This window comes from Mesobacillus zeae, assembly GCF_003570705.1.
Lineage (GTDB): Bacteria > Bacillota > Bacilli > Bacillales > Cytobacillaceae > Mesobacillus_C > Mesobacillus_C zeae.
In genome coordinates this window covers 57,672-115,342 of record NZ_QWVT01000018.1, presented here as the reverse complement: position 1 = coordinate 115,342, position 57,671 = coordinate 57,672, and the positions used below count along the sequence as shown (strand labels likewise).

General features: G+C 44.0%; 56 protein-coding genes and 3 pseudogenes. 9 read left to right on the top strand and 50 right to left on the bottom strand.

The window, feature by feature from the left end:
• Window positions 1-180: 180 nt before the first annotated feature.
• From D1970_RS11495 to hprK, 6 genes are all read right to left on the bottom strand, one after another.
• The gene (locus D1970_RS11495; RefSeq protein WP_119113008.1) at window positions 181-1,437 is read right to left on the bottom strand and encodes a cation:dicarboxylate symporter family transporter; all 1,257 of its coding nucleotides are present in this window, start codon (window positions 1,435-1,437) and stop codon (window positions 181-183) included.
• Window positions 1,438-1,630: 193 nt separating this feature from the next.
• The gene (locus tag D1970_RS11490) at window positions 1,631-2,164 is read right to left on the bottom strand and encodes an acyltransferase (protein WP_119113007.1); all 534 of its coding nucleotides are present in this window, start codon (window positions 2,162-2,164) and stop codon (window positions 1,631-1,633) included.
• Window positions 2,165-2,166: 2 nt separating this feature from the next.
• Entirely contained in the window at window positions 2,167-2,811 is a 645-nt protein-coding gene (ppaX, locus tag D1970_RS11485) for a pyrophosphatase PpaX (protein WP_119113006.1), read from the bottom strand.
• Window positions 2,801-3,745, bottom strand: coding sequence for a nucleoside recognition domain-containing protein (locus D1970_RS11480; protein WP_119113005.1), 945 nt, complete (start codon window positions 3,743-3,745; stop codon window positions 2,801-2,803). Before D1970_RS11480 ends, ppaX begins: the two co-directional genes overlap by 11 nt.
• Window positions 3,746-3,778: 33 nt before the next feature.
• The gene (gene lgt, locus D1970_RS11475; RefSeq protein ID WP_119113004.1) at window positions 3,779-4,594 is read right to left on the bottom strand and encodes a prolipoprotein diacylglyceryl transferase; all 816 of its coding nucleotides are present in this window, start codon (window positions 4,592-4,594) and stop codon (window positions 3,779-3,781) included.
• A 52-nt stretch (window positions 4,595-4,646) separates the two neighbouring features.
• Entirely contained in the window at window positions 4,647-5,582 is a 936-nt protein-coding gene (hprK, locus tag D1970_RS11470) for an HPr(Ser) kinase/phosphatase (protein WP_119113003.1), read from the bottom strand.
• A 147-nt stretch (window positions 5,583-5,729) separates the two neighbouring features.
• Here hprK and D1970_RS11465 point away from each other — a divergent pair, with 147 nt between their 5' ends.
• Entirely contained in the window at window positions 5,730-5,957 is a 228-nt protein-coding gene (locus D1970_RS11465) for a DUF2164 domain-containing protein (RefSeq protein WP_119113002.1), read from the top strand.
• A 76-nt stretch (window positions 5,958-6,033) separates the two neighbouring features.
• A complete protein-coding gene (locus D1970_RS11460) occupies window positions 6,034-6,591 on the top strand; it encodes an N-acetylmuramoyl-L-alanine amidase (protein ID WP_119113001.1) in 558 nt (185 codons plus the stop codon).
• A 465-nt stretch (window positions 6,592-7,056) separates the two neighbouring features.
• Here D1970_RS11460 and D1970_RS11455 read toward each other — a convergent pair whose 3' ends face one another.
• The 18 genes from D1970_RS11455 to D1970_RS11370 form a co-directional block, all read right to left on the bottom strand.
• The gene (locus D1970_RS11455) at window positions 7,057-7,410 is read right to left on the bottom strand and encodes a phage holin family protein (RefSeq protein ID WP_119113000.1); all 354 of its coding nucleotides are present in this window, start codon (window positions 7,408-7,410) and stop codon (window positions 7,057-7,059) included.
• A 4-nt stretch (window positions 7,411-7,414) separates the two neighbouring features.
• Window positions 7,415-7,603: a PspC domain-containing protein gene (locus D1970_RS11450; protein ID WP_119112999.1), complete on the bottom strand. Its 189-nt coding sequence runs from the start codon at window positions 7,601-7,603 to the stop codon at window positions 7,415-7,417.
• Window positions 7,604-7,667: 64 nt separating this feature from the next.
• A complete protein-coding gene (locus D1970_RS11445; RefSeq protein ID WP_119112998.1) occupies window positions 7,668-8,801 on the bottom strand; it encodes a DUF4097 family beta strand repeat-containing protein in 1,134 nt (377 codons plus the stop codon).
• Window positions 8,802-8,826: 25 nt separating this feature from the next.
• Entirely contained in the window at window positions 8,827-9,144 is a 318-nt protein-coding gene (locus D1970_RS11440; protein ID WP_119112997.1) for a magnetosome magnetite crystal formation protein family, read from the bottom strand.
• A 157-nt stretch (window positions 9,145-9,301) separates the two neighbouring features.
• On the bottom strand, window positions 9,302-12,175 hold the full coding sequence (uvrA, locus tag D1970_RS11435; protein ID WP_119112996.1) for an excinuclease ABC subunit UvrA: 2,874 nt from the start codon (window positions 12,173-12,175) through the stop codon (window positions 9,302-9,304).
• A 7-nt stretch (window positions 12,176-12,182) separates the two neighbouring features.
• Window positions 12,183-14,162 carry an excinuclease ABC subunit UvrB gene (gene uvrB / locus D1970_RS11430; protein ID WP_119112995.1) on the bottom strand — a complete coding sequence of 660 codons (1,980 nt, stop codon included), beginning with the start codon at window positions 14,160-14,162 and terminating at the stop codon, window positions 12,183-12,185.
• 572 nt (window positions 14,163-14,734) lie between these two features.
• Window positions 14,735-14,968 carry a CsbA family protein gene (locus tag D1970_RS11425; protein ID WP_119113046.1) on the bottom strand — a complete coding sequence of 78 codons (234 nt, stop codon included), beginning with the start codon at window positions 14,966-14,968 and terminating at the stop codon, window positions 14,735-14,737.
• A gap of 5 nt (window positions 14,969-14,973) precedes the next feature.
• Window positions 14,974-15,213 carry a hypothetical protein gene (locus tag D1970_RS11420; RefSeq protein ID WP_119112994.1) on the bottom strand — a complete coding sequence of 80 codons (240 nt, stop codon included), beginning with the start codon at window positions 15,211-15,213 and terminating at the stop codon, window positions 14,974-14,976.
• A 10-nt stretch (window positions 15,214-15,223) separates the two neighbouring features.
• The gene (locus D1970_RS11415; RefSeq protein WP_119112993.1) at window positions 15,224-16,333 is read right to left on the bottom strand and encodes a methyl-accepting chemotaxis protein; all 1,110 of its coding nucleotides are present in this window, start codon (window positions 16,331-16,333) and stop codon (window positions 15,224-15,226) included.
• An 80-nt stretch (window positions 16,334-16,413) separates the two neighbouring features.
• Window positions 16,414-16,692 carry a hypothetical protein gene (locus D1970_RS11410; protein WP_119112992.1) on the bottom strand — a complete coding sequence of 93 codons (279 nt, stop codon included), beginning with the start codon at window positions 16,690-16,692 and terminating at the stop codon, window positions 16,414-16,416.
• Window positions 16,693-16,851: 159 nt separating this feature from the next.
• Window positions 16,852-18,120, bottom strand: a complete 1,269-nt coding sequence (locus tag D1970_RS11405) for a cytosine deaminase (RefSeq protein WP_119112991.1) — start codon at window positions 18,118-18,120, stop codon at window positions 16,852-16,854.
• Window positions 18,117-19,385 carry a cytosine permease gene (gene codB, locus D1970_RS11400; protein WP_119113045.1) on the bottom strand — a complete coding sequence of 423 codons (1,269 nt, stop codon included), beginning with the start codon at window positions 19,383-19,385 and terminating at the stop codon, window positions 18,117-18,119. Before codB ends, D1970_RS11405 begins: the two co-directional genes overlap by 4 nt.
• Window positions 19,386-19,676: 291 nt before the next feature.
• Window positions 19,677-20,150, bottom strand: a complete 474-nt coding sequence (locus D1970_RS11395; protein WP_119112990.1) for a hypothetical protein — start codon at window positions 20,148-20,150, stop codon at window positions 19,677-19,679.
• A gap of 71 nt (window positions 20,151-20,221) precedes the next feature.
• Window positions 20,222-20,668, bottom strand: coding sequence for a 2-thiouracil desulfurase family protein (locus tag D1970_RS11390; RefSeq protein ID WP_119112989.1), 447 nt, complete (start codon window positions 20,666-20,668; stop codon window positions 20,222-20,224).
• A 390-nt stretch (window positions 20,669-21,058) separates the two neighbouring features.
• Window positions 21,059-21,463: an SMI1/KNR4 family protein gene (locus D1970_RS11385; RefSeq protein WP_119112988.1), complete on the bottom strand. Its 405-nt coding sequence runs from the start codon at window positions 21,461-21,463 to the stop codon at window positions 21,059-21,061.
• Between the two features lie 621 nt (window positions 21,464-22,084).
• A complete protein-coding gene (locus D1970_RS11380) occupies window positions 22,085-22,324 on the bottom strand; it encodes a 3'-5' exonuclease (protein ID WP_119112987.1) in 240 nt (79 codons plus the stop codon).
• 29 nt (window positions 22,325-22,353) lie between these two features.
• Entirely contained in the window at window positions 22,354-23,076 is a 723-nt protein-coding gene (locus D1970_RS11375; protein WP_119112986.1) for a hypothetical protein, read from the bottom strand.
• A 111-nt stretch (window positions 23,077-23,187) separates the two neighbouring features.
• Window positions 23,188-23,424 (bottom strand): RHS repeat-associated core domain-containing protein, encoded by a 237-nt coding sequence (locus tag D1970_RS11370; RefSeq protein WP_119112985.1) that lies wholly within the window; start codon window positions 23,422-23,424, stop codon window positions 23,188-23,190.
• Between the two features lie 728 nt (window positions 23,425-24,152).
• Between D1970_RS11370 and D1970_RS11365 the strand changes: the two genes are divergently transcribed.
• On the top strand, window positions 24,153-24,533 hold the full coding sequence (locus tag D1970_RS11365) for an ester cyclase (protein WP_181213358.1): 381 nt from the start codon (window positions 24,153-24,155) through the stop codon (window positions 24,531-24,533).
• 680 nt (window positions 24,534-25,213) lie between these two features.
• Here D1970_RS11365 and D1970_RS11355 read toward each other — a convergent pair.
• From D1970_RS11355 to D1970_RS11325, 7 genes are all read right to left on the bottom strand, one after another.
• Complete coding sequence (locus D1970_RS11355; protein ID WP_119112982.1) at window positions 25,214-25,819, bottom strand: ABC transporter ATP-binding protein; 606 nt, start codon at window positions 25,817-25,819, stop codon at window positions 25,214-25,216.
• A complete protein-coding gene (locus D1970_RS11350; protein ID WP_119112981.1) occupies window positions 25,809-26,732 on the bottom strand; it encodes an ABC transporter ATP-binding protein in 924 nt (307 codons plus the stop codon). Before D1970_RS11350 ends, D1970_RS11355 begins: the two co-directional genes overlap by 11 nt.
• A 24-nt stretch (window positions 26,733-26,756) precedes the next feature.
• The gene (locus D1970_RS11345; protein WP_119112980.1) at window positions 26,757-27,587 is read right to left on the bottom strand and encodes an ABC transporter permease; all 831 of its coding nucleotides are present in this window, start codon (window positions 27,585-27,587) and stop codon (window positions 26,757-26,759) included.
• Window positions 27,587-28,579 (bottom strand): ABC transporter permease, encoded by a 993-nt coding sequence (locus tag D1970_RS11340; protein ID WP_374978551.1) that lies wholly within the window; start codon window positions 28,577-28,579, stop codon window positions 27,587-27,589. Before D1970_RS11340 ends, D1970_RS11345 begins: the two co-directional genes overlap by 1 nt.
• Before the next feature lie 2 nt (window positions 28,580-28,581).
• On the bottom strand, window positions 28,582-30,189 hold the full coding sequence (locus tag D1970_RS11335) for an ABC transporter substrate-binding protein (RefSeq protein WP_119112979.1): 1,608 nt from the start codon (window positions 30,187-30,189) through the stop codon (window positions 28,582-28,584).
• Window positions 30,190-30,211: 22 nt separating this feature from the next.
• Window positions 30,212-30,631, bottom strand: coding sequence for a nickel-responsive transcriptional regulator NikR (gene nikR, locus D1970_RS11330; protein WP_119112978.1), 420 nt, complete (start codon window positions 30,629-30,631; stop codon window positions 30,212-30,214).
• 179 nt (window positions 30,632-30,810) lie between these two features.
• On the bottom strand, window positions 30,811-30,930 hold the full coding sequence (locus tag D1970_RS11325) for a pyridoxine 5'-phosphate oxidase C-terminal domain-containing protein (RefSeq protein WP_219915716.1): 120 nt from the start codon (window positions 30,928-30,930) through the stop codon (window positions 30,811-30,813).
• A gap of 191 nt (window positions 30,931-31,121) precedes the next feature.
• Between D1970_RS11325 and D1970_RS11320 the strand changes: the two are divergent.
• Window positions 31,122-31,376: pseudogene (locus D1970_RS11320) on the top strand (helix-turn-helix transcriptional regulator); the annotation flags it as partial.
• Window positions 31,377-31,456: 80 nt separating this feature from the next.
• Here the strand turns inward: D1970_RS11320 and D1970_RS11315 are convergent.
• The 3 genes from D1970_RS11315 to D1970_RS11305 all read right to left on the bottom strand — a co-directional run bounded on the left by D1970_RS11315 (window position 31,457) and on the right by D1970_RS11305 (window position 34,073).
• Window positions 31,457-32,824, bottom strand: coding sequence for an MATE family efflux transporter (locus D1970_RS11315; protein WP_119112976.1), 1,368 nt, complete (start codon window positions 32,822-32,824; stop codon window positions 31,457-31,459).
• A gap of 70 nt (window positions 32,825-32,894) precedes the next feature.
• Window positions 32,895-33,641: a DUF2087 domain-containing protein gene (locus tag D1970_RS11310; protein ID WP_119112975.1), complete on the bottom strand. Its 747-nt coding sequence runs from the start codon at window positions 33,639-33,641 to the stop codon at window positions 32,895-32,897.
• A 111-nt stretch (window positions 33,642-33,752) separates the two neighbouring features.
• Window positions 33,753-34,073: an aminotransferase-like domain-containing protein gene (locus D1970_RS11305; protein ID WP_119112974.1), complete on the bottom strand. Its 321-nt coding sequence runs from the start codon at window positions 34,071-34,073 to the stop codon at window positions 33,753-33,755.
• A 21-nt stretch (window positions 34,074-34,094) separates the two neighbouring features.
• On the opposite strand from D1970_RS11305, the gene D1970_RS11300 reads away from it, so the two are divergent.
• The 4 genes and pseudogenes from D1970_RS11300 to D1970_RS23020 form a co-directional block, all read left to right on the top strand.
• Complete coding sequence (locus tag D1970_RS11300; protein WP_119112973.1) at window positions 34,095-34,292, top strand: hypothetical protein; 198 nt, start codon at window positions 34,095-34,097, stop codon at window positions 34,290-34,292.
• 303 nt (window positions 34,293-34,595) lie between these two features.
• Entirely contained in the window at window positions 34,596-35,507 is a 912-nt protein-coding gene (locus tag D1970_RS11295) for an SDR family oxidoreductase (RefSeq protein ID WP_119112972.1), read from the top strand.
• A 197-nt stretch (window positions 35,508-35,704) separates the two neighbouring features.
• Window positions 35,705-36,118 carry a YgaP-like transmembrane domain gene (locus D1970_RS11290; protein ID WP_119112971.1) on the top strand — a complete coding sequence of 138 codons (414 nt, stop codon included), beginning with the start codon at window positions 35,705-35,707 and terminating at the stop codon, window positions 36,116-36,118.
• An 8-nt stretch (window positions 36,119-36,126) separates the two neighbouring features.
• Window positions 36,127-36,272: pseudogene (locus D1970_RS23020) on the top strand (GNAT family N-acetyltransferase); the annotation flags it as partial.
• A gap of 177 nt (window positions 36,273-36,449) precedes the next feature.
• Here D1970_RS23020 and D1970_RS11280 read toward each other — a convergent pair.
• From D1970_RS11280 to D1970_RS11220, 14 genes are all read right to left on the bottom strand, one after another.
• Window positions 36,450-36,788, bottom strand: coding sequence for a YmaF family protein (locus D1970_RS11280; RefSeq protein ID WP_119112970.1), 339 nt, complete (start codon window positions 36,786-36,788; stop codon window positions 36,450-36,452).
• Window positions 36,789-36,862: 74 nt separating this feature from the next.
• The gene (locus D1970_RS11275; protein ID WP_119112969.1) at window positions 36,863-37,771 is read right to left on the bottom strand and encodes a DUF2935 domain-containing protein; all 909 of its coding nucleotides are present in this window, start codon (window positions 37,769-37,771) and stop codon (window positions 36,863-36,865) included.
• A gap of 304 nt (window positions 37,772-38,075) precedes the next feature.
• Window positions 38,076-41,975, bottom strand: coding sequence for an endo-alpha-N-acetylgalactosaminidase family protein (locus D1970_RS11270; RefSeq protein ID WP_246370196.1), 3,900 nt, complete (start codon window positions 41,973-41,975; stop codon window positions 38,076-38,078).
• Between the two features lie 213 nt (window positions 41,976-42,188).
• Window positions 42,189-43,682, bottom strand: a complete 1,494-nt coding sequence (gene galT, locus D1970_RS11265) for a UDP-glucose--hexose-1-phosphate uridylyltransferase (RefSeq protein ID WP_181213361.1) — start codon at window positions 43,680-43,682, stop codon at window positions 42,189-42,191.
• Window positions 43,683-43,729: 47 nt separating this feature from the next.
• On the bottom strand, window positions 43,730-44,716 hold the full coding sequence (gene lacD / locus D1970_RS11260; RefSeq protein WP_119112967.1) for a tagatose-bisphosphate aldolase: 987 nt from the start codon (window positions 44,714-44,716) through the stop codon (window positions 43,730-43,732).
• 15 nt (window positions 44,717-44,731) lie between these two features.
• Entirely contained in the window at window positions 44,732-45,667 is a 936-nt protein-coding gene (lacC, locus tag D1970_RS11255; RefSeq protein ID WP_119112966.1) for a tagatose-6-phosphate kinase, read from the bottom strand.
• A 25-nt stretch (window positions 45,668-45,692) separates the two neighbouring features.
• Window positions 45,693-46,841 carry an N-acetylglucosamine-6-phosphate deacetylase gene (gene nagA / locus D1970_RS11250; RefSeq protein ID WP_119112965.1) on the bottom strand — a complete coding sequence of 383 codons (1,149 nt, stop codon included), beginning with the start codon at window positions 46,839-46,841 and terminating at the stop codon, window positions 45,693-45,695.
• Between the two features lie 41 nt (window positions 46,842-46,882).
• Window positions 46,883-48,052, bottom strand: a complete 1,170-nt coding sequence (locus D1970_RS11245; protein ID WP_119112964.1) for an SIS domain-containing protein — start codon at window positions 48,050-48,052, stop codon at window positions 46,883-46,885.
• Between the two features lie 15 nt (window positions 48,053-48,067).
• The gene (locus D1970_RS11240; RefSeq protein WP_119112963.1) at window positions 48,068-48,964 is read right to left on the bottom strand and encodes an ROK family protein; all 897 of its coding nucleotides are present in this window, start codon (window positions 48,962-48,964) and stop codon (window positions 48,068-48,070) included.
• Window positions 48,965-49,073: 109 nt separating this feature from the next.
• Window positions 49,074-49,241: a DUF6903 family protein gene (locus D1970_RS22405; RefSeq protein ID WP_181213357.1), complete on the bottom strand. Its 168-nt coding sequence runs from the start codon at window positions 49,239-49,241 to the stop codon at window positions 49,074-49,076.
• Window positions 49,242-51,401, bottom strand: a complete 2,160-nt coding sequence (gene gnpA / locus D1970_RS11235; protein WP_119112962.1) for a 1,3-beta-galactosyl-N-acetylhexosamine phosphorylase — start codon at window positions 51,399-51,401, stop codon at window positions 49,242-49,244. It abuts the gene before it with no gap.
• Window positions 51,402-51,411: 10 nt separating this feature from the next.
• Entirely contained in the window at window positions 51,412-52,293 is an 882-nt protein-coding gene (locus D1970_RS11230) for a carbohydrate ABC transporter permease (RefSeq protein WP_119112961.1), read from the bottom strand.
• Window positions 52,294-52,308: 15 nt separating this feature from the next.
• On the bottom strand, window positions 52,309-53,199 hold the full coding sequence (locus tag D1970_RS11225) for a carbohydrate ABC transporter permease (RefSeq protein ID WP_119112960.1): 891 nt from the start codon (window positions 53,197-53,199) through the stop codon (window positions 52,309-52,311).
• Window positions 53,200-53,277: 78 nt separating this feature from the next.
• Window positions 53,278-54,612, bottom strand: coding sequence for a carbohydrate ABC transporter substrate-binding protein (locus D1970_RS11220; RefSeq protein WP_119112959.1), 1,335 nt, complete (start codon window positions 54,610-54,612; stop codon window positions 53,278-53,280).
• Between the two features lie 160 nt (window positions 54,613-54,772).
• Here D1970_RS11220 and D1970_RS11215 point away from each other — a divergent pair, with 160 nt between their 5' ends.
• Window positions 54,773-55,636, top strand: coding sequence for an AraC family transcriptional regulator (locus D1970_RS11215; protein WP_119112958.1), 864 nt, complete (start codon window positions 54,773-54,775; stop codon window positions 55,634-55,636).
• Between the two features lie 374 nt (window positions 55,637-56,010).
• Here D1970_RS11215 and D1970_RS11210 read toward each other — a convergent pair whose 3' ends face one another.
• Both D1970_RS11210 and arsM read right to left on the bottom strand, forming a co-directional pair.
• Window positions 56,011-56,436, bottom strand: coding sequence for an ester cyclase (locus D1970_RS11210; RefSeq protein ID WP_119112957.1), 426 nt, complete (start codon window positions 56,434-56,436; stop codon window positions 56,011-56,013).
• Between the two features lie 209 nt (window positions 56,437-56,645).
• Window positions 56,646-57,445 (bottom strand): annotated as a pseudogene (gene arsM / locus D1970_RS23410) (arsenite methyltransferase).
• Window positions 57,446-57,671 lie beyond the last annotated feature (226 nt).

Sequence of the window (57,671 nt, the reverse complement as noted above, 5' to 3'; positions counted from 1 at the left end):
AGAAGCCTCTTAATAATCTTATCCTTGCATAACAATCAGACTATCTTCCTATTAGGCTTAAATGTTATGACAGAATAGAATTGAGCTGTTTTTACAATAATAATTCAGCATATAAAAAGAGACTGGTTCATTTGAACCAATCTCTTTTTTAAGCTGTTCTTTGTTAAAACTGGCATGATTTTAAGCTGCCATTTCTTCCCGTTCTTGTTCGGTTGTCGGTTTGAATTCGCCTTCCCATTTAGAGATGACAATTGCGCCAAGCGAATTGCCGACTACGTTGACAGCCGTTCTTGCCATGTCAAGGATACGGTCGATTCCCGCGATGAAGGCAAGGCCTGCAACTGGGATTCCCACTGTGCCAAGAGTAGCAAGTAGGACGACAAATGAAACACCCGGAACGCCAGCAATCCCTTTCGATGTAACCATCAGGACAAGTACCAGCGAAAGCTGATCCGCCAGCGAGAGATCAATGCCGTACATCTGGGCAATGAAGATTGCCGCAATTGCCTGGTACAGGGTCGACCCGTCAAGGTTAAAGGAATAGCCCGTCGGAATGACGAACGATGTAATCGCTTTCGGGCACCCGTATTTCTCCATCTTCTCCATGATTTTTGGCAATACGGTCTCTGAGCTTGCAGTTGAGTAGGCTAGAATCAATTCATCTTTTAAGTATTTTAGAAGATTGAATATGTTGACACCCGCATACCTTGCTACCAAACCAAGGACCACAATCACGAAGAAGGCCATTGTTAAGTAGACTGTTATTACAAGCTTTCCAAGCGGAATGAGTGATGCGATTCCAAATTTGGATACGGTTACACCAATCAGTGCAAAAACACCAAATGGAGCAAATTTCATAATTTGGTTGGTCATGTAGAACATCGTATCCGCCGTTCCCTGGAAGAACGCCAATACCGGTTTCCCTTTTTCTCCGATTGCCATTACTCCAAGGCCAAACAGGACGGAGAAGAAGATGATGGCAAGCATGTTTCCTTCAACCATTGCACCGAAAATATTTGTCGGAACGATGTTAACAATGGTATCTGCAAATCCATGACTTTCGACTGATTTTGCTGTTTCTACGTAGCTGCCAATATCTGTTTTTTCAAGTGAACTCATATCAACGCCTGTCCCTGGGTGGAACACGTTAGCCACAACGATTCCAAGAATGATGGCAATTGTTGTGATAACTTCAAAATAAATAATCGTTTTTCCGCCAAGGCGGCCAAGCTTCTTTGTGTCCCCGACGCTTGCAACTCCAATGATGATACTGGAGATAACGATCGGAACAACAATCATTTTTATTAATCTTAAAAAGATATCGCCAATAGGCTGTAAATATGTCCCTATCTGCGTATTTCCATAAAATAAGGCACCAACAATGATACCGAGCACTAATCCGATTAAAATCTGCCAAGCCAATCCAATTCTTTTCATGCGATACCTCCCTCAATTTTTCATAATACTAGAAAAATATATTACAATTTTGGAGAAAAGACAAGAAAATGTCATTAAGATTAATTATTGAGAATTTTCATATTTATTATTATTTTTATATAATAAAAACCCTGCTATCCGAGGAGATAGCAGGGAAAAGAGTAGGCTCATTATAAGAGCGGCGATTTTCAAGCTAACGGAAGTCTCCGTAAATCGGATCATCCTTCCAGCGCTCCGCCAGTTCTTTTTTCGAATAGATGACCTTCATTGGGTTTCCGCCGACAAAGGCTCCGGCTGGGACATCCTTATGGACGAGTGTACCTGCAGAAACGATCGCCCCGTCACCAATGGTGATTCCAGGCAGGATGGTTGTGTTCGCTCCAATCATCACTTCGTCTCCAATCCGTACATCGCCAAGCCGGTATTCCTTGATTAAATACTCATGTGCCAGAATGGTCGTATTGTATCCAATCACCGTATTTCTGCCTACGCTGATTTTTTCCGGAAACATGACATCAAGCATAACCATTAGGGCAAACGATGTTTGATCGCCGACTTTCATTCGGAGAAAAGTCTTGTACAGCCAATTTTTCATGCCGAGAAAAGGTGTGTAGCGGGCCGCCTGGATGACAATGAAATTCTTAACGACTTTCAGGAAAGGCACCGTTTTGTAGACATGCCATAAAGAGTTAGCTCCATCAACCGGGTGTCGCTCCGTTTGCCGCATCATTACACCCCAACGATGGACAAGAGGTCCGGCATCCGCTCAAGCATATAGTCAGGCTCATAGCGTGACAGGTGCTCCCTGCCTTTTGCAGACCAGGCAACCCCGGCTGTTTTTGTTCCGGCATTCTTCCCGGAGAGGATGTCATGGTGGTTATCCCCTACCATGATTGCGTTCGCCGAAGATGCTCCAAGAAGATCGAGCGCCTTTAACACTGGCTCGGGATCAGGCTTCGGATTTGTCACATGGTCAATCGCAACTACTACCGGGAAAAATTCATCCAGCTTTGTCAGCTTGAGGCCCATAGTAACGACATCAGACAGCTTCGTCGTAACAATCGCCAGCTTCATACGATTTTCGTGAAGAGTGCGGACAGATTCGTACACTCCCTCAAATTCCTTCACAAGCAGATCATGATGCGCAAGATTATACTCGCGGTAGGTGCGGATCATCTCATCACAAGCTGCAGGATTGATGCTGCCGAACGTTTCTTTCAAAGAAGGACCCATGAACGGGAGGACTTCTTCCCGCCCATATTCACCCGGATAATAGTTTTCGAGCGTATGCAGAAACGAAGAAATAATCAATTCATTTGTATCAATTAAAGTACCGTCAAGATCAAACAGGACAGTGTTGATTTTATTGCTCATAAAATGCTTCCTTTCTTTTTGCAACTTCGGCCCGGTTCCAGAAAAAAGCGACAGCGACTGTCAGCAAGATCGCAACCCCAAGGCGAATCAGGAGAAGCGGGATGACTGGGATTCCCAGCGGGACAAAAATCAGCGTATCCTCTACAACTGCATGGCAGGCCACCAGAAAAATGAAAGCAATTGTCGCATCCTTTTTACTAACTCCATCCTCCCTGACTGCCTGGATCATGACGCCAGCCCCCATAGCGAGCCCGAAAAGCAGGCCGGCAGCCATCGTTGTGGAAGCATTTGCTTCCATGCCAAGAGCCTTTGTGGCTGGAGAAATCCATCTTGAAAAAACATCAAGCCACTTTAAATCTTTCAATATTTGAATTCCGACCATCAGCGGGATGACAATCACCGCAAGCTGAAAAATCCCAATTCCTGCTTTTTCAAGGCCTGTCAAAAGGATAGAACCCCAGCCTTGGGCCATTTCTTCTTTTGCCGGGATAAGGCCGTATTTCGCTATTTCCGACCCTCCCTGCCACAGGAAATTGATCACAACTGCAGACACAAGCGCTAGTCCAAGCCTGACGACGAGCACAATCCAAAGCTTTACACCAACCTTGAGTGCGACACCCGTTTCGATCAGCAGATTATGCGAAAAACTCAACATTACCGCAATGATGAAGACCTCTTTCACAGTCAAATCAAGCGTGAGAATGGCTCCAATTGCCGCATAAAGGTTAAGAAAATTACCAAGTACAAGTGGAATTGCGGCATCCCCAGAGAGTCCGAGCATACCCATCAAAGGTTCCACTGCACGGATGATCCATGGCAAAACCGGTGTATGCTGAAGGATTGAGACAAGGAGTGTGACAGGAAAAATGATTTTTCCAAGCGTCCACGTTGTCTTCAAGCCAACCATGAGCCCCTTTTTCAACGATGAAACCATGAAGTATCTCCCCCAAAAAGATTTTACCCTCGGCTATTCTTTTTCCAAATACCGAACTTTTGAATACCCCTTAATTCTCCGGTAAATCCATAAAACAATCGAAACTGCGATCAGAACAACCGAGATGGTCTGTGCCATCCGCAAATATTCTGTCAGCATCAGGCTATCCGTCCGGAGCCCTTCGACAAAAAAGCGGCCAACCGAGTACCAGATCAGATAGCTGAGGAACAGTTCGCCTCGTCCGAGATTCACTCTTCTCAGCAGAATCAGCAGGACAAACCCAAGCAAATCCCATACAGACTCATATAAAAATGTTGGGTGGTAATAGGCACCATTAATATACATCTGGTTGATGATAAAATCAGGCAAGTGCAGATTTTCCAGGAAAGCACGGCTTACTTCACCGCCATGCGCCTCTTGGTTCATAAAATTGCCCCAGCGGCCGATTGCCTGGCCGAGTATCAGGCTTGGAGCGGCTATATCTGCAAGCTTCCAGAAGGATACCCCTCTTTTCCGCGCAAACACGTACGCGGTGGCCACCGAACCAATCAACGCACCATGAATGGCAATGCCGCCATTCCAAATTTTCGGGATTTCCCCCGGATTTTGCGCATAGTAATCCCATTGAAAAATCACATAGTAAATCCGCGCACAGATAATCGCTATCGGTACTGCCCAAAGCATCAAGTCAGGGAAAAGCTCTTTATCGAGACCCCTTCGCTCCGCTTCCCTGACCGCCAGCCAAAGCGCCAGGGCAATACCTGTTCCGATAATAAGACCGTACCAGTGAACCTGAATGGGGCCGAGTGAAAAAGCAATCGGATCCAGCGGTTGAATATTTTCTTCCATGTTATTCCTCCCTCTAAAAATCCAGTTCTCTATCTATAAAATTCATGCACGATTACCTGTCTTCATGGTCACCATCGATGATAGCATCGGATAACTTGCTCGTAAATTGCTCGGCTGCATTCATTCCCATCCTTTTGAGGCGGAAGTTCATGGCAGCGACTTCAATAATGACGGCAAGGTTCCGGCCAGGCCGAACCGGGACAGTCAGCTTCGTGACTTCGGTGTCGATGATTTTCATTTTTTCCTCATCGAGACCCAGGCGGTCATACGTTTTCGTCTGGTCCCAAAGTTCCAGATGTATGACAAGAGAGATCCTTTTGTGTGTCCTTACAGACCCTGCGCCAAACAATGTCATGACATTAATAATGCCGAGTCCCCGGATTTCAAGCAAGTGCTCAATTAGCTCCGGCGAAGTGCCGACAAGCGTATCCTGGTCTTCCTGGCGAATTTCCACACAGTCATCCGCTACAAGCCGGTGTCCGCGCTTCACAAGCTCGAGAGCCGTTTCACTTTTTCCGACCCCGCTTTTTCCTGTAATCAGGACACCCACGCCATAAATATCCACAAGTACCCCGTGGACAGCAGTGGTGGGAGCCAGCTTGCTCTCCAAATAGTTGGTAAGATGGCTGGAAAGCCGTGTCGATTTAATCGTCGACCTCAATACAGGGACTGACTCGCGCTCCGATGCTTCAATGAGCTCCTCGGGCACATCCATGCTCCTTGAAATGACGATGCCCGGCGTAATATCCGTACAAAGCCTTTCCATTCTCGTCTTTCGGTCTGCCGGATTCAGCTTTTCGAAAAAAGAAAGCTCCGTTTTACCAAGCAGCTGCAGCCGCTCAGCAGGATAATATTCAAAGTAACCGGCAATTTCTATTCCCGGCCGTGAAATATCGGTGGTCGTGATCGGCCTGTTAATGCCCTCTTCACCGCTGACAAGTTCAAGATTAAATTTTTCAATGATGTCTTTTGTCCGGACTTTTACCAAGAAAGCATCTCCCTTCATCCTGGATATGTACAATACTTTTTATTTTAGCACTTTTTCCAAAAGAACAAAACGTGAGTAGCATGTTTTTACACCTATATTCCTGAAGCACAGTTATAATTGGGTTAAATCATGGAAAGGGGTCGTGACATGCTCGGAAAATTTGTATTAAATAAAGAAACGAAAGATGCACTTATCAGTGAGATACAATCCTATTTTTATGAAGAGCGCGGTGAGGAACTAGGGGACCTGGCAGCATTGCTGATTCTCGAATTCTTCATGGATAAGCTCGCCCCCCATTTTTACAATCTCGGCATCGCGGATGCGCAAAAATACTTAACGGGGAAACTGGATGATATGTACGAGCTGGAAAAATAATTTAAGTGTATGTCCCTTTTGATAAAAACTTCATATCTTTATAGATGACTGAAGTCTTTATAAGGAGGAGCGCAATATGAAAATCATGCTTGATGCTGGGCATGGCTACAATACAACAGGAAAGCGTAGCCCGAATGGCATGCGGGAATATGAATTTAACAAGGCTGTTGCAAACCATGCCCGCGGCCTACTCGAATGTTATCGAAATGTAACGGTTTACTTTGCCCACTCGGACGAACGAGATGTTACGTTAAGGGAAAGGACCAAGAGCGCCAACCATCTTGACGTTGACTTGTATATTTCCATTCACGCAAACGCTTTTGGCGGCGGCTGGAGCGACGCAGGCGGAATCGAGACATACATATACTTGTCTAAGCCGCCTCGCGCTTATGCCCTCGCCCAGAAAATCCAGCGGAATGCCATTGCTGCAACCGGACTACGAAACCGCGGTGTCAAAACCGCTGATTTCCATGTCCTGCGGGAAACCATCATGGATGCAGTCCTTGTGGAAGCCGGCTTTATGACCAATCCGGACGAAAGTAAGCTCCTCCGATCTGAATCCTACCGTAAGAAAATCGCCGGCGCCATCGTCGCAGCGATTGTGGAGCAATATGGGCTTGTAAGAGAGGGGTGAGGGGTGAGCTTTTGGTTGGGTTACGGTTGAGTTTGAGTTTGAATTGAAGAGTTTCGGGTTGGGCTTCGATTCGGGTTTGGATGGCGTTTCGGAGTGGGCTTCGGATTGGGCTTCGGATTCAGTTTTGGCCGAGTTAATGATTGAGCTTCGAGGTGCGGTCGTTTTTCGAGTTGAGTTTTAATTGAGTTCGAACAGAATTTTGATTCGAGTTCTTGTTTGAGTTTCCGCCAGATTTTTCAACTTTGGGATCGGTTTAGGATGGAGCCTGTTTGGAATAAAATGTCTATTTGTCCGAATTAAGCTATTTTTTGTCCGAATCACGAGGGTTTCTGTCCTAATAGACAATTTTTTTTGTCCGAATCAACGTATTTCCCGGGAGAATGAAATTATTTCCCACTTTCCACTTGTTGAAATTCGCCATTTTACAGCATAAGAACAGGGCCGGCACATCTGCCAGCCCTGTTCTTATGCTTCTTTTTTCAAAATAGTGCTCTGAATGATTAAATTTACTAGGGCCATGATGACCGCTGTCAATAGTGCCATCCCGAATCCCTGTATTTCAAAGGAACTGCCCATCACCTGGTCTGTGATCATGATCGTTATCGCATTAACAACGAACAAAAACAGCCCCAGTGTCAGGACGGTCACAGGAAGTGTCAGTATAATAAGGATTGGCCTGACGAGGACATTAAGAATAGATAGGACGAAGCTTGCCGCCAGAGCTGCGCCAAAGCTGGTTACGTAAAAAGCTTCGCCAAAGTATCCTGCAATTGCTGTGAACAGAATTGCGTTAATCACAATACCAATTAGCCATCTCATTTGCTTACCTCTCCTCTTTCGGAATAATAAAAGTCAGAAGAAGGTAGGTAATAGCCAACGGAAAGAATGCTGTCGTAATCAAGAGGATGATAAAGATGATGCGAAGGATTGTCGCATCAATTCCTGTTGTTTGCGCAATGCCCCCGATGATGCCTGCTATTTTTCGATTGGTTCTCGATCTTACTATTTTCATGTAAAAGACCTCCCTTTTCAGCAGACGCCCAATTCATTTTTGCCGTCTGCCAGCCAGAACGGACCTACCTTACTTCAGCGCCACGGTTCTTTTTCAGCACAATCGCACCAGTTTTTGTTTCAGCATAAATTCTCAAAGGTTCCAGACTTTCAGCGTCTGGCCTGAAGCTAAGTGATTTCTGCACCATTTCTGATTTTTCTTCGATAACATGCACGCCCTCAATCTCAAGCCTGAAATTTCCAAGGTTCGATTTCAGCGTACCTGTTGGGGCAATGGCGGATGGGATAGAAATATCGATCCCGCCAGTCGCTGATTTCACTTCAACACTTTCACAATCTTCATTTTCCACCATGCACCCGATTTGGCCGTTGAAAGACTGCAAATCTGCATGCCTAAATGATCCCTCCGCAGTAATAGCTCCGTTGATTGTCTCTGCCTCAAGATCGTTAATCATGCTCCGCCTAATTTTCAAATGGCCATTTGCTGTTTCGGCTTCAAGCTTTCTGCAATCGAGTCCTTCCAGGATGATTTTTCCATTGGCCGTCTTTGCCTTGAAATCCTTGACAGTTAATTCACTGCCTTCGATTCCCCCGTTAAACAGCCGGATTCGGATAGTGTCATAGTCTTCCCTTGGAATGTAAATATCAGCCGCAACCTTCATCCACTTCTGCTGAACAGCAAAGCGCATTTTCTGGCCCTCTATGGCAAAAATCGCATCCTCTAGCAGTTTGCGGCGGGCTTCCTCCTGCGTTTCCACCCTGTATACCTTTGCATTGCATTCGATTCTCACATCTTTTTTATCCCATGGAATCATCCTGACGCTGCCATTGGCAAGGTCGATATCAATCTGATCCAAATACGTGTCACTGTGCTGGAATATATGCGATATATCGACAGACTGCCCAAAGTTCAAATCGAGATCAAGATTCTTTATTTTTTTAAAAGCCATATCCACAAAATCAAAAACTGTATCTTTAACAGACTGGAAGCTATTTGTATTGCTTTCCTCTTTTTTGCTTCTGGTTTTCTGGCCCTCGTCCGGTTCTACCACAGCAGACAGCTCTGTCATCAGTTCTTCTTGCTTTACTTCCATCGTCTTGTCGTTCTTTTCAAGCTGCTCCAAGAGAAATAAAGCTTCATTTACAGTCAGCTTACCCTCTTCCACCATCTTTAATATCCGTTTACGCTCTTCATTCATCTTCTTCCTCCCCCTTCTTGTAAAACTATATCAATACCTTGAGCCCTTTTACCAGATTCCATATATAGGCGATAAACGTAATCAAACCTGTTCCGGCAATCGCCACTAATGTACGGTATGGTGCCTCCTCGCTGGAGTTTAGCAGAGCCAAGTCTGCCCAGGCAAAATAAACAACTAACACAACCCCTGACATAGGAATAAGCTGGGAAAAGAAAGCTTTTTTTGCATGTCCTTTCACTTCAGTGTCTTTTGAAGCTATCCAGACAGCGAGCGGCGAAATAACGCCTATACCAAATAGAAAACTTAAATAACAAAACCCCGAAAGTAATTTATTCGTATTCATGCCGAAACATCTCCTTCTCTTTAATACGAAGGAATAGAGAAGAAGTTTCAGGGAAAGTGTTGCCCCGCCTTTATTCTGGCAGAGTTGCTAAATCCTTAATTTTTTTTTATCCTGTTTAAAACAAGGCTTCCCGCACCTAAGGGAAGCCTTGTTTTAATTATGATTTGCTGGTCTCACGCTCAGCGATCAGCTTCTGCATCCGGAGCCGGTCCCGATCAAGGACAGGCTTCAGGTATTTGCCTGTATACGAGCCTGGAGACTCAGCTACCTGCTCAGGCGTTCCGCTAGCGATAATCGTTCCGCCGCGGTCCCCGCCTTCAGGGCCTAGGTCAATAATATGGTCCGCAGCTTTGATAACATCAAGATTATGTTCGATGACAAGGACCGTATCGCCATTGTCGACAAGCCGCTGTAATACTTCCAGCAGGCGGGAAATATCGTCAACATGCAAGCCTGTTGTCGGCTCATCAAGAATATACAGTGATCGGCCGTTCGAACGGCGGTGCAGCTCTGACGCAAGCTTGACGCGCTGAGCTTCCCCGCCGGACAATGTCGTAGCCGGCTGCCCAAGCGTAATATATCCCAGGCCGACATCCCAGATTGTCTGGAGCTTGCGTTTAATTTTCGGGATATTTTCAAAGAATTCAACCGCATTCTCAACAGTCATGTCAAGAATATCGGAAATGTTCTTACCTTTATACTGTACTTCAAGAGTTTCCCGGTTATACCTCTTTCCGTGGCAAACCTCACACGGAACATACACATCAGGAAGGAAGTGCATTTCAATTTTAATGATTCCGTCACCCCGGCAGGCTTCGCAGCGGCCACCCTTAACGTTGAAACTGAACCGCCCTTTTTTATATCCCCGTACTTTTGCCTCATTGGTAGAAGCAAATACATCACGGATATCATCGAATGTTCCAGTATAGGTTGCAGGGTTGGAGCGAGGGGTCCGCCCGATCGGCGACTGGTCGATATCGATAACTTTTTCAAGCTGCTCCGCCCCCTTTATTTCCCGAAATTCTCCCGGCCTGCTTTTTGCCTTATGAAGCCTCATGGCTAACGCTTTATGGAGAATATCGTTGATCAAGGTACTCTTACCCGAGCCCGAAACGCCGGTAACCGCGACAAACAACCCCAGAGGAACCTTCAAATTGACATTCTGCAGATTATTTTCTCGGGCTCCTTTAATTTCTACGAGCCTGCCGTTAGGCTTTCTTCGTTCCACTGGGAGCGGGATGAACTTTTTACCGGAAAGATACTTCCCTGTCAGGGAAGCCGGATCATTCATAACCTCCTCCGGGGTGCCTGCAGAAACAATTTCACCGCCACGGACTCCGGCACCTGGACCGACATCGATTAAATAATCAGCGGCTAACATTGTATCCTCATCATGCTCAACGACGATCAACGTATTCCCGATATCCCTCATATTCTTCAGCGTGCCAATCAGCCTGTCATTATCGCGCTGGTGAAGCCCAATAGATGGCTCATCAAGGATGTAGAGCACTCCTGTCAGCCTCGACCCAATTTGGGTCGCTAGCCGGATACGCTGTGCCTCCCCGCCGGACAATGTTCCTGCAGCACGGTTCAAAGTCAGGTAATCCAAGCCAACATTGATCAGGAAACCAAGCCGTTCCTTGATTTCTCGAAAAATCAGGTTGGCAATCTTCATTTCTTTTTCCGACAGCTCAAGTGTAGAAAAGAAGTCATATGCCTCTTCTATCGACAGTGCCGTAACTTCTCCGATATTCTGCCCTGAAATTAAGACAGACAAGCTTTCCCGCTTCAGCCTTTTTCCTTTGCAGGTGGGACACGGCTGCTCCGCCATGTATTTCTCCATTTGCTCCCTGATATAATCGGAGCTCGTTTCTTTATAGCGGCGTTCTATATTTTTAAGTACTCCCTCGAAAACGATATAATTTTCACGTACTTGGCCAAAGTCATTTTCATAGCGGAAGTAAATCCGGTCACTGCCCGAACCGTTCAGAACTTTATCGAGTTCATGAGCAGGAAGGTCCTTCACTGGAGTATCCATGCTGATTCCATAATGCTGGCAGACTGCCGCCAGCAAGGATGGGTAATACTGCGAAGAAGTTGGCTCCCATGGCGCGATGGCGTGCTGGTTCAAAGTCAGGTCTTTATTTGGAATGACGAGACCGATATCCACTTCCAGCTTGTTACCGAGACCGTCACATTCAGGGCAGGCTCCATATGGGCTGTTAAAGGAAAACATTCTTGGTTCCAGTTCGCCAATTGAAAATCCGCATATTGGGCAGGCATGATTTTCACTGAACATCAGCTCTTCTACCCCGATGACATCAATGAGAACTTTCCCGTCCCCTAGCTTAAGCGCGCTTTCAAGTGAGTCGGCAAGTCGCGCTGCGACGCCGTCCTTAACAACAATCCGGTCGATAACCACTTCAATGCTGTGCTTCTTGTTTTTTTCAAGCTCTATTTCCTCACTGACATCGATCATTTCTCCATCTACCCGGACACGGACATAGCCTTGCTTCTTTACATCCTCGAACACTTTTGCATGCGTCCCTTTCCGTCCAGAAACAATTGGTGCGAGGACTTGAAGCTTCGTCCTCTCTGGGTAATCAAGAATGCGGTCCACCATCTGCTCGATTGTCTGAGAAGATATTTCTATCTTATGGATCGGGCAGACAGGCCGCCCCACCCTTGCGAACAGCAACCTTAAATAATCGTATATCTCTGTGACGGTACCCACTGTCGAGCGCGGGTTCCGGCTTGTCGTCTTCTGATCAATTGAAATCGCGGGCGAAAGCCCTTCAATTGCATCAACATCCGGTTTGTCCATCTGGCCGAGAAACTGACGCGCATACGCGGACAATGACTCTACATACCGTCGCTGGCCCTCAGCGTAGATTGTATCGAACGCCAGCGAGGACTTTCCTGAACCGGAAAGCCCTGTCAGCACGACAAGCTTGTCTCTCGGGATGGTGACATCGATATCTTTCAAATTGTGGGCCCTGGCGCCTTTTACAATCAGTTTATCCATCGCCATAAAAACGTCATCCTTCCGATTTCAACTCTAATATCAAATCACGCAGCTCGGCAGCCCTTTCGAAGTTGAGCGCTTTTGCCGCGTCTTTCATTTCTTTTTCCATATTGGCAATTACTTTGTCTCGGTCTTTCTTGGACAGCTTCCTCAAGCCTTCGGACGGGCTGTACGCTTCCTGCTCCTCGGCAGCAATTGTAGCCCTGATGACATCGCGGATGTCTTTTTGTATCGTCTGCGGTGTGATGCCGTGTTCCTTATTGTAGGTTTCCTGGATTTCCCGGCGCCGGTTTGTCTCGGAAATCGCGAGTTCCATCGAGTTCGTCATTCGATCTGCATACATGATAACATGGCCGGACGCATTCCGGGCAGCGCGCCCCATTGTCTGAATCAGAGACCTTTCTGACCGGAGGAAGCCTTCCTTATCAGCATCAAGGATGGCAACAAGCGATACCTCTGGAATATCAAGACCCTCCCTGAGAAGGTTGATTCCAATAAGGACATCATACTTGCCAAGCCGCAGCTCACGGATAATTTCAATCCGCTCGAGCGTTTTGACCTCCGAATGAAGATACTGCACTTTAATGCCGATTTCTTTTAAGTAGTCTGTCAGATCTTCTGACATTTTTTTGGTCAGCGTCGTGACAAGGACACGCTCGTTCCGTTTCGTCCGTTCCTGGATCTCGCCGATCAGGTCATCGATCTGTCCCTGGATTGGCCGAACATCAATGGTCGGGTCAATCAGGCCTGTCGGTCGGATAATCTGCTCGACCATTTCCGGTGTATGTTCAATCTCATATGGCCCCGGTGTTGCCGAAACATAGACAGCCTGCCGGACATGGCTTTCAAATTCCCCGAATGTGAGCGGGCGATTGTCCATAGCGGATGGCAGACGGAATCCATGGTCGACAAGCACTTGCTTGCGGGCCTGGTCACCATTAAACATTCCCCTTATTTGCGGAAGCGTAACATGCGATTCATCGATTACAATCAATAAGTCCTCGGGAAAATAATCGAGAAGCGTATACGGTGTCGATCCTGGCGGCCTTAATGTGAGGTGGCGAGAATAGTTTTCGATTCCCGAACAGAATCCCATTTCCCGCATCATTTCAAGGTCATAGCGCGTCCGCTGTTCAAGCCTCTGGGCCTCGAGAAGCTTATCGTTAGAACGAAGGACTTCAAGTCGTTCCTCCAGCTCTTTTTCAATATTCTCAATGGCAATTCTCATTTTTTCTTCGCGGGTTACGAAGTGGGATGCTGGAAAAATGGCGACGTGGTCGCGCTCGGCAATAATTTCCCCTGTCAGGGCATCCACTTCCCGGATTCGGTCAATTTCATCACCAAAAAATTCTACCCTCATGCAATGCTCATCACGGGAAACAGGGAAGATTTCAACAACATCCCCGCGCACCCGAAACGTCCCTCGCTTAAAATCGATGTCATTTCTCTCATACTGGACATCAACTAAGCGCCGGAGCAGCTGGTTCCGTTCGATTTCCATGCCGGTTCGGAGTGAAACAACTAAATCCCGGTATTCTTCAGGAGAACCGAGGCCATAGATGCAGCTGACACTGGCGATGATGATGACATCTTTCCGTTCAAACAAGGAAGAGGTTGCCGAGTGCCGAAGCTTGTCTATTTCATCATTGATGCTCGCGTCCTTTTCAATGAAGGTATCTGTCTGCGGCACATATGCTTCCGGCTGGTAATAGTCATAGTAGCTGACAAAGTACTCGACAGCATTGTTCGGGAAAAATTCTTTAAACTCGCTATACAGCTGTCCAGCCAGCGTTTTGTTGTGGGCGATGATGAGCGTAGGCCTATTCACTTCTTTAATGACATTTGAAATCGTAAACGTCTTCCCGGTCCCCGTCGCGCCCAGGAGCGTCTGGTGCCGCTTGTTCTCATTAATGCCCTGGACCAGCTTCCTGATCGCTTCTGGCTGGTCACCCTGCGGGGAATACTTTGAGACTAATTCAAACTGATCCTTCACAAAAAAGCCTCCTATTGAAAAATTCCTTCTATAAAATAAGCCTCGGTTTTCAAAACGAGGTGTTTATTCCGTCTTTCTTTTAATACATTCATTCTACCACAAAGCTCCCATTGTTAACCAACAAAAAGCAAACAAATGTTCTAGATATTTTTCGCACAGAAGAGTCGAAAGGAGAAGATGATAGCGGATTTTCGTTCATCAAATGATTGATAAACTGTGCTTCTGCATTGCGGTGGCTGGAAGGTAGGAGATACTGGGTTATTGCCGGTTTATCGTATTTATTTTTTACGTAAATTGTCTAATTGTCCGAATCACTAAGTTTTTTGTCCTAATCAACTTGATTCTTGTCTTAATCAACGTGTTTTCTGTCCTAATCCTGTTATTTCCCGGAAGAATTAATTATTTCCCAACTCCCTGCCAGCTCAAGCCAGTAAAAATCCAAACCAAAATGACACTCTAAAGAAGACTGGCCCCCAGAAACCTCATCTTTTCGCCGCAATACTGGTTCCTAACACAACACTAAGGCTTTCAAATAAGCAAAAAGCCTGCCGTATCGTTACGGCAGGCTCTTCCTATTTATTTTCACGAAATCGCTGTCTCATCCTGTTGGAAAAGTAAAAGCCAAGCGTCAGAGAGAAAGCATCGATTACAATTAGCCACCACGAGTCCGTATAGCCTTTATAAACCGAAGCCGCAATCAGGCCAACTGTAAGCACAAGGCCGACGACTTGGTTATAGGCCACCCTTGTAAAAAAAACAACCAGCAGACCTGGCAGCAGGAATGCCGACAAATATTTGATGACCATCATGATTACACCTCACCCGGACAAGCATCACGCCCGCCCTCTTTATGTCCGTCCGAAAGATTCCTTAAGCTACCCTTTAGGATAACTTTTTTCCGGGTATAAGACAAGGCTTCCGCACTTCCACAACTCGGACTTCCTACGCCAAGACCCCTGCGGATTTTCACACTCGGGCTGACCGCTCTCAGACGTCTGCAGCATTTCCTCCACTCTATGACTCTCGAAAGAAGCTCTAGGGCAGACTGCATGGCCGGCTTCCTAAAGGGCTGCCCGGATTTTGGCAGCAATTTCGTTCAGCTCGGCCATATTGACGGCGGTTCTTTCATTATCCTCGGTGATTGTTTCGACGGTTGCATGCATTTCTTCGAGGCCTGCTGATGCTTCCTCGGCAACTGCCGCCATCTCGTTTGTGGCCACTTCCACCTGGGTCGATTTTTCTTTCACATCCTTTACAAGGGTATCAAAGCTCGTAAACTTTCTATTCAAAATGGAAATCGTGCTGTTCAATTCAGCAAAATAACTGGCCATTTCTTTTGTTGTGCCGACACTTCCCTCGAATTTCACGGCGCTTTGCTTCATTTTTTCAAGTGCAAGCCCGTTTGTCTCATTGACTTCCTCCAGGTTGCCGGTAATGTTTTCTGTCGTTGTTTTCGTTGTTTCAGCAAGCTTGCGGATTTCCTCGGCAACAACAGAGAAACCGCGCCCTGCCTCCCCTGCCCTGGCTGCTTCGATACTGGCATTCAGAGCAAGCAAGTTCGTCTGTGTGGTGATATCCCGAATCGTGACAGCATATTCATTCGTTTCCTGAATTTTATTTGTCAACTGCTCGAAAGCCTTGTTCAGTCCGGAAATCATTCCATGAACATCATTCATTTCCGACTGTAGGACTGAAATTTTCCCTTCTCCATCCATTGCCATCCCATGAGCCCGTTCCGTATCCTTGAACAGCTCTGCTGTGACAACTTCCATCTCTCCCATTGCCTGCGAAGCAGAGAAAGAGTTTTCGGCAATGCTCGCAATCTGCTCTGTCTGGTTTTGGCTGCCCGCTGCCACTTCCCTGATAGCAGTCTTCATTTCAAGCTGGGCGCCACTGTGATGCTGGATTTGTCTGTTTACCTCGGCGATCCGTTCCGCCATCTGTGTGATTTCATGCTCGAGTATTTCCTGTTTCTCTTCTTTCTCAACCCTGGTTTCCACGGACTCAACTAGAAGCCTTTCAACGAGCATTGACTGCCTGCCAGTTATTTTGATTAAAACAAACAGAGCCGCCGCTGTCAGCAAATACGTAAGGAATCCAGTTGTAAAAGCAGGTTCGGCTGCTTTGTCGGAAGCGTAGAAATAATTCAGCAGGAGTACGCCAAACCCCATAAGCGATCCTGTTACAAAAAGCGGAGGGGAAAGCTGGATGACCGAATATACCTGAAGGAAAGCCAGTACCTGGATGACCTCTACAGAGCCCCCTTTACTATAATGACAGTACTCGCTGCTGAATATAAAAGCACAATGCTTAAGTATGGAAATAAGGATTCTTTTTTTAGTACATACTGCAGAACAATAAACAATCCTGTAAATATAAGAATCTCAATCCCGTAAACCCAAATTTCAAAAACCTTGTTGGCTGCCACGCTGTAAAATCCCGCTGCGATTAGTGAGATTAATAATGTATAAAACATAGCTGAATTCTTAGATTTTAAAGTTTCAAGCTTCATTTTCTGGATTTCTTCCAATATCGCCTTCCCCTTTACATGTTTTTATTAGCCTTTTATTTCCTTTCTCATTAAATATCGGAACTTTCCCCTATTTTTGAATTCTATTTCAATGAAATTTTTATGATATTTTTCCCATAAAAAAATGCCGCAGCTTTTCTCCGCTGCGGCAAACTATTTTCACTTATTATATGTGACCTTTTCTACCTGTCCCCCGAGGCTGATCGTCGTTTCTGCAGGCTTTGTTTCTGCAATGATGCGGCCTTCGCGAATGGAATAGAGGACAGCTGCCTGCTTGCGGACTGCTTCATATTCATTTTCCGCCGCAAGTACAATCAAATTCGCCGGCTTGCCTTCTTCAATTCCGTACATACCTTGAATGTTCAAGGTCCTTGCGCTGTTATCCGTGATAAGGTCGAGAGAGCGGACAATTTGCTCGTAGCCCATCAGCTGGGCAACATGGATACCCATATGGAGCACCTTCAACATATTTCCTGTTCCAAGCGGGTACCACGGATCGAAAATATCGTCATGGCCAAAGCAAACATTCAGGCCGGCTTCCTGCAGTTCTTTTACCCGGGTCAAGCCCCTCCGCTTCGGATAAGTGTCGAATCTCCCTTGAAGATGGATATTGACCAGTGGGTTCGATACAAAGTTGATGTCTGCAAGCTTCAGCAGCCGGAAAAGCTTGGATGTATAAGGATCATTGTAGGATCCCATTGCAGTCGTATGGCTCGCCGTTACTTTTTCGCCCATTCCTAGGCGGTAGGCCTCCGCAGCAACCACTTCGATAAAACGAGATTGCTCGTCGTCGATTTCATCACAGTGGATATCGATAAGGCAACTGTATTTTTCAGCCAGCTCAAAAGTCGTTTTCACCGATTCGACGCCATACTCCCTAGTAAACTCAAAATGCGGGATGCCGCCAACGACATCAGCGCCCATACGCAACGCTTCTTCCAGCAGTTCCCTGCCATTCGGATAGGAAAGGATTCCCTCCTGCGGAAAGGCGACAAGCTGCAAATTCACATATGGAGACATTTCTTCTTTTACTTCCAGCAGGGCTTTCAGCGCTGTGAGTTTTGGATCAGTTACGTCCACATGTGTCCTGACATGCTGAATCCCCTGGGCAATCTGCCATTTCAGCGCGGTTTTCGCCCTTGTTTTCACGTCTTCAATGGTTAGAAACTGCTTGCGCTCCGACCACCTTTGAATTCCTTCGAACAATGTGCCGCTTTCATTCCATTTCGGCTCACCGGCAGTCAAAGTTGTATCAAGATGGATATGCGGCTCGACAAACGGCGGCAGCACAAGGCTCCCGTTAACGTCGATGATTTGCTGGCCGCTCACGGTTTCACCCGCAGGTGCGATTTTTTCAATTTTCCCGTCTTTCAGCAGTATTTGCCAAAGACCATCCCTGTTCCTTAACTTTGCGTTTTTAATAATCACGCTTCCGTCACCTCTTCCATTTCAAGTCTGCCTGCAACCGTAACTCTGTTTGCGGCGAAGCCAAGAACCGTATAGATGAATGCCGCTCCGAGAATGCCGTTTAGCGGCGGGATGCCCGGTGCAAATTTGGCAATCATTACTGCCGCGCCCCAAGCCGTGAGCGCCAGCCAGTTGACAGATTTAAACTTCATATTTTCAAAGCTGCGGTATTTGCCGCGGTTTAGGATAAAATAGTCTGCAATGATTATGGCGCCGATTGGCGGGAGTGCCGCGCCGAGGATCGTCAGGAAGCCAACAAAGTTGTTGTACAGCCACATCGCCATGACAGTTCCGATGATTCCGTTGAAAATGACAACCTTGCTCTTTTTGATTTTAGTAATATTCGAGATTCCAAGGCCTGATGCATAAAGGGCATTGTCATTTGTTGTCCAGATGTTGAGGCCAAGCACAATGATGGCCGGAAGTATCAGTCCCTGGAGGAACATGACTTCCGAAATATCCGATTGCCCTGTGGCAATTGCGCCAATTGCGCCGAAGAAGAACATAAGCGAGTTTCCGATGAAAAAAGCGAGCACGGTGGTCAGCACTGCATTTCTTTTCGTGTTTGCGAATCGTGCAAAGTCGGGTGTCAGCGTTCCGCCGCTGATAAAGGAGCCTACGCAGATGGTCAAAGCGGCCGCCATTCCAAGGCTTTCCTTCGGCTGATAATCCATCAGCGCCGCCATTCCCCCAAGATCCCCGAGCGCTTCAAAAGCCGAGAAGCCTCCAAGAACGGCAATGGCCGGCACTGCGATAAAGCTCAATATCGCGAGAGCCTTCATTCCGAAAAATGCTGTTGCTGTCATAAGCAGACCGGCAACTGCAATTAACAGATAAGTGTCTGCACCTGTTACTTTTTGGACGGGGACCGCAAACATTGCGACACCGACGCCAAACCAGCCAATTTGCGTCCCACTTAGCAGAAACGAAGAAAGATAAGAGCCTTTTTCACCAAAAGCATAGCGTGTGAGCAAATGTGTCGAAAGCCCAGTTTTGGCAGCGATGTAAGCAAGTGCTCCAGTATAAGCTCCAAGGATGAGGTTCCCAGCTAGAACAGCCACGATGAACTCGCCCATCGTAAGTCCAAGGCCGAGCGTACCGCCTGACAGCATGCTTGCCGAGAAAAAAGTGAAGCCGAGCATAACAACGAGCATTCTCCAAAAACCGTTTCGGTGTGACTGCGGTACAGCCTGCAATGAAAAATCGCGATCTGTTTTCTTTTCCATTTCTATTCCTCCATTTTTAAAAAAGTTTGTGCTGGTACCGAAGTTTCCTTCAGAATATTGCCCAAACAGAGGATGGCGCAAAAAAAGGCTTCCTGCCATAAGTGGACAGGAAGCCTTTCTTGCAGGAAGAAAGCATGGCGTATAACCGCCAGCTCTCTTCACATATTCCGCTGTCCTTGTCAGCCTCACGGGACTGAATTTAAAGGTACCAGTATTTAAATTATCATCATTATTGCACTTAAAGTTATCCTTGTCAAAGGCAGTATTTTTCCAGTTTCATTCTAATTAAAATTATTTCCGACGGCTAAAGCCTTCCTCTTCAAGATATTGCTTCGCTTCGTTATATGAGGGGAAAGTTCCATCAAGATTCAGGCCGGCATATACATTCCACATGTCATCTTCCTCGACAAGCAGCAGGGTATGCTTTTCACCATTTACCCAGCGCTCTTCTTCAGCTTCACCGATGATCGCTGTTTCCCCTGCTGTTGGCGGCATAAGGGATTGAATGGACTGTTTGATAATATCGCGAAGCTCATCCTGTGAAAAATCACGGATGTTCACCATTCCTTTATCGTCTGTATCGATGCCTTCTATTTTCCCGGCGTAAACAAACCCGTTTCCATTCGGATGCAAATGGTAAACAACGTTTTTCTTGTCTTCCGCACTTTCTCCAAAGTGGAAATTAACGCGTCCGAGCGAAACCTTTTTACGCTCGAGTTCAGGAAATGATTCAATTATGGCAAGTTTCTCTTCAAATGTAAGCATGGCGCCTCCGATAATAGGGTGATTTTTTACTCTGTATTATACCATTGGATGCCGGGCAAACCAAACTCCGCTCAAATCTGCCCTTCTTCAGACAGCACACGGATGCCGTTTCTTTTGAACAGAGCCGCAGTCACACCATTCCCTGCCTTTTTCGTACCGTTGAATTCCCCATTGTAAATCATCGAGCTGCCGCAGGACGGACTGTTCTCTTTCAGTACAACAGCCGAAGCGCCCAGCTCCTGCGCTTTCTTTAAAGCAAGCCGGGCTCCTTCTATGTATTGTTCCGTAACATCATGGCCCGACTTATCCACCACCCTCGCCGCACCATCAAGCACATCATCCCCATCACCGCCGACAATCTCCGCAGGCAGCCGCGGCGTCGAAAACCCGCCAAGCAGCTCAGGGCAAACAGCCACCACCTTATTTTCTTTTATCAACTCCGCAATCTTCCCATCCAGGCAATGTCCGCCATCATACCGGACCTCCATGCCTGCCAAACAAGAGCTTACGAGAATCATCTTCTTCCCTCCTCTTGGACACATTTCTATAATTCGGTCCTTAAATCAATCCCAAAATGTCTAGTAATTTTCCCTTTGTTCATCACCATCTCATTTAAATCAACTCCGTTTTAGTTTTTCCCTGAACCTGCTATTCTTGCAGTCAAGTCTAGTGGTTGTTCATTTACAGATTTTAAAAGAAACAGGATTGTCATCCTCCCCTTCATACTCATCCGTCACGAGAAAACGTCCTTCTTTGGAATCATAGTCCCTCCCCCCCATGAAATAGAGGTTTGTTCCCTTATCATATTGTGTTCTTAGTAACATTATCAATCGTTGAATTAATTTCAAATGTTGCATAAAAAACCTTGAAAGGCATTTAGCCAATCAAGGTCAAACAGTATAAATAAATTATTCTTTATCTAAGAAACTAAGAAACCCTTTGAAGTCATTGCTACAGCTTTGGACCTCACTTAAATCCATTCCAATGAAAGGCACCTGTACAAATGGTTTAATTTCACTTTTAATATCAATACAATAAGCTGTATCTCCACCATCAGAACCGATGATTAATAAACCTGGGGCAAACTCTTCAACCCCATATGCATCGTTTAAATCTATTAGATCCTCTATTTTCCACAATACTAAATACGATTGACCAATTGCACCTTCTCCACCATTAGAAATTAATAGAAAGTCATAATATTCTTGTGGAAAGTTAACACTCAATAGTTCTTCAACCTTTTTAATATCGATTTCTGAAGCTGGTTCATTAAGTTCAAATTGGCTTAATAAAGCTTTAATTTGTTCGTCCATTCTTATCTTCCTTTACAAGTTAGTTATTTTTTTAGATTACGCATAAGGTTGTTCCAGTATCTTGTATATTCAGCATGCTCTTTCAGAATCAACGGAATTTTATTAGCATTATCAGTGGGACTTCCACCAAATTTAACTGGGTGAATTTCATGAATTTGTTTACCCTTTAGCTCTGGGTCTTTTCTATGCAATGCAGCATTGGCATTATTAGCTGCCTTTCTTGCGTTTTGATATTCTTCACCCTCAATCTACGGTAGAAACAGTATGCAAAGTGTTAGACATTGACATTCAGGATTTAATTGAGGTGGAGTAGTCTCAACTTAATAATCGTTCTATGTACGCACGAAGTTGCGAAAAATTTTAAAAAGCATGGGGAAAGTGAAGGTTAGGTTTTAATAAGAGAAAACGGTGGTATCTGATGAAATTGACCTTATTAACAGAAAGTATTTTTCTTTAAACAAGACATCCATTTTACTGCAATTAAGCGTACCATATAATTTGTTAAAAGATGGTATTGGGATTATTACGGTTATCCTTATTTAATGAGTAACAAGCAGTTTACTCGTCACCCACCCCCCAAAAAAACCTTGAGAGGCATATAGCCAATCAAGGTTTTCATCACTATTTTTTCCAATCATATCCTAAATCAACAAATCGGACATCCTCATAAACAAGTCCTTTATCTTGAAGAAAAGCACTTAAGTCTTGAAACTCATTTAAGATAATCTCCTCATTTTGCCACGATGCTTCACATTCATCACAGATGTAAATAATCAAGTCTAAATCAACAACTCTAGATTTATACACTAGACCATTACCGTCACATCGGGGGCACACTACATTTCCATTAAAGATATGCATTTTCCACCTCCTCTTTTACTACACCGTCTCTACGGTGATACTGGATATGCTGTAATAATTTTATTTGTATTAGGTTTCACCACTAAACGAAGCGCTGTTTCTCCATTAGTTCCTACTACTCTGCCCATTGGAACAATATAGGCTCCTGGATCACCTAATAATGGTTGACCTTTTTTCATCCAAGCTTCGTCTATTAGCGGCAGAACTTTAGTTTTAGGTACATTAAAAACAGTATGGTTCATTTTGTTTGGATTAGACTCGAGATGAGCCAATATATGTTTTACTCGATTACCAAATTTCTTATCATAACCATATTCTAATCCCCCAGATGAAGTCCATGTACCATCTTTATTATAAGTTAGCTTTCCTAGATTACCCTTACTATCAAACGAATCCGAGTTGTTCAAGTTGTTTGAATTGTTCGAGTTGTCTAAGTTTCTTTCTCTATTTGAATCTCCTTCCCTCTTCTCAATCCTCGTTTGGGTTTGCTTTCTCGGCTGCTGGGTTCGCTTGGCCACTTTCGGCTTTGCTTTCTTCGTTGTCCGGGTTACTTTGGCGGCTGAGCGGCTTTCTTTTCTCGGACTGCTCTTGATTGATCTTGCCGGCACTGTTTTCGGCCTCTTGTATACCTTCGCGGCCACACGCTTGGCTGTTGAACGGTATGTCTTCTTGGAGACTTTCTTTACCGTCCTGTATGCCTTGACTGCCCTTGAGGTTCCCTTGTAGGCTGCCTTGGCCAGCTTGGAAACCACACCCCCGCCCGGAATGAAGTTCGATGCGATGAAGACAGCTGCACCGGCTTTTTGGTACCACTTCGTCTTCCTGCTCCTAATCGTCCGGATATCATCCCCGATGGCATAATTTTAGGCTGCCTTTGATGCTTTTTTGATCCCTTTCTTGAGCTTCTTTAGCCACTTCGGCGCCAGGCCATCCGGGTCGATGTTGTTGACAGGATCAGCTTCCGCATACAGGTAACGGTTGAAGGAAATAGGATTGTCATCCTCCCCTTCATAATCATCCGCCACAATAAAGCGGCCTACTTTGGAGTCATAGTCCCTCCATCCCATGAAATAAAGCTTTGTATCCTTATCATACTGCACTCCATACTTTCCGACTTAGCGGAACGGATTGGCTGATGCCACTTCGGCACCAAGCGGAGTCGACGCATCTAACTTTAACAGATTCCCCCACTCATCGTAGGTATAGCGCGCAATCGTTTCCTGCAGCTCGTCAGTAATTGCGACAATATCCCGCGCTGGTTTTAAACATAAGCATATACTTTACCCTTGTACTTAAAATTCAATAACTGCCCGTTTGCCCGTGCCCTATTTATACTCATTATTCGCTGTCTTGTGTTTTCAAGCATACTCTCCTGTTATTTTTATTTTATTTTTTTAATAGAAATTGGTGGAGCTGACGGGGGGTTAAAATAAGCGTCGATGCGTGCTACAGTAATAAAAACAATAGAAAAAATCAATGAGCAAACAAAGGTTAAAAGAAAAAGTTTTAATGGCTTAATGTTCATAAAATGCCTACCTCCTGAATTTTAATTTAGTATAATTATACAATACTGAGCTATATTGGTAATATTCGTATTAAAAATTGATAGAAAAATAATAGCTTTATATTATCCTCCAAAATGTTTTAACAGCATGATTATTCCCCAATCATCTATTCATAAAAAAGCATGTAGACCTGGTCAATGAAACAGACTTTGTCTACATGCTGAAACAAGAAAACTCTTCTTGTTTTTTGATGACTTTGTTCAATATTTCCACTTTGAAATTTGTTTATTGAATGAACGATAAACCCTCCGGTGGTGAAAAGTGTGAAAAAGAGAACGGCGGAGAGATGGTTTCAGGAGTACTTTACGAAAGGGAATCAGGACATATTGGACGAGCTGACAGAAGAGGACTTTGTTTTTCACTCTAGAAACGGGGGTCACTCCCGTGAAAAGATGAAAGAGTTCATGGAATGGTATCGCTCTATATTCCACGATGACGAGTGGGTGATGGATGATTTGATAGAGCAGGGCGATAAATTGGTAGTCCGTTATACGGGGTGGATGACTTATAAAGGGGGGGGTTTGATATCCCTGCTGAAGACCAGCGCGTTATGGAAACGGGAATCAAAATCTTTCAATTCGCTGGTGAAAAAGTTAAGGAGCTATGGTGCGAAAACAGCGATGCGGCAATTTTATTTGAATTAGGCGCGCTGCAGAAAAATACACATAAGGCTTTTAATTAACATCCATCCTCGAAATGGATAATATTTACAAATTAGGCTTTCTGTGCTATAATTAAGAAAAAGCAGAAAAAAAGATGAGCTGTAATGAAAAAGCTCGTTCTGGCTTCCTTCTTCCTGGCCAATTTATACTTTGTCGGAAAGTTCCTGATTGTCTCTGAACCCAAGCTTAATTTATTGTAGCCGGTATTCTTTGTAGCAACCATTATCTTTTCCGGATTGTTGCTTTTTAAAAAAGAAAACCCCATCCTCTCGCTCGGCGTTCTGCTGACAAGCATGGGGTCACTTGGTATGTTTGGCTTCTTCTACTTCATTTCCAACATGATCGGGCCTCAATGAAAGAAGATTAAATCGTGCCCTGATGCGGGCTTTTTTTTATGGACTGGGATGATTTTTTCGTGGGAGGTGGAAATTCGCTTCCTCAGGTTGTTAAAAGTCCGAAAAGCATCTATGACCAGGAAATGAGGGGCCCGTGACCTCCAAAGAACGGCGCCCTGGGTGGACTCTTTAAAGCAAAGTCAGGATTGAGAAAAAAATCTGGATCCCTTGGACAGAAATCGGCTTGTTTAGGGCACAAGAAAGGGCTCAAAATGGACCAACAATCAGCACATTGGGACAAACAGACACTTTAAATACAATCCAGCTCTACAACCGCCTCCCCAGTTCTACGACCCTGTCACACAACCTCTCAACGAGCTTGGCCTCATGGCTGACCACAATGATGCCCATTTCCCTTTGTCGGGCGATTTCCAGCACGGCATGCCAAATTTGAGCCTGCGTGACAGCATCAAGCATGGTGGTCATTTCATCTGCAATCAAAAACCGGGTTTCAGGGCCAAGCGCCCGGGCCACGCAAAAACGCTGCAGCTCACCACCAGACAGCTCGCCCGGCCATCTTGCCAGCCATTCCTGCTCTATTCCCAGCGTATCAAGCAGTTCCTTGTCCGGCTTCCAGGCTTCATTCAAAATCTTATTCATTTTCCACCGCGGGTTGACCGCCCTTTCGGGATGCTGGAACACCAGCTGCACGGGGTGGTACCCTTTCACTGGGAGGGGATTTCCACCTAACGTCACACTGCCTTCAACAGGCTGTTCATAGCCGGCCAGAATCCGGCAGAAGGTCGTTTTGCCAAATCCGCTCGGTCCAACAAGGCCAACAACCTCCCCGGGCTCTACCGAAAATTCTACATTTTTAAAAAGCCACGGGTTTTTCCCGTACCGAAAAGATAAAGAATGCGCTTCAAGTTGCATGGATGCACCTCACACTCCCATTCCGCAATTTTCGCATATCCGGCAGCGCTTCACCGCATTCCGCCGAAGCCATCCCGCAGCGCGGGGCAAATAAGCAGCCTGAAGGCAAATCGTCCGGATGGGGCTGCGAACCTGGAATCGGTACAAAACCGTTTTGCGGGAGTGCCCGCCATAGCGCCTTGCTGAACGGGTGCCATAGCTCTTCCCCATTCCCCCTGAAATTTTCAACAGGCGAAATTTCCACCGTTGTGCCTGCGTAAAATACAGCGATCCTGTCGGCTATCTTAAGGGCCGATTCAATATCATGCGTAATGAGCAGCACGGCACACCTGCTGTCGGCAAATTCCCGCAAATGTTTGAGCGCTTCCGCCACACTCCGTTCATCAAGCCCTGGTGTCGGTTCATCGGCAATAATCACCCGTGCCCCGCTCACCATCGCAGTGGAAATCAGCACCCTCCTCGCCATCCCTCCGGAAAGTTGGAATGGGTACATTTTTTCAACATTTGCGTCCAAATGATAACGCTCGAATACCTCTTTTTGAGCGGCGGCGGCATTCCCGCTTTTCACGGAAGTGCGCACCTGTTCTCCAACCCGCATCAGCGGATCAAGCGAATTGACCGATTGCGGGACCAGCGCGATCTCCCTGCCGCACAAAGCTCTTTGACGGGGGGGAGTCAGAACTTCCCCGCCATATTTAATGCCCCCGCTGACGATTGCGTTCCGGGGAAGAATACCGAGGATGGCCTGGGCGAGCAAGCTCTTTCCCGATCCGCTCGCCCCTACAATCGCCATGATCTCCCCTTCTTCCACCTCGACACTCAGGCTGGAAATCACATTGCTCTTAACCTGCTTGAATCCTCTTGTATATCGTTTAAAAGAAACAGATAGATTTTCAACTTCAAGGATCGCCATAAATATCTCCTTACTTTAATAAAGCTACTCTTCATGAGTCTTCGAAGGATCGGTGAACAGCCGAAGGTTCCCGCCAATGACATCGAACAAACGCACCGCGAAAAGCAGGCTAAGCCCTGGAAAAAAGGCCAGCCACCATAAGCCTGAGGACAAATATTTCATCGACTCTGATAGAATGATCCCAATTGCCGGCTGATGAGGCGACAGCCCCATGCCCAAAAACGTAACCGCCGCTTCATGCAGAATCGCATGCGGAAACATGAGCAAAAAGCCGACAAGCAGCTGCGGAAGAATGTGGGGGAAAATATGCTTCGCTGCTATCCACCAGCCAGGCCTGCCCATTCTCCTGGACACTTGGACATACTCCGCCGAGCGGATTTGCATCATTTCCGCTCGGATGACGCGGGACAGGCTCGGCCAATGCGTGAGTGCGATCCCCACGATGATCCCTTTCGCCCCTCCGCCTAATGAAAAAGAAATCAGGATAAGCGTGACAAGGTGCGGGACACTGAGAAAAAGATCAATCAGCCAGGAAACGATGGCGTCAGCGGCTCTCCCCATCGTCGCAGCAATCATTCCAAGGAAAGCCGCAATCATGGTGCTTCCTAATGCCCCCGCAAGACCGACCCCCATGCTGAGCGAAAGCCCCATCATCGTCCTGGTGAACATATCCCTGCCGAGCCAGTCCGTACCAAAAAGATGCTCAAGGGAAGGAGGTGAATTCCGGTTATCAAGATGTGTCGCAATTTTTTCTTCATCCAAGATAAAGCCAAGTAAGACAACACCTGCAAGCAGCACAACAGCCAAAACTGTAATCAATATTGCACGCTGTCTTTTATTCTTCAAGGAACTCATTAGAGCCGTTCCTCCCTCAAGCGCGGATCGATCAGGCGATGCAGGATATCCCCTATAAGATTCCCGGCAAAAACAAACACGGCACTAAAAAGGACCAAGCCCAACAGCAGTGGCACGTCCCCTTTTATGCCCGCCTCTACCGTCGCCTGCCCGAGCCCTGGGTACGAAAAAACCTGTTCGGCAAGAACAGCCCCGCCAAAGAGTTCGCTGAAAGAAGCGAATTGCAGCATGAGGGCCGGAACCATAATGTTTCGCAAGCCATGTCTCCAAAACAGAACAAAACCCTGTTCTCCCCTTGCTCTCGCGAACAGAACATATTCACTGCCAAGAACATCGATCAGCTTCTGGCGGGTATGCAGCGCCACATTCCCGACACCGACGATGCTGAGCGTCACAGCGGGAAGAATCAGATGCTGAATCCTCTCGCTGAATGTAATATCTTCAGTAAGGACACCTGCCGGAACGCCGAGCCCAATAGGGAACCAGCCGAGCCAGACGGAGAACACCATCAGGACAAGGAGTCCCATCCAAAAAGTCGGGGTGGATGCCAGCGTGTAGCAGTACCATTGGATGATCCGGTCCGCTAGCGTCCCTTTTTTCATCGCTGCGACAGCGCCGAGTGCAAACCCGATGATCCCTGACAATATCCATGCTGCAAGCATGAGCGCGATGGAATGCCGGAACCGGACACTGATGATGTCGGCAACAGGCTCGCGATAAACCATCGACGTGCCCATGTCCCCTGACAGCAATGCGCCGGCCCAATGTGAAAACTGCAGCATGATTGGCTCATCCAGACCCCAATACTCGGCAATCTGCTCCCGCTGCTCCGGACCGACATTGACCATATCGGCACCAATGTATGCCTGCACCGGGTCGATGGGCGAGTTCTTGACGAGCAAAAACGAAATGAAACAAATAGCCGCCAGCAGCGTTGCCATCCTTAATACCTTCAGCAAAAGAAAGATTGCCAGTTTTCTGCTTTTCTCCACAATTACTCAGCCCATTTCCACTCTTCAATATTGTAGGTCAAAGGCCAGCCGTGAGTATGTGGCTGAATTCTTTGCTTCCCAATGTCCAGTCGGTCTTTTACAAGATATAAATGGTCAATATTCACCAGCCATGCCCACGGGGCATCGCCTTTGCCGCTAAGACCTGTGTTTCCGTCCCATTGCGCTTTTTTCCAATACTCCATCGATTCATTCATATCTGTTGTGGATAGCGCTTTTTCAAGGTACTCATCCACGGTTTCATTTTTATAAAAGCCTGTGTTATTATAGTCGATTCCGGCATATTTACTGCTGTATAGATTGTACATTTCATGCGGGTCATGGCTTCCCCACCCCAGCAGGACGGCATTGGAATACATCTCCTTTTCGATTGCATCCCAGCTTCCGCCCTCGATGTCCATCACGATGCCAAGCGGTTTGATCATGTCGGCAACCGCGATTGCGATGGATTGCCTAATATCATCGCCAGCAGGATAGTAGAGGGTGAACTGTGCTTTCACCTTTCCTTTTTCAAGAACCCCATCACCATCAGTATCCTTCCAGCCTGCTTCCTTCAATTTTTCCTTTGCTCCTGCAGCATCTCCATCATGAAAAACAGTCTCCGGATTCCACCATGGAAGTCCGTCAGCGGAAGTATACGCTTTCGTACCATGTCCTTCGAGTACACCGTCAATCAGCGCTTGTCTGTCAACCGCCGTATTGATTGCATGGCGGATGGCCGGGTCGGCGGTTACATCGTTGCCTGCCGGCAAACCCGACTTCGTCTTGCTTCCAGATTCGATACATGGAAACATGATGCCGCGGTTGTCGACCGACTTCACCACTGCAAGCTTCATGCCAGGCACAGCCTGCTTGCTGAATGAAGCGGGAATGGCCGCAACATCGACTTCCTTAGCTTTTGCAGCCGCGAAGGTCGCATCCTCGCTTAAGAACAGGAATGTCAGCTTTTTAAAATAGGGCTTCTGTCCATAATACTCGGGATTTGCTTTTACAATCAGCTGTTGCCCCTTGTCCCACTGGACGAGCTGGTAAGGACCCGATCCTATTGGCTTTTTGCTGTAATCTTTCCCGTATGCATGTTTAGGGATGATTCCTGTGACAATCAATGAGTTTATAAATGTGGATTGAGCTTTTTTGAGGGTAAATTCCACATTGTAAGGATCAACTGCTTCAACATTTTCCAATACATTCAGATCGACAACCGAGCCTTTTTTCAAGGCTGTTTCGAAGGTGAATTCCACATCTTCTGCGGTCACGGGCTTGCCATCTGAAAATTTGGCATCATCCCGCAAATCGACACTCCACACTTTTCCGTCATCGTTCACATGGTAGTTTGTTGCAAGATCATTGATGATGTTAAGGTCGTTATCCCTTTTTAATAAAGTGCTTTGAAACAGTGGCGAACCGTAGCGGCCCCAGCCCGTTGCAGGGTCAAAGCCTGCTTCAGGCTCCCCTTCAATTGACAGGACAAGCTCGTCAATTTTATGCTTGGATTCTTCGGATGAAGCCGATCGATCATTTCCGCAGCCTGTGAGCACAAATGCAAAAAGAAGCATGATCATTGCGGCAAATCCCGCGTATTTTTTATTCATCGTAAAACTCCTCGTCTATTAGTTACACTTTTTCAACAGGCGCGACCGTAAACTTCCCGTACTCCACACCCTTCAGACTTGTCAGCTTGTTGCTCAATTCCTGGATATCCTTCGCTTTCCCTTTGACCACGATGATTTCAAGGCAGCTGTGATGGTCGAGATGAAAATGAGTGGTGGCAAGGATAAAGTCGTGATATCCGTGCTGAATATTGGTCATTTCCTCAAGCAAGTTTCGCTGGTGATGGTTGTAAAACAAGAGGATGCTTCCGGCAACTAGCTGCTCACTCTCTTCCCATGACTGCTGGATCAGCGCATCGCGGACAAGATCGCGGACTGCTTCAGAACGATTTTCATAGCCTCTAAGCCCGACCAATCCATCAAACTTCCGCAGCAATGCACCATCCATCGATACTCCAAAACGTTTCAACGATGAATCTTCCATATATCACTCCACCTTTATGTATGTTCTGGTAACACATTTTTATAGATTCGTAACACGCAAAGTCAAAAGAATCACCCTATCTCAGGGTGATAGACGTCATTTCCATTTTAGACCTGGAAATCAGGACCAACAAGGTGATTCCCTGTTATAGTTTTAACAAAACGGTGAACGGGCTTACTTTATGACCACAACTGCTCCTTCATCCACCCGGTTTCCGTGAGCAAGTATCGTACTCTGGTATGCTTGCGCTCTTCATCGCCTTGCCAAAACTCCACTTCCTCCGCTTCCACTCTGCACAGAGTCCAATATGGATAAATGTAGCCGGGCTTCTTGCAGCTCTATTCAAGCACCAGGCTCTAGCGGATATAGTTTCCTATTTATCAAGAAATTCTCTCATGACCCTGCAGAAACCTTCCGGATCATAACAGTGGACATCATGGCCGCTGTATATTTCAATGGTGACAACTAATGTATATTTAGGGAGGTAACAATGTCAAAGGCTAAAAGATTGAATGAAATGATGCTGATGCTGAATCGGAAGAAACGCTTTACAGTCGGAGAGCTGGCCAAGGAGTCCGGGGTTTCAAAAAGAACAGTATTGAGAGATTTGCAGGAATTATGCGAAATGGGCGTACCATTGTATTCAGAGGTCTGCCCGCACGACGGCTATCAAGTTTTGAATGAAAGAAATCTTCCTCCCATCACCTTTAGTGAGGATGAATCAATCTCGATCTTTTTCTCCATCCATAACCCCCCGTATAATCTGGAATGACTTACACTTCCATCAACAGATTAATGAACATTCTCCCCTACAGTTTCATCGAATCACTCATTCAATAATGCTTTTAGCGATTTCTTTTTCCAATAAAAATAGTGGTACATGGATTGAACAAAGAAATTCGTCAGGAAGGCAATGGGATAGGCCAGCCAGACACCATTTATTCCAAGTGAGGTATAGCTCGATAGTAAGTATGCAGCCGGTACTTGAATCAGCCAAATACTTGCTATCGTAAAAATAGTCGGCCATAAAACCGTTCCTGTTGCTCTCATTTTTGCCGAGAGCGACATCGTATGGCCTAAAATGGCATAGCCCCAAAACGAGATAAAAATAAGGCCCTTTGCTATCTTGATTGTCTCACCGTGATCCAGAAAGATATTCAAAATGGGATCTGCCAACAAATAGACAATAAGAATCAGGATTCCTCCCAGCAGATAATTCAGCTTAATACCCACCCTGGATACTTCATTAATCTGTAGGAACTTTCCGGACCCCACCGCTTGCGCAACAAACACGGACATGGCTATCGAAATGCTCATCGCCGGGATTTGAACATAGCTCGCAAGCTGATTCACAATCCCGTATGCTGCAGTTGCATGAAATCCATAATCATTGACGAAAGTAATGACTGCTATTTCCGACATGGAAATAGCAACCATGCTAATACTTGTAGGGATTGCTAATTTTAGCAAGCTTTTTAGTATAGGGCCTTTTAAGCGGAAGTTTTTTAGTATGATAGAGTCTAACTTTAATATATGACCCCTTTTGTATAAGTACCCCATAAGAAACAAAAATGCGATAAAACTGGATAATACTGCGGCGTATGCCGCACCGTTCAAGCCCTGCTTAGGGAACCCAAACCAGCCTGAAATGGATATTGGCAGCAAGATAATATTTGTCACAACGCTAACCAACAGGAAGTAAAACGGAGTCTTGGAGTCGCCAACCCCTCTCATAAATGTCGTGTATACCATATATAAGAACGTAATCGGAAGTGTGATGAAAAGGATGCGCGCATAACCGGCACTTATTAATAAAATATCATCTGGTGTCCCCATCCATTTAAGGATATTTTCAGTAAAGAGTGTTCCAAACACTGATACCCCAATCGATATGGTCAGTGTAAAAGCCAGCGTGACTCCTACAACCTCTTTCATTTTGGAGATATTTCCGCCGCCGTATGTTTGGCCTACCAGAATTGAACTTCCAGATCCTATACCGATCGCAAAAGATATAAGGAAGAAGAAAAGCGGAAAAAATGCCGAAATTGCCGCTAAAGACTCTACACCTAACGCTTGCCCAACGTATATAATTCCAAACACCTGGCCCAATGACTGCAGGACACTGGCAAGAATCACTGGAATCAGAAAAGCGACCATCGGCTTTGCCATTTTTGCATGACTTTCTTTATTCATTTTTGAAAACTCCTTTGTCGGAATTGTAATCTTCAAAGGTTCGGAATGAATACGATAAAATTTCACTTTGTTATTTTTTCAGCCAATACTTGCTTCCATCCGCTTCTCTATCTAGAAATCCGTACTCGATTAAATATCTTCTGATAATGACATAATCCTCGTAAAAACCTTCCAGTATGGCGTTCAATTCTTTTTCGCTATACATACGCTCTTTTTCAATATGCGTTGCAATTTCCATCAAGACAGCAAGCCTCTGTTTTTCCTTCGGCGGAAATTTCTTCAAGCGTCCCTCCGGAAGGAATTTCTTAACGATTCCTTCTTGTTCTTCCTGCGTAATATCATATCGTTCATCGACCATCCTGGCTGTTTTATGCGGAGTGATAAAAGCTGGCGCATACTGGTCTTTTTCTTTCAGCAATTCCATCATCGCCAAAAAGATCTTTGCCTGCCGTTCCTTCTCTTTTAATGCAAAACGATGGTGCCGTATTGTATTGGCGCTGCCAATGCCCATCTCTTTTTGGACCTCTTTGTCACTTTTACCCTGATAAAAAAGTCGAAGAAGCTGATTTTGATGGTCTGTGAGGCCGGTCAGTTTCTTATCCAGCCCGATCATATAGTGAAATACAGATTCGTGTGTGCTCTCAATATGGATACGTGTATACCGCTCCGCTTCGAATAACACCTTGTCATGAGGATAAACAATCCCTTTTTCAAATTTCTCGCCGCACAGGAGGCAAATATACGAATGGCTATCTTCAACATATCCCCGTTTAAGTTCTTCAACCGACGCGTTCCAAAATGATTCCGAAATCTCCATAGCTATACCACCTTCAATTTAATGCAAACAAAATCTTTAAACGTTTGTCCTTATATAAACATATTACGTTTTGGTTTGTCTATTGTCAAACATTTTCAATAAATGTTTGAATTATTTTTTTAGGACATCCTCCCAGGCTTCTTTCAATAACAGGATTCCCGCTTCCATGTCACCCTCACTGATTCCCCCAAATCCTAAATATATATTGGGATAGCCGGTCCCCTCCCGGCTCATCCACATTTGCCGGAAGTCATACACACGGACGCCTTTTCCTTCCGCCAGTTGAAGCAGTTCCTTTGCGGTACTTGATGTTTTTACCGTCGTTTGAATATGCAGCCCCGCGCTGTGCCCGGTGATCTCAACCGCATCGCCAAAATAGTCTGTAATCAGTTCGATTAATGCAAGATGTTTATTCCGGTATGTGTTTCGCATCCTGCGGATGTGCCGGTACCAATGGCCTTGTTCGAAAAATTCATCCTTGGATGTTTCGAACTAACTGTATTGATTAGAAGCGATAGATTCCCGATCAGCGGTGATATAATCCCAGTAGCTATAGGAATTCCCCAAAACGCTGCAAACCTAAAAACAGCCGCACTCACAACGGAGAGCGGGCTGCTGATTGTTAAAATTACTGATTATCACAAAGAATAAAATCACTTATAAAATGATCCGGATCATGACACCAGGACTGCCGACAAATGTTCTGTCAAACAAATCTCGGTCATCCTTTTTACGTTTTTTGTCTTCATTGTTCATTTACCCTTCCTTCTTGTAGGAATGTATTAAGTACCAATTAAATTTATACCTGTGTACTTAATAAACCTATTAAAATAGCATGTACCCGAACCGAATGGTATGTTAGACCCGCAGGCTGTTTGTATCTTGATTATATACTATAAAAATGTTCAAATGGATTTAGAATTCCATCTAATGGCAAAGGGGGCAGGAGGTATTATGAAACCTTTAAGCGGAAAAGTGGCTTTGGTTGCTGGAGGAACTAGAGGGGCTGGACGGGGGATTGCTATTGAACTAGGAGCAGCTGGAGCGACGGTATATGTAACCGGCCGCACGACACGTGCACAGCGCTCAGATTATGACCGTGATGAAACTATTGAAGAGACAGCAGAGCTTGTCAGCAAAGCTGGGGGCAAAGGAATTGCCGTACAAACGGATCATTTAAAAAAAGAACAGGTTAAAGCCTTAATGGAACGCATCGAGGAAGAGCAGGGCCAGCTTGATATACTCGTTAATGACGTTTGGGGCGGTGAAAATCTCCTTGAATGGAATGTACCTGTATGGGAGCACTCCATAGATGGAGGGCTTCGAATGCTCCACCAGGCAATTGACACGCACATCATCACAAGTCACTATGCCTTGCCGTTGTTGATTAAGTATAAAAACGGCCTCGTCATTGAAATGACGGACGGCACTGCAGAATACAACGCTAAAAACTATCGGCTATCGCTGTTTTATGACTTGGCAAAGACATCTGTGAACCGCATGGCGTGGAGCCTGGCCCAGGAGCTTCGTCCGCATCAATGTACAGCTGTCAGTCTTACTCCAGGTTGGATGCGCTCAGAAATGATGCTGGACCACTTTGGAGTAACCGAAGATAACTGGCAGGATGCAATTGAACAAGAACCTCATTTTGTCATTTCGGAAACACCGCGTTTTGTAGGACGAGCGGTTGTAGCTTTAGCGGCTGATCTCAATGTAGCCCGTTGGACTGGCCAATCTCTTTCCAGCGGACAACTCGCACAGGTTTATGGATTTACCGACCTTGATGGTTCCTCGCCTGATTGCTGGCGATATCTGGTCGAAGTCCAAGAAGCGGATAAACCCGCTGATGCAAGCGGGTACCGATAAAGTAAAAACCAGGTTTCCATATGCTAAACCCACTGATTTTATTAGGTTGAATCTTTTGTAAAGAGCCTTTTAATACCGGTCTCTCTTTTCTGCTCTCAAAATTTTTCCGTTTACATTCCCGGGTATCAGGTTATAGGTAAAGTGAAATACTACGTGGTGCAGACCGGAAATATGACAATGAAAGCGAGTGATCTTGTATGGCATCTGAAAGCACGCTATTACCCCCGATGACCGAAAAAGTTAATATGAACACGGCACCTTACATAAATCGTTCCATTCAAAAAAGAATTGATAAAAGTTTAGTCTACTATAGAAAACAAAACACAAGCGAAATAAGAAAACGGCTTACGGAATTAGATCTTGAATGGGACACAGAGCGGGTCCTGAAGGCAAACTTGGCTTCCGTTGTTTTGCTATCCTCCATACTTGGACTTAGGAAAAGTAAAAAGTGGATGATATTATCAGGCATTGCAAGCGGATTTATGATCCAGCATTCCCTCCAGGGCTGGTGCCCTCCTCTATCGTTGATACGAAGATTAAATGTGAGGACAGCATCAGAAATTAATGAAGAAAGAGATGCACTGCTGCAGCTTCTTAAGGAACGAAATTGAAAAAAAGGGATAGCAGGTACAGGAATGCACAGAAGATATGGAAGAAGAAATTCGGAGAGCCGGACTTCTGTTGAAAGATTCTTGGGGTGAAGGATTTGACCATATGATTTGGAGAAGAAGGATTGAGGGTATGTCCATTATCTTTAAGACATAGTCTCTTTTTCCCATTTTCAAAGAGAGGGAAAACCATTGAGCGGTTTTAAAATCGGTGATACCTTCTTTTCTTTAGCACAAGTATCTGTAATCACGATTCTGAAGCATAGATGTGAGGGCAAAAATAAATAACCAACCTATTTGTAGCTAGGCTGGTCACTGTAGCATTATTAAAAATTCACTTATTACCTGGAGCTGGCTGGTCCACACCTCTTACACGGTGGCGATGCCCATCATTTTCAGTCGTATAAAAATCATAATAATGAACATGCATGCCATTTCCTACTGGAATTGCTGGTCCAGAATAAGCTTTATAACGATGGTAATGCCCATTTTCAAAGACAACATATCCCTCGGTAAAATGAATATGATTGTGGTCCTGAGTCACTATAGGGGGAGAAGTAACATCTAAACATTGATGAACATGCCCCGCCTCAACCGAAGTATAGTCAACTGAACCATGAGTGTGGTGCGGTACAAATCCGTTAACGAAATCATCCTTACCAACTTTAGGCATATACTCACCTCTTGTCAATTTGTTCAATCCAGCTATATCTTGTTAAATTTTTTACAGGCAAGTTACATAATCCATTATTGCATATGCTGTTCTGCAACTTTTTGTGCATTTAACCTTTCTTCTAAAACGTGAATCATATACAGGAAGTGGTCTGCCTCCCGTAAAACATGGTCTGCTAATAGTGGATTTATCACGCTACGAATCTGACAAGATTGAATAAGATCCAGCCCGGCTTTCTTAAATGCTCGAAGTTCCGTAGTTGCATTTTCACTGTCTTTATTCATTTTCCCGATTATTGGATACGTAGGCTGCTTATGATATAACATTGACTCTACATCTCTTGCTTGATTTAATAGTGTCTCAAAATCATCTCCAAATTTCCTGGCAGTATTGACTAGGTTTCTTTCAGACTGGTCCATTAATGATGAGATAAAACGGGAATGCTCCATCATTATTCTCAGCCAGAATACATTTTCGTTAATGATGGCATCCTGAATAGGTTCTAAGATTCCCTGATTAAATTTCTTTAGTGTCCTCATAAAATATTCGGCTTCACGGGCTATATGATCAACAAGCAAAGGAAAATTAAAGCCGCTCACTCTACAATTTATTATCATAATAAGTAAATTCCGCTTAAAATTCCTGAACCCATGAACCAATTCAATACTTTCCTCATTTAATTTCCTTACTAACGCCACATTGTTTGGCACTTGATACGACTTTTTTTCCTGCTGTTCAAAATAATAATGAAACCTGTCAGTTTGTTGTATTAGTTGAGTATCTTTTCGATTAAATCCGTCGCCTAAGAAAAGTGCGTGTTCTTTCATTATCCTGAGCCAAAATCTATTTTCAGTTAGAGAACGTTCAACAAATAATTGTTCAGTAAGAGACTCAGGTTTTGCAGCGAACGATTCAGGTGCAACTAACATCTGATTAAACTGGTCCATACTGATATGACCAGGCAATTGCGGCTTATTCTGCATGCTTCTTCCCCCAATCCTGTGGCTATATTACTTAAGATATTTATTTGAAGATAAAAATATGTTTTCATCTTCAAATTAATTTCAAATTCCACAAGGCTATTGGGGGAAATATCTAATTTTTAAAAATGAACAACGAGATAAAAAAATCCCCTGATACAAATGCAAAAAATCACATTAAATCAGGGGAATCATATAGGTTAATCTGGAATCATTTGAACAAGAAAGCTGCTTTTTGGCGGATATTAAATGGTAGCTTACAGTAAAAGAAACATACTCATTCTCTCTTATCTATTATTATTTCATATCACTTTGCAGATTTAGAAACAGGTGCCAGACTTTCAATTCTCAGGTTGTCGACAATAAATGTTCCTTCGCCTGTATCCTCATTCAAGTCTGTACCATCACTGAAAATTCCGATATAGGTTTGGCCATTCTTGGAGCCAGTGACAGTAATTTCAGCCGTTTTGGTTTCGGTTGATGCAGCAAGTGTATCATTTACGCTTAAACCTTTTGCATCCGCAATACTCGTTACATCAATCTCTTGGTCTCCTGATATGATGCGGTAGGAGTCAGCAGTTGTTTGGTAATCAAATGAAACCTTATAGGTAACACCCGGTTCAAAGCGGAAATGCTGCGGAATGGTGCGGTACAGTAATCCATTGTTTCCGGTATTCACTTTAACGGACCAGTTTCCCCCGATGACGTCATCCACTAATTTTTTGCCTGCCCATCCTTTTTGTGTATATGGGGCATGCAATTCAGACAAGTGAATCCGGTTATCTTCCACTCCTTCTGTATTGCCAATAACAAAAGGGTAAATTCCTTGCACGACGGATTCAAAGTCTTGTTCAAATACTGTTGGAGATACTTTGTTTTTTAAAGATTTTTGAATGATACGAATATCGTCAAATTTTGTGCTGCCTTTTCCTGCCTCGCGGCTAAGGATTAATTCTGCCTTATTAGAAGTAGCTGTAAAGCTTACTTGCATTCTCTGCATTTTGCTGTCGTAGCCATCATTTGTGGCGTGCGAGTCTGCTTTTACATAATTCTTTTGCAAACTGCGCAGCGAGTAATTGCTTGCAGCTTTAGCTCCGCCATTCACTTTGATGCCAGCCTTCACATCACTGTTATTTTCCACATAAACCTCCGCCACATAATCTTTGCCACGTTCAAGGTCAGTTATGGTGCGGCTCACGCTTGTATTGCGTGCCGGGTTTTTCATGCTCAAATAATAGTCCCCGCTGCTCAAGGTATGGTCATCTTTCTTTTGACTTGTGCGAGCGACACTCACAGCATTCTTATCTCCGGCAACCTTTGTATACTGGTCTTTAACGGTTCCTGAATTGAACCCTGTGTCATATACATGGGCATCCTTACTCCAATTGCCCACTTGTAAGCCTTTTTCTTTTTTCGGTACAACAATATAAGGAGTGGCAGCGTCCGCCTTCAAAGTAATTTGATTTTGGACAACCTTGACTTTCTGAGCATCTTTTCTGCCTGTGTCGGTCAATTTATATACATAGACTTTAGATGCGCCTGCATACTCGTCTGGGAGCGACCAAGTTGTGGTACCGCCCTTTAGGTTCCAGTGGTACAGTTTTTCAGAATCTGGTGTCAGTGCAGTGAAATCCTGTTTGATCCATGGAATCAGATACGCATGTTCATCAAGGACAATATTTCCATTCAGGGTAATCACGCGTTCTCTTGAGTTGTCTTTTCTTGTTACGACAACTTCATCTCCGTTGCTTGGGTCCTTCAATGTAATTTCTTTTTCCAGATTGGTTTTTTCCTTGTCGCCTTCGCTATTTTCCCAATCATTGACGTAGTATTTCTGCAAAAATTTCGTTGGGACATTCGTATCGAATGTCATTCGGATAAACTGGTCAGTGTTCTTATCAGATTGCCAGCCTTCAAAACCGGCTAATTCAAAACCGCCAAGCAATGGATGATCAGCCGTTCCGCCTGCCTCAGGCCAATTCAGCACCCAAGAATCCTTTTGGTGGTTGCTAATAAAACGCAGGACCTCAGAGTTGATTCCCTTGTTGGCTGGCCCGCCGTAGTTCTTATCCGTAGCCCAGTGCTGCCATGTAGAATAATTGGCCACTGCCTTCCCAAACTCGGTTGTCACTCTCCAGCCCCGATCTAGGAACTGCTCTGAAATACGATTGGATTCCCATTGATCCTGATACCATACATCCAAGTACACGAAGTCAAGGCCTGGTGCAGCTTCCTTTAATTCGTCCAGTCGTTTTGCACGTGTTCCTGAGTACAAATCCTTTAATTTATTGATTGTATAGGATTGATCCAGCCATCCCCATCCTCTGGAGTTTGGTCCATCAATCAGATCTTCACTGAAAGCTTTTGCTTCTGGATAGGTTTCTTGCGCATTAATATGGACCCCAAACTCAGAATTGTACTTATGGCCTTCACGAATCAGTGTTTGTAAATCGGCAGCGCCGCCAATCCGCTCACCGACATTTCCATAATCCGGGTGTGCACTGTCGTGGCCTTCATTACCATATCCTTTTAACAGCACAGACTGGCCCAATCCATCGGTAGCGAGCGCTACCTTTTTAACATGATCCAATGTTTTTAGGAATGGCTGTTGCGCCTGTGATCCAAAATTCATCGCGATCCGTGTACCGACAAGATTGTTTACATCTTCCGATCCTGGAATGTACTGCATGATCTCACGATAAGCAATCGCCCCATCCTGCCAGTCCACTTCATTATCATTGTTCATATCGTCAGCAATCGCAATCTTCACTGTCGGTTTATTGGATTGGGGTTCCGGCATAAATGCCCTTTGATAATAGAGCTGGCTAGAACCAATGCCCACGGCTTTCGTTCCATCCTCATTCTCGTACCGATGGGCAACCAGGTTACGATAGCCATTGACTTCCGAAGACGACCATACACCTGCACTCAACGAGTCCGTTGACAAGAAAGCAGTATAATAACTTTCAGAATTCCCAATGCCTCCTAGAGACGAGTCGACAGTCACATCGACATCCCCCGGTTTCGTCACATTACTGCTGAGATTTGTTAATTTCGCTTTGGCATTGGCTTGAGCTGAATTGACTGAGATGAAGTTCATGTCAGCAAATTCAACCGTTTCAATTTTTGCGCTTCCGCTATTTTTGATTTCTTCGAAAGTGTAGATAACTTTATTTTTTTTAACTTTCAAAGAAACTTTGAAGGCCGCATCAAGGTTCTCATATTCATCGCTTACCTTTAATGTATACAGCGCTTCGCTTTTGCTTAGCTTTTCAAAGCTTACTTCCGGATAATAAAGCTTTCCGTTCACTTTCAATCCGTAAACAGACGTTTTTTGCCCGTCCATCACCTTATCTCCAACCCGGTACTCGATTACTCGAGGGAATACTTGGTCAATCATGACATCCATATAGTCGGATGTTAATGTATCCTCAATAGGTGGAATGTTTGGTTCTTGAGGAGGAACATTTTCTTTTATTTTAATATTAGAAATTTTAATATTGGCAGCACCACGGCTTTTTTCAAATCCGAGTAAGCCGGCCTGATTCACGCCGCCTGTCAATGTCCAGGAATTTACCTTTTGATCATTAATGTATAAAGTAGCTTCATCGTCCATGAATTTCAATCGTAAATGATAGGTTTTATTTGCTTCTAACGGTACGTTTGAAGTCATATCCGTCCAGCTGTTGGAAGGACCAAAGGTCTCGCCAAAGTACAGGTTGTTCCGGTCTCCTGTTCCCACATACGTGTAGGCCGATGGGCTTTGGACACGATAGATGAGGCCAAAACGGTTCATAACTCCCGTTTCCGGAGTGATGTCCGCTTCAAATATACCATTCTTTATTTCTTTTACTTGGTTGTAGACAATACGATTCTTTTGGGTAGATGTAACATGGAAAGTTGCAGAACCATCTTCATTATAAGTAACGCTTCCGTCACCCGAGATAATTTTCAAATCACCATTTTCCAGTTTGTTATCCGTGATGTCAACAAGTTCTCCCTCTTCTGTTGCTGTGCCTCCATCCTGTTGGTCTGTCTGTTTTACAATCTGATTTACCTCATTTTCTTCAGGCGAAATTGTAACCGATGGATTCGTTGTTTCCGCTTCTACCTGTAAAGTCGGCATAACTCCCGTCAAAACAGTTGGCAAGAATAATACTGATGCAAGCAGAATATGACTAGATCTCTTGTAATACTTGCTACCCAAATCCTCTCCTCCTTAGAATTGTGATACTTTTGATAGAGGTCAATATCTTTTACTTGTTGTACGAAGATCGAATATTACCCTCTACTTGTAACTTTATCCTTTATTAAAGCGCTTACACAATAACGATATTGTCTTGTTTTTTAGGAATATTGTTATAAATGTAAAAAAACAATGAACAGTAAATAGACTGTTCATTGTAAAGCTATATCATATTTATTCCATATCCAAGGTACGGATAAAGCGGTAAAATCCTGCTTTTCCTTTCTCATCACGTTTAAAAACAGCGGCATCTTCCAGCACCTTCAAAAACTTCTTGCCTACTTCTTCTCTTACAAGCACCTCAACATTTGCCTGATTAGCAACATCTTTGTAACGTACTTTTAACTCTTCAGCCCATGCGGAATGATAATCGGCAACATGATGTATTTCGCCAAGTATAAATTTTTGCACTTGCTCAAGCTCCACTTTCAAACGTGCCGGTAAAACGGCGAGCCCCATCACTTCGATCAGGCCGATGTTTTCCTTTTTAATATGGTGGACATCTTCATGGGGATGAAAAATGCCCAGTGGATGTGCATCGCTCGTTCGATTGTTACGCAAAACCAAGTCCAGTTCAAATACATCTCCATTTTTTCGCGCAATGGGCGTAATCGTATTGTGCGGGGTTTCACCCGTTCTTGAGATGATTCCAAGCGTATCATCACTATAATTTTGCCATTGCTTCAAAATATGTGCCCCGGCTTCTACAAGAGCGCTTATTTGTTCCGAATGAAGACGGATAACAGACATCGGCCATTTAACAATGGAGCATTTTACATCAGGAAACCCTGACATTTCAAAGGTCCAGTCTGAATCCGCCTTTGCCATGGCAAATTCGTAATGGCCGCCTTGATAATGATTATGGGATAAAATCGAACCGCCTACAATTGGCAAGTCCGCATTCGAGCCAACAAAATAATGAGGAAACTGCTCAACAAAAGTGATTATTTGCAAAAAAGTTGTTGGGCAAATTTTCATATCCGTATGCTTTTCTGAAAGCAAAATACAATGCTCATGGTAGTAAATATACGGTGAAAACTGCAGATACCAATCCTCTCCCAATAAATCAACCCGAATCATTCGGTGATTAGATCGGGCGGGATATCCAATTCTCCCTGCATACCCCTCATTTTCAACACAAAGCAAGCATTTCGGATAGTCTGTTTTCTCCATTGTCTGTTCGAGCTCAATACTTCTAGGATCTTTTTCCGGCTTCGATAAATTAACCGTAATATCTATCTCGCCATAGTCTGTATCAACCTTATATTCTATATTATTCCGAATCCGCTTCATCTGTATGTAGTTACTATTTTTACTAAACTCATAGAAATATTCGGTGGCAGACTCCGGGCTTTGATGATATTTTTCAAAGAAAAGCCGATTAACAGCTGATGGACGCGGAATCAGACAGTTCATCAGCTTGCTCGAAAAGATTTCTTTATCATCAAAAATATCTTCTATTACTTTATGAGCACACGCATATTCTATCAATTGTTCCAGTAAATCAGGGATATCTTGGCCAGTTTCCCCTGCTGCTTCCGCTTCTTTGAACTCCGTTAAATGCAGAAGAGACAAGATTTTATTTCGGGCATAGATTTCATCTTGCTTCTCCATTAATTGAGCACTAATCGCTTGATTGATTAATTGTTGAACCAGTTGATGAATCACTTTCTTCACCTCTACCCCTGTCTTCATCTACAGTATCTCGCTTGTTATTAATTTGCTTTATCGAACCATGAGCTAGCTGTCTCATTCAATACGAGATTCAGTTCTTCAATATTTCTTTTACCTGCATCCTGCAACCAGTCACGGCCTGCTTGCACACCATTTGAAGTAAAAGGTGCGACACCGTCCTTCCAGGTTGCCCGGCCGCATAAAACGCCGTTAAAGGTAGAACCTGACTCTTTGGCGAATTTCAAAGTTTCCTGGAATAGTTTCGCGCTTACTCCCGCGCTTAAGAAGATAAATGGCAGCTGGGTTGCATCACTTTGTTGTTTAAAAAAGCTAGCAGCTTCTTCTTTACTGTAAACAGTTTCTCCCTCTGTATAGCCTTCCACATAGTTCATATTCACCGGAACTTCTACTTTCAGCACATCAACATAATATTGCAGCTTGGAGAACTCCTTCATTGCGCCAATCACTTTATGCGGTTTTACCTTTGCGTAAGCTTTACCTTTTACATCATCATTTTCAGCATCATATGTGACAATTTCCAAGAAGAATGGGATATCCTCTGCAACACACTCTGATCCCACTCGTTCCATATAGACATGTTTATAATTATTGATTTTTTCATCTTCATCGACATCATAGTAGAGTAAGAATTTGATTGCATCGGCACCAGCTTCTTTTAACCGTTTCACAGACCATTCCGGCAGTAAATCCGGAAGGCGGCCCACTTCTGTCGCGTCGTAGCCTGTTTTTTCATAGGCAACTAATAAGCCTGAATCTTTGTCACGGACCTTTGCTGCGGGCAGACCGTATTCTGGATCTAAGAGAATCGCAGTCGAATATGGTGTTAATTCCTTAGAAACCAATTCTTTGAAAGTGATAATGCCTTCATCTCCAACATGGCTCGCCCCGCCGGATGCAATCATCTTTTTCAATGAGCCACGCTGGTCAATGGCTAATGCTCCAATTACACCATTTTCATCTGATAGGCGTTTCAACGCTTCCATTTTATTACTGGTAAGCTGTAACATCGTCATGCTCCTCTCTCAATCTACTTTCTCGACTTTAATAAAATCAAAGTACTCGTTCATCTTGTTCACATCAATATAACCGGTTCCAGCTTCCATCGTATTTAACATTCCCGTCGTCATAGCCGTTTTCAATATAGTCTCGACCGATTGATTCCGGTTCAGGGCCACTGCAAAACCAGCAACAGTTGCATCACCGGAACCAACAGGATTGACCACTTCTATTTTCGGGATTGTAACCTTATAATCATCATCACCATGCCTGACAAAGGCTCCTTCACCGCCCATGGAAACGATGATCCATTCAATCCCATGAAATAGCGGGTGGTTTAATGTCTGTTTCAAATTCGCGATTTCTGCGTCCACTTTCATGCCCAAAAGCTGGGACAATTCCGCTGTATTTGGTTTTATAGCAAATGGTTTTTTCTCACACAGCAAGGCTTGACTCAACGATTCTCCTGATGAATCCAAAATCATGCGAACGCCCATTTTATGACTGATCTTAAGCATTTGCTGATAATAGTTCGCTGCCAAGCCTTTGGGCAAACTGCCCGAAACTGCCACTAGTGAAGTGTTTGCAAGTAAGCCTTCAAATTTTTCTAGAAAGGCAGCGCCTTCCTCTTTAGATAAGGCCGGCCCTGATTCTAAAATCTCTGTTTGCATCCCCTCATGAAGAATGGCGATGCAATTTCTCGATTCCTTTTTGATTTTCAAAAAATCATTGGGAATATTGCTCTTATTTAATTCCTGAACGATATAATCGCCGATTGTTCCGCCCAGCACACCTGTTGCCATGACGGCTTCTTCCATTTGTGCAGTCACCCGGGCAACATTCAGACCTTTTCCTCCAGCCGTTTTACGTAAATCTTCAACCCGGTTGATATCGTCTAACTTGAAAGACTCAACGTGATAGGAAATATCTACGGATGGATTCATGGTCACAGCTAAAATCATCGTACTCACTCTTTCTGGTTGTTATTTAATCTTGATAACGACAGACACCATCAGTATAAGTCGCGATTAAATCCAGTGAAGGATTCAACACGATAAAATCAGCAGCATACCCCTCAGCAATTTTTCCGCATTCATGATCGATCGCGACGCTTTTAGCTGGCGCGGTGCTTGCCATATAAATTGCTTCTGCAGGAGAAGCAATTCCCCATTTGACGGCATTTTTAACAACATCTTTTAATTGCAGGATACTGCCGGCTAAACCTCCGCCAGCCATAAGGGCTGCCCCTGCTTTAACTTCTACAGGAAATTCTCCAAGCTGATAGTTTCCTTCCGGCATTCCGCCAGCCATCATACAATCGGTCACCATAACGGTTGAATCTCTGCCGCGGGTATTCATTAAAATATTTGCTGCAACAGGATGGACATGGTGTCCGTCACAGATGAGTTCGGCAAACACATCTCTTAAATTCATGGCTGCTCCGGCCATCCCAGGCTCACGATGGTGCAGACCGCTCATTCCATTGAAAGTATGAACAAATATGGAAGCCCCTTTTTCAACCGCAGTTTTTGCTTCTTCATACGTTGCATCGCTATGCGCTAACGCAACCGAGACTTTTTCACTCACTGCATATTCAATAAATTCAGCTGAACCTTTTCTTTCTGGAGCAATCGCAATCTTTTTAATGAATTGATGCGATAGGTCCTGCCATTTTTTCAACTTGTCAATGGAAGGATCGCAAAAGTACTTCTCATTTTGAGCCCCTTTATGTGTTTCAGTAAAAAATGGTCCTTCCAGAAAGATCCCCTTAATTTTTGCTCCTTGCACACGGGTATAATTTGCACCAATCATTTCAACCACACGATTCAACGATTCTGTTGAAGCTGTTAAAGTTGTCGGCAAAAATGATGTAACACCGCAAGACAGCAGCCCTTCAGAGATCTGTTTCAATCCTTCAAAGTCATTGTCCATCACATCATGATTTCTAAATCCATGAATATGTGTATCCACTAAGCCAGGGGCAATCCACCGCCCCCCATAATCAATGATTTCGTCTGACTCGTCTGGCCTTTTTTCTGAATAGGCACCGAATTTCCCATCTTTTATTTCGAGAAAACCAGGTCCTTCTACCTTATCTTCAAGAAAAAATTTCTCCGCAAAAATGAATGTTCTCATGCTTCTTTCCCCTTAGTTATATACTCGGCGTTCACGTAATTCTAATGATTGTATTTGTGAATGGTGACACCTTTCACAACACGGTTTACCGTACCTGTTGGTGAAGGCGTATCTGGTGTATTCCCAACTTTTATAGAAGCTAGCAATGAGATAGCTTGCCCAATCATGACAAAAGGCAATGCCAGGTAAGCATCCGGGATGGATTGAGCCTTTTCAACGAACAAGAACGTGTTCCCGTCATAATTCATTTTTCCATCGACCTCTACGGCACAAATGTAGCTGGCAATATTATCACGTTGCAATTCCACTAACATATCGTGATCGTATTGCCGTGTATAAGGATGATTAGAAACAAAAACGAAGACGAGCGCCTTTTCATTGACGAATGATTTAGGGCCGTGCCGGAATCCCAACGATGAATCAAAGGCGGTGACAATTTTACCGGCAGTCAGCTCCAATATTTTTAACTGTGCTTCTCTTGCAACCCCTTCAAAGCTTCCTGAGCCAAGATAAATAATCCGGTCAAAATCACGTTCAATGATTTTTTTGATATCCTCTTCTCTGCTAAGGACACTATCTCCAATTTGGCAAATCGTTTGGACGATTTCGCCTTTTTCTTCCGCTAACAGTGAATCGAAAACGAGTAATGCCGTCAGCGTCATGCATGTGTAGCTTCCAGTCATGGCAAATCCTTGATCATTGGCTCCCTCAGGCATTAACAATAAAAGATTGTGATCATCATCTTTTGCCCGTTTCGCCAGCTCTCCCTCTTTTGCACAAGTTATGGTTAACTGATAAAAGTTCTTTACGATTTGTTCAGCTAATTCGACAGCAGCCACACTTTCGGGACTATTGCCACTTCGTGCAAAAGAAACAAGCAAGGTTGGAATTTCCGCTTTTAAGAATTCATAGGGATTGGAAACCAAAGTGGTGGTTGGGATGCTTTGCATTTCCCACTGTTTCTCATCTACTCTTCCTTTTAAATATGGCAGGACCGTATCACCAACATAAGCTGACGTTCCAGCACCCGTAAAAATGACACGAATTCGATCATGCTGTTTAGAAAGCTTTTTCAAAAACGCATGAATCTCTGCGTGCTTCTTTGTATACAATGAATAGGTTTGATCCCATAAGCCTGGCTGCTGCTTGATTTCCGTTGTGGTGATCGTTGCACCTAACGATGTTAACTTTTCATTACTTAGTGTAAACATCTTTGACACTCCTTTTTATAACCTTTCGAATACACGCCATCCCGCTCCAATGATGCCATTATCCTGCTTCAATGTGCTGATGCTCATCTGTCCTAAAAGATGCTGTTGTTCAGGGAGCTGATAGACTTTCAGCTTTTCTTTAACCAGTTCAAGAAGAAAAGGATTATTCACGATGACACTGCCGCCGAAAACCAATTTATGCGGGTCCAATATGCTGGAAATCGCATAGAGGCCTTGAGCTAAAGTGTTAGCCACCTCATCGATAACTGGCCCGAATTCCTGCTTCCCTTTTAGGTAGCTGGCAAAGACTTTTTTAGTTGAGATCGCACCTAACTTTAAACTCTTTTGAGCTAATTCCTGGATCCCCGGCCCGGATGCGACCTTTTCCAGCCGTTCATTCGCTCCATGGGAAAGGACCGGAATCAAACCCAGTTCTCCAGCAAAACCTGCGCCCCTGAAAAATGATCCTTTATGAATCACGGAACATGAAATTCCCGTACTGACCGTCACGTACACAAAGGTCTCATCATTTTTCACCTGCGCCGCTTTCCATTCTGCAAATGCCGCCATATAAACATCGTTGTCAATCGTTATTAGCTTGGTGCCAAAGCGTTCCTCTAAACTGGCGGTAATGGGAAACTGCTGCCAAGGCAAATTGTTTTGAAAAACGGCAATGCCTTTTTCCTGATCCACCTTACCTGGTACCCCAACGCCAATGCCCTCCATGTCATCCATTGAAAGATCTGATTTTTCGAGAACTTGCTCCACCGCTTCTGCGACTCTAGCAAACATATTTTCCCGATCGGAAGGATCGCTTTTTACTTCTGCGCGTTCAAGCAGCCCGCCCGTATCAGAGATAATTCCTGCTGCAATCTTCGTCCCGCCGATATCTATGCCGATTGCCCTTTTCATTTGCCCGCACCTCTAAATTTGCATTTACCCTGCAGATTCAATTTTTGAAGAAAGTAGAACCTGAAGGAAAGAGCGTTCAGGCTCCAATCAAGTTTTACTTTCGATTTTTTTACACGAATTTTCGATTGTAATCGTAAAGCAGTCCCAATAAACCCGCCAATCCAATTAACATCATGCCCAGTTCGAGTTTGCCAGCTGTCTTTTGACCGATGATGATCAACGCCAGACAAACGATAAACACAGCGATTTTAACAAATATCAATACATTAGCTCTCATTTAAAAATCCTCCCATCGGATTTCACTAGGTGCCAATGTCACTTCTTTACTGTTGCCATCTCCGTCAAAGACAACCGACGTTTGTTCCTTCATCGAATTGTTGACAATCGCCATTTTCCCAACCGATGGGTAGGCATGGACTTCACAATAAATGTTGCTGGCATGCCATTTATGGAATGCTTCTTCTTTATGGGCAGCGTAGTATAACGCCCGCATCAGCAGCCGTGTATTTTCTTCACTGTAAGGTAGCCCCGCGATATAGACGGCCCTTCCATCACCAAATGGATGGCTGGAAAGGTGGACTTCTCCATTTGAGTACTCAATAATTTCCGTATCCGCTGACAAGGCATAAATATTTTTCATTCCTTCACCAAAATCAAACTCGGTGCTGTCGGCAGAAATAAAATGCTCTCCGACAGGTGTGACAAAATATTTATCTGTCGATAAACTGAATCCTAGTTCTTTGTCAACGCCCAGGGCAGTCGCCAATTGGAAATAGTGGCCCTCATGATTACAGGCTGTCGGTTCACCAATTCCGATGAAGCCTCCTCCGTTATGAATCCAGGCTCTAATCGTCGTGACTAACTTTTCATTGCTCCAATGATTCCCTCCGGAAAAAGCCGTTCCTGCATCGCCGGCATTAATGATGACATCAATATCCTCCGGCACACCATCGTTGATGACATCGTCAAAGCTGATAAAGCTGACATCCACTGCAGACCCGCTTAATGATTCCAAAATTCCTAAATAAGAATAAATTTGTTTATACCATAAGGCGTGGGCAACCATATGCGTCTGCCAGGTTCTCAGCTTGCCCCAAGAGTTCAGTATCGCTACTTTCAATCCGCTGTAAGGTTCAATGCCTTTGATGGTGTCATGTATTTCCCGGAATTCTTCCGTCACTTTTTCAATATATGAAACAAATTCAGGGAATTTATAGGCCAAACTTAAATAGCCACCATAACCAATCCGGTCAACAGGATTTCTTAGAATGGCTCTCCGGGCTGTCAGCCAATTTTCATTCGCTTCCAGCACGGGATTATTACCTTCGTAAAATGTATCTGGGAAGAAATAAGGTAGGAATCTGCCTTCTGTATAGCGGACATGCGGGATATCGGCAATCATTCTCAGCGTGGCACCCCCACCAACACTGCCGACTACTGCATCCAATCCGATTCTGTTAAAGTACTTTCCATACGGCTCCGTACCGATCCAGTTATCGCCAAGGAACATCATCGCTTCCTTGCCGCTTTCATGGACGATGTCCACAAGCTTTTTCGCTTCTTCAGCAACAAATTTTTGCACAAAATCCATATAATCCAAAAAGGCTGGGGTCGGAACCCGGAATGACGTATTGTAATAGCCCTGATCAACAATATCTTCTGGCCTCAAGCTATAGCCTTTTTCCTGTTCAAAGGCATCCAGAGCAGCCACTGAAACACTTGCACCATAACCGAACCAATCGACAAATTTTTCTTTGCCAAGATTATTGAATACAAGAGTAAAATGATAGAAAAACGTTGTGAATCTTACGACGTCTGTATCTGGATTGTCCTTTAGCCATTGCTTTAAATAGGTCTTCATATGCTGATTGGAGTTAGCTTGTCTAACATCAAATGGAATGTCATGCGGCTTATTGCCCCAATCATTTGTAATGTGATTGTACATTTGCGTTGGATCCCAAATCGCATAAACTAAGAAGGATACTGTATATTCGTGCCATGGAATTGCATTTATAACGATGACTCTGTTCGTTTTTTCACATACTTTCCAATCTTCCGCGTCAACTACGCTTCCAGTTGTACGGTCGATAACTTCCCAGTATTTCTTAGGATCATGAAAATAGTCCGGCTGTAACTGTTCTTCAAAATAGCCTTTCATAAAATCAATTTCAAGTTTCTCTGTCAGTGCTGTATTGAACAAACTCATCAAATAAAGCTGCTGGCATTCTTCCATGTGGTTTTTTGCAAATTCGTTCTGTCCCCGGGCAACAAAGTAAGTTGTATAAATTTTTGCATCCAATTGTTTGATCTCATCATCCAACTTTGTCCCGTCACTATCACGAATCGCATCAGCACCCCAACGCTCCATCAATTCTTTAGTTTCCTTTAGAAAATTCTCTTCACTTGGCAAGGTCACGCGACCTTTTCTCTTTTCCATGAAAATCCTCCTAGTCCTTTAATCCGCCAAGGGTCATCCCCTGTGTTAATTTCTTTTGAACAATGATGTATAAAATCAAGGTTGGCAGCATGACAAGGACCATTCCCGCATACATTTGGCCGTAATTGGCCGCGGATTTTTGGGCTGCCATTAAATTCATTAGCCCGACAGTTAAAGTCTTATTTGGACCAGGAATCAAAGTCAGGGCAATGATGTATTCATTCCAAAATGCTAAAAAGTTGAATAGGATGACAGCTATGATACTTGGACGGGCCATTGGAATCATGATTGAAATCATTGTTTTAAAGTATCCGGCTCCATCAACCAAAGCCGCTTCCTCGAATGTAGATGGAAGTGATTGAAAGTAACTGGACAGCAAATAAATGGTGAACGGCAAAGCGGTCGCCGCGTAAACTAATGCTAAGACAAATAGATTGTCGAGCAGGAACCCTTCTCCAAACTGCTCCAGTAAAAAGGTATCCCCATCTAGCAGCATCAAGAAAATCGGAACAACAATGTAGTTCACGTTGATAAATAATCCAGCTTTAAACAAGGCATTCATGAAACGGCTGCCTTTAAAGGTATATCTGGCCAATACATAGGCAGCCGGCAGGGCAATCACCAGCAAAATAAGCAGCGCCAATGCCGTCACCATGACGGAGTTCAGCATGTAAGTGCCCATGTTTGCTTTTTGGAAAGCGTCTATGAAGTTCTGGAAATGGACGCCTTCGGGCAGCGTCCAAGGACTCCCATAAAACTCCGAGTTTTTCTTCAGTGAAGCCAGGAAAACCCAGCCAACCGGTATAATAATCGAGATTGCCAATGTAATAAGGGCGACGTAGATAAAAAATCGATAAGCTGTTTCTGTACTCATTCCTTTTTGTTTGTTCATCGTTCATTGACCTCCTTAATACTCCAGAACTTCCCGCTTGGTGACGAGGCTAACAACGGCAGATAAAAAGAATGAGAATAAGAAAATGACAACCCCAATGGCCATCCCATATCCATAAGAGGAATTGGTGTAAGCCTGCTTATACATGTAGCTTAAAAACACTTCCGTCGATCCGTCAGGGCCTCCACCGGTCATCGCCTGGACGAGAAGAAAACTTAAATTAATCGTACTGATAATGAAGAAAGTTAAAGTGGTTCGGATGTTATTCCATATTAAAGGCAAGGTAATACTGAAAAACTGCCTAATCCGTCCAGCCCCTTCCAAAGAAGCTGCTTCGTAATAACTTTCTGGAATACTCGCGATACTCGACATATACATGACCATGTAGTATCCAATGGCTTGCCAAACGAGGGCACCGCCGATACTATAGATGGCTATTTTCTGATTGCCGAGCCACATTTTTTGAAGATTCTCCAGGTTAAACAAACCAAGTAAATTATTCAGTAAACCTGTGGTAGGATCATATACCGCCGAAAAAATCCCGGCGATGACTACAATGGATAAGATATTGGGGATATAGAAAATGATTCGGAAAAAGCTGTTGCCTTTGATCTTTTCTCTTGTCAGCATAAAGGCAAACAGGATTGCCATCACCATGGTGATAAGAGTGACGATAACAATCAGTACAATACTGTTTTGGAGGGATCGAAAGAAGTTCAAATCATTCCATAATATCTTGAAGTTATCGAACCCTACAAAAACCTTTTCATTCGAAAATCCACCCCACTTGTATAAGGACATCCTGAATACCTCAGCCGTAGGAAGAAGCATAAAAATGGTTAACAAGATCAGTGCGGGCGCTGTACAAACAAATACAAATAGCCTTTTCTCTGCTGCTTTATTCATTGCTATCACCTCAACTAATAAATATAACGGTGAGAAAAGTTACTCACCGTTATAATTAATGGAAACTATAAGACTAGTTTATTTTGATGCTGCTCGTAATTGATCGCTTACTTTTTCAACGGATGTTTGCCATTCTTTCACTGTTTTATCGCCAGAAACAATACTGTTAATTGTTCCAAACAATGTATCTGCCATGTTGACACCCTCGACGGCATCTGTAGCAGCAAAGCCGCCCATGCCTGCTTTGGCACCATTATCATAGATGCTGTAGAATAATTTATTGTCGCCTGACAGCTCGCTGGAAATCCCTTCTACCGGCTGAATAGCTCCAGCTTTAGCAAAGATATCTGCTGCTTTATCAGAGTAAACAAATGTTAAGAAATCTTTTGCTGCGTCTTTGTTTTTCGATTGTGCCGGAATCCACATTTGTTCAAAGAAAGTGAATGCGTATTGATCACCGCCATCTTTAATAGCTGGCAGCGCTGTCATTCCCCACTCATAGCCATCAGCCCTTGGCGCATCTTTCATTTCGCCAACAACCCATGTACCATTCGGCATAAAGAGTGCTTTGTTGTCCAGGATCAATTGCTGATTTTTTGTAAAGTCTTTATCGTTTGCATTTGCAACAGTAGTTGGAGCAGTGTATTTCGCTAATTTCTCAACAATCTCAAATGCTTTTGTTGCTTCAGGAGTTTCCCAAATACCATCTTCATATGTCATTGCTTTATTGTAGAAGTCAGGTCCGCCTACTTCTAATAATAAAGAATAGAAGAATGCATCGAAGTAGCCTGTTGTAGGATATGTAAATAATGAGATCCCTTCTGCTTTTGCTTTATCGCCCAATGCCCACATTTCATCCCAGGTCTTCGGTACTTCCCAGCCTTTTTCTTTCATTAGTCCGGTGTTATAGAATAATCCGGTTGGGCTGTAGAACATCGGTGCCATATATGTTTTGCCGTCATTATAAGGATTAGTGGCGAGAGTTTCTGTGAACCCTGGTACTAACTTATCTTTGACTTTGACATCTTCCCCATAAACTTTCATATCGAAAACATCAGTAATATCTTCTAATGCTTTGTCCTTGATCAATGTTTCAGTCAGTGCTAATTTCCTTCCAGTAGCCAATAAAACTACATCCGGATACTTGCCTGCTTTCATATTTGGACTGATTACTTCCTCGAGGTTTTTGTCGACTGTCAATTCGACATCAACCTTCGGGTTTGCTTTTTCATAAGAGTCAATTACCTTGTTCCACATATCTTTGCCGTATGCTGATTCGAGTGCGGCAACATGAACGGTTTGTTTATCGCCGGATGATTTGCTGCCATTCGCACTGTCCGCTTTATCGCCGCAACCGGTCAAACCAAAGGCTAACAGCGTTGACATTCCTGCCAACAGGACTTTCTTTTTCATTTTGACCTCACCTCTTTCTCTTTATAGTTAAAGTATACGAATGTAAAAACGCTTTCACAATAAACATCTTGTTCTGTTTTTTAGGTTTCTTGCCTTCTATTGCAAAATCTCAATAAAAAACTATACTAAAAATAAGAGCTATTAAGTAGGAGGAAATTCTTTGTCTAACGAGATCTATGAAATCCCGCAATCTCATCGAGGTCATCTTCCAGTAAAACTTCTCTATGTTACAAAATCAAAATATGATAAAGATTGGCACAGCACCAATCATACTCATCACTTCACGGAGTTGCTGTACATTACCAAAGGAAAAGGGACTTTCATCTTTTCCAATGAAGAAGTTCCCGTCAAAGAACACGACTTGATTTTCATCAATCCAAATGTTGAGCATACTGAAAAATCGAGTGCTGATCACCCCCTCGAATACATAGCCCTCGGGATACAAGGTCTCGCTTTTTTAGCCCCCGATAATCCTGGACAGGTCACTTTTTACAATTACAAACAGGAGAAAGATGTCTACCTCTTTTACCTTTTGCAATTGTTTGAAGAAGTGGAGTGCCAAAAGGAAGACTACGAGTTAATGATCCAAAACATTTTAGAAATCCTATTGCTTAAAATGCTTAGAAAGAAACATATCAGGCTGAAAAAAACAACACCTCAAAAAATAAGCAAGGACATTGCGTTTATTAAAAACTACATAAGGCAGCACTTTCGGGAAAACATCAATCTGGATACACTTGCGGAAGCCAGTCATATCAATAAGTACTATCTGGCGCATTCCTTTAAAAAATTAGTCGGTGTTTCACCGATTGAGTACTTGATTCAAACACGCATCAGAGAAAGCAAAATCCTGTTGGAAACAACCAATTATCCAATCTCGAATATCTCAAATATTACGGGCTTCTCTTCCCAATCATTCTTTGCCCAGTCTTTCAAGCGGGAAACGAACTTATCCCCCTCACAATACCGAAAAGGGATAAAATCAAACAAAAGCAAAAAGATAAACCAACCAGAGTACGAATAAGTTGCTAAAAGCAACGGTTGACTCATTAGCTGTTTGTTTATAGATACAGGAGTGCCAAGGGCCCACAGACTTGTCATTCAGACCATATGCCGGCACAACAGGTTTTAAAAAGGGAGAGGGGAAACCAAACGGCTGGTTTCTCCTCTCCCTTTATTAAATTAATTCTCTTTGTTGATCCTAAAGGCCCGTAATCATCCTAAAGCGGCCTTTAACTTCTTTATGGGTATTACCGGTTATTTTTTTCTATGTAAGCAAACCTAATCCAATATTTCAATCTTTACAATTCAACAGAAGCGCCACTATAGTTTAACAAGGCTTTATGATCAAGTTTTTTGTATATGCTCTTTTATTATTCTACTACTCCGGAATATCAATCACTTAATATCCTTATTACGCTCTAATTGTTTTTGAATTCCTGACCTATCAATCTGAATCCAATACTCTGAAATTTTTTCATCTTCTATTCTATACACCGCACTTGCCATTTGAATCACCGGGAGTCCTGTAGGTTGGTATCCATCGATTTCCCCTACGTGTGTACCTACTTGTTTCCAACGTACATATACTTTATTTTCTTGTACTAAAAATTCTTGAATTTCCAAAGAAAAATCACCATATGCTTCAATCATTTCTCTTACGTGTTCTGCATAATCTTCAGGCGTTCTGAAAACTGTCTGTTCTTTTTCTGATACAATTTGATGAGCCAATACTTGTTCTGCCATTAATTGATTTGAATAGTCAGGATTCTTACCTGAACGTACTTCTTCAAAAAACTTTCTAACAATTTGTTCTGGCGTCATTTTGAAACCCCCTTATTAATAAAATCTAATACTAATCGTTTCACAGCTCATTCTAAAGGCCCTCATATTTCCATAAGCCAATCCACCTAGAACCCTTTGATTCATACTTATTTTTTGGAACAGCCTATCCCCCGTGCCGTCGGTTTTAGTATATAGCACATTCATTCTACATTGCCATCCCCTTCTTTCCAGAGGACAGAGTCAAGTCTCTATTTCTCTGCTTTTATGATCGCGGAAACAATGTATTCTTTCACTTTATGCTCCGGGGTCCATTCTTTAAGAACTCTTTCGACTCATCCTTAGGAATGATCGAGATATTCTTAAAAACCCGCTTCTTCAATAAATCCTACTAAGTCCCCAATGGTGGAAGCTCCTGATATACACCCTGAATATAATTGAATATCCGATTGCAGCTCTACCGGTAGACTGGCTGTCATGACAATGTAAGAAATCGCCAAACGCCTGCCACCTTTTAATACACGATAAGCTTCCTGAAACAATCTCCTTTTGTTTGGCGATAAATTGATGACGCAGCTTGAAATGATGACATTAACAGAACTGTCGGCAACCGGTAAATTCTCAATCTCCCCCAAACGGAATTCTACATTGCTGAAATGATTTTTCTCAGCATTGTTCCTTGCTTTACTTATCGCTTCAGGTGTCATATCAACCCCAATAACCACTCCCTTGGCTCCAACTTTGGGTGAAGCTAAAAAACAATCAAAGCCCCCGCCTCTTCCGAGATCCAGGACTGTTTCACTCTTTCAAATCCGCGATCGCTTGAGGGTTTCCGCAGCCTAGTTCCATATTCGCCCCGTTTGGAATGCTCTCAAGTTCTTCGGGAGAGTAACCCATTTTTCGAGAAATTTCTTCAATGGAAATGCTTTGGTCTACTTCTGGTGTACAGCAGCTTGGTGCACAGCAGCCTTATTTGGAACCACTTTAATGCAACCTTTTTATAATTCTCACAGACATTATTTCGAATTTGGTCATTTTTCACTTCACTCATAATAAACATTCCACCTTTTTTTAAAATAGTTTTGTTCTTACCTTCCCGTCTCCTCGTTACTATTCGCATGGAGAAGTGCAACAAACAGATGTATGAAAAAATCCTCTCATTTAACAGCTTTAATGAGCCTTCCTTCTGCTTATACACCAGGCTCATTATTTTTGATTGTTATCCCCAAAAAATCGACTTATTTAACAAAATAAAAAAGGCTCCAAAAGGACATTTT

Coding starts and splice junctions, on each gene's coding strand:
- D1970_RS11495 (WP_119113008.1), bottom strand. CDS start 1,437: ATGAAAAGAATTGGATTGGCTTGGCAGATTTTAATCGGATTAGTGCTC.
- D1970_RS11490 (WP_119113007.1), bottom strand. CDS start 2,164: ATGCGGCAAACGGAGCGACACCCGGTTGATGGAGCTAACTCTTTATGG.
- ppaX (WP_119113006.1), bottom strand. CDS start 2,811: ATGAGCAATAAAATCAACACTGTCCTGTTTGATCTTGACGGTACTTTA.
- D1970_RS11480 (WP_119113005.1), bottom strand. CDS start 3,745: ATGGTTTCATCGTTGAAAAAGGGGCTCATGGTTGGCTTGAAGACAACG.
- lgt (WP_119113004.1), bottom strand. CDS start 4,594: ATGGAAGAAAATATTCAACCGCTGGATCCGATTGCTTTTTCACTCGGC.
- D1970_RS11465 (WP_119113002.1), top strand. CDS start 5,730: ATGCTCGGAAAATTTGTATTAAATAAAGAAACGAAAGATGCACTTATC.
- D1970_RS11460 (WP_119113001.1), top strand. CDS start 6,034: ATGAAAATCATGCTTGATGCTGGGCATGGCTACAATACAACAGGAAAG.
- D1970_RS11455 (WP_119113000.1), bottom strand. CDS start 7,410: ATGAGATGGCTAATTGGTATTGTGATTAACGCAATTCTGTTCACAGCA.
- D1970_RS11450 (WP_119112999.1), bottom strand. CDS start 7,603: ATGAAAATAGTAAGATCGAGAACCAATCGAAAAATAGCAGGCATCATC.
- D1970_RS11445 (WP_119112998.1), bottom strand. CDS start 8,801: ATGAATGAAGAGCGTAAACGGATATTAAAGATGGTGGAAGAGGGTAAG.
- D1970_RS11440 (WP_119112997.1), bottom strand. CDS start 9,144: ATGAATACGAATAAATTACTTTCGGGGTTTTGTTATTTAAGTTTTCTA.
- uvrA (WP_119112996.1), bottom strand. CDS start 12,175: ATGGCGATGGATAAACTGATTGTAAAAGGCGCCAGGGCCCACAATTTG.
- D1970_RS11425 (WP_119113046.1), bottom strand. CDS start 14,968: ATGGTCATCAAATATTTGTCGGCATTCCTGCTGCCAGGTCTGCTGGTT.
- D1970_RS11420 (WP_119112994.1), bottom strand. CDS start 15,213: ATGCAGTCTGCCCTAGAGCTTCTTTCGAGAGTCATAGAGTGGAGGAAA.
- D1970_RS11415 (WP_119112993.1), bottom strand. CDS start 16,333: ATGGGGTTTGGCGTACTCCTGCTGAATTATTTCTACGCTTCCGACAAA.
- codB (WP_119113045.1), bottom strand. CDS start 19,385: ATGGAAAAGAAAACAGATCGCGATTTTTCATTGCAGGCTGTACCGCAG.
- D1970_RS11395 (WP_119112990.1), bottom strand. CDS start 20,150: ATGCTTACATTTGAAGAGAAACTTGCCATAATTGAATCATTTCCTGAA.
- D1970_RS11390 (WP_119112989.1), bottom strand. CDS start 20,668: ATGATTCTCGTAAGCTCTTGTTTGGCAGGCATGGAGGTCCGGTATGAT.
- D1970_RS11385 (WP_119112988.1), bottom strand. CDS start 21,463: ATGGACGAACAAATTAAAGCTTTATTAAGCCAATTTGAACTTAATGAA.
- D1970_RS11380 (WP_119112987.1), bottom strand. CDS start 22,324: ATGCATATCTTTAATGGAAATGTAGTGTGCCCCCGATGTGACGGTAAT.
- D1970_RS11355 (WP_119112982.1), bottom strand. CDS start 25,819: ATGCAACTTGAAGCGCATTCTTTATCTTTTCGGTACGGGAAAAACCCG.
- D1970_RS11350 (WP_119112981.1), bottom strand. CDS start 26,732: ATGGCGATCCTTGAAGTTGAAAATCTATCTGTTTCTTTTAAACGATAT.
- D1970_RS11345 (WP_119112980.1), bottom strand. CDS start 27,587: ATGAGTTCCTTGAAGAATAAAAGACAGCGTGCAATATTGATTACAGTT.
- D1970_RS11335 (WP_119112979.1), bottom strand. CDS start 30,189: ATGAATAAAAAATACGCGGGATTTGCCGCAATGATCATGCTTCTTTTT.
- nikR (WP_119112978.1), bottom strand. CDS start 30,631: ATGGAAGATTCATCGTTGAAACGTTTTGGAGTATCGATGGATGGTGCA.
- D1970_RS11315 (WP_119112976.1), bottom strand. CDS start 32,824: ATGAATAAAGAAAGTCATGCAAAAATGGCAAAGCCGATGGTCGCTTTT.
- D1970_RS11310 (WP_119112975.1), bottom strand. CDS start 33,641: ATGGAGATTTCGGAATCATTTTGGAACGCGTCGGTTGAAGAACTTAAA.
- D1970_RS11305 (WP_119112974.1), bottom strand. CDS start 34,073: ATGCGAAACACATACCGGAATAAACATCTTGCATTAATCGAACTGATT.
- D1970_RS11300 (WP_119112973.1), top strand. CDS start 34,095: ATGGCCTTGTTCGAAAAATTCATCCTTGGATGTTTCGAACTAACTGTA.
- D1970_RS11295 (WP_119112972.1), top strand. CDS start 34,596: ATGAAACCTTTAAGCGGAAAAGTGGCTTTGGTTGCTGGAGGAACTAGA.
- D1970_RS11290 (WP_119112971.1), top strand. CDS start 35,705: ATGGCATCTGAAAGCACGCTATTACCCCCGATGACCGAAAAAGTTAAT.
- D1970_RS11280 (WP_119112970.1), bottom strand. CDS start 36,788: ATGCCTAAAGTTGGTAAGGATGATTTCGTTAACGGATTTGTACCGCAC.
- D1970_RS11275 (WP_119112969.1), bottom strand. CDS start 37,771: ATGCAGAATAAGCCGCAATTGCCTGGTCATATCAGTATGGACCAGTTT.
- lacD (WP_119112967.1), bottom strand. CDS start 44,716: ATGTTACAGCTTACCAGTAATAAAATGGAAGCGTTGAAACGCCTATCA.
- lacC (WP_119112966.1), bottom strand. CDS start 45,667: ATGATTTTAGCTGTGACCATGAATCCATCCGTAGATATTTCCTATCAC.
- nagA (WP_119112965.1), bottom strand. CDS start 46,841: ATGAGAACATTCATTTTTGCGGAGAAATTTTTTCTTGAAGATAAGGTA.
- D1970_RS11245 (WP_119112964.1), bottom strand. CDS start 48,052: ATGTTTACACTAAGTAATGAAAAGTTAACATCGTTAGGTGCAACGATC.
- D1970_RS11240 (WP_119112963.1), bottom strand. CDS start 48,964: ATGAAAAGGGCAATCGGCATAGATATCGGCGGGACGAAGATTGCAGCA.
- D1970_RS22405 (WP_181213357.1), bottom strand. CDS start 49,241: ATGAGAGCTAATGTATTGATATTTGTTAAAATCGCTGTGTTTATCGTT.
- gnpA (WP_119112962.1), bottom strand. CDS start 51,401: ATGGAAAAGAGAAAAGGTCGCGTGACCTTGCCAAGTGAAGAGAATTTT.
- D1970_RS11230 (WP_119112961.1), bottom strand. CDS start 52,293: ATGAACAAACAAAAAGGAATGAGTACAGAAACAGCTTATCGATTTTTT.
- D1970_RS11225 (WP_119112960.1), bottom strand. CDS start 53,199: ATGAATAAAGCAGCAGAGAAAAGGCTATTTGTATTTGTTTGTACAGCG.
- D1970_RS11220 (WP_119112959.1), bottom strand. CDS start 54,612: ATGAAAAAGAAAGTCCTGTTGGCAGGAATGTCAACGCTGTTAGCCTTT.
- D1970_RS11210 (WP_119112957.1), bottom strand. CDS start 56,436: ATGACGCCAGAACAAATTGTTAGAAAGTTTTTTGAAGAAGTACGTTCA.